Source organism: Brytella acorum (assembly GCF_029309905.1).
In the GTDB taxonomy this organism is placed as follows: domain Bacteria; phylum Pseudomonadota; class Alphaproteobacteria; order Acetobacterales; family Acetobacteraceae; genus Brytella; species Brytella acorum.
Genome location: NZ_JARBJP010000001.1, coordinates 115,344 through 173,014, shown reverse-complemented (window position 1 = coordinate 173,014; position 57,671 = coordinate 115,344). Strand labels below are relative to the sequence as shown.

The 57,671-nt window shown below is 62.9% G+C and carries 53 protein-coding genes (2 of these 53 cut by a window edge); 25 read left to right on the top strand and 28 right to left on the bottom strand.

What is annotated here, in order from left to right:
• On the top strand, positions 1-700 hold the 3' portion of the coding sequence (locus PWM43_RS00740; protein WP_289840659.1) for a LysR family transcriptional regulator. Its footprint begins 197 nt before the window's first position; 700 of the gene's 897 nt are visible here — the last part of the coding sequence; its start codon lies beyond the left edge, outside the window; its stop codon occupies positions 698-700.
• 16 nt (positions 701-716) lie between these two features.
• Here PWM43_RS00740 and PWM43_RS00735 read toward each other — a convergent pair whose 3' ends face one another.
• From PWM43_RS00735 to msrB, 3 genes are all read right to left on the bottom strand, one after another.
• Positions 717-935 (bottom strand): hypothetical protein, encoded by a 219-nt coding sequence (locus PWM43_RS00735; RefSeq protein ID WP_289840658.1) that lies wholly within the window; start codon positions 933-935, stop codon positions 717-719.
• Between the two features lie 3 nt (positions 936-938).
• On the bottom strand, positions 939-1,586 hold the full coding sequence (gene upp, locus PWM43_RS00730; RefSeq protein WP_289840657.1) for a uracil phosphoribosyltransferase: 648 nt from the start codon (positions 1,584-1,586) through the stop codon (positions 939-941).
• A gap of 74 nt (positions 1,587-1,660) precedes the next feature.
• Entirely contained in the window at positions 1,661-2,059 is a 399-nt protein-coding gene (msrB, locus tag PWM43_RS00725) for a peptide-methionine (R)-S-oxide reductase MsrB (protein WP_289840656.1), read from the bottom strand.
• Between the two features lie 108 nt (positions 2,060-2,167).
• Here msrB and PWM43_RS00720 point away from each other — a divergent pair, with 108 nt between their 5' ends.
• From PWM43_RS00720 to PWM43_RS00690, 7 genes are all read left to right on the top strand, one after another.
• Positions 2,168-2,347 (top strand): CsbD family protein, encoded by a 180-nt coding sequence (locus PWM43_RS00720; RefSeq protein WP_289840655.1) that lies wholly within the window; start codon positions 2,168-2,170, stop codon positions 2,345-2,347.
• Between the two features lie 99 nt (positions 2,348-2,446).
• Positions 2,447-3,979, top strand: a complete 1,533-nt coding sequence (gene gpmI, locus PWM43_RS00715) for a 2,3-bisphosphoglycerate-independent phosphoglycerate mutase (RefSeq protein WP_289840654.1) — start codon at positions 2,447-2,449, stop codon at positions 3,977-3,979.
• A gap of 55 nt (positions 3,980-4,034) precedes the next feature.
• Positions 4,035-5,276 carry a murein hydrolase activator EnvC family protein gene (locus tag PWM43_RS00710; protein ID WP_289840653.1) on the top strand — a complete coding sequence of 414 codons (1,242 nt, stop codon included), beginning with the start codon at positions 4,035-4,037 and terminating at the stop codon, positions 5,274-5,276.
• A 254-nt stretch (positions 5,277-5,530) separates the two neighbouring features.
• On the top strand, positions 5,531-6,880 hold the full coding sequence (locus tag PWM43_RS00705; RefSeq protein WP_289840652.1) for an inorganic phosphate transporter: 1,350 nt from the start codon (positions 5,531-5,533) through the stop codon (positions 6,878-6,880).
• A gap of 289 nt (positions 6,881-7,169) precedes the next feature.
• Positions 7,170-8,627 (top strand): S41 family peptidase, encoded by a 1,458-nt coding sequence (locus PWM43_RS00700; RefSeq protein WP_289840651.1) that lies wholly within the window; start codon positions 7,170-7,172, stop codon positions 8,625-8,627.
• 49 nt (positions 8,628-8,676) lie between these two features.
• The gene (locus tag PWM43_RS00695; RefSeq protein ID WP_289840650.1) at positions 8,677-9,603 is read left to right on the top strand and encodes a divergent polysaccharide deacetylase family protein; all 927 of its coding nucleotides are present in this window, start codon (positions 8,677-8,679) and stop codon (positions 9,601-9,603) included.
• The gene (locus PWM43_RS00690; protein WP_289840649.1) at positions 9,600-10,082 is read left to right on the top strand and encodes an RNA pyrophosphohydrolase; all 483 of its coding nucleotides are present in this window, start codon (positions 9,600-9,602) and stop codon (positions 10,080-10,082) included. Before PWM43_RS00695 ends, PWM43_RS00690 begins: the two co-directional genes overlap by 4 nt.
• On the opposite strand, the gene PWM43_RS00685 is transcribed toward PWM43_RS00690, so the two are convergent.
• From PWM43_RS00685 to PWM43_RS00675, 3 genes are all read right to left on the bottom strand, one after another.
• Positions 10,077-11,795, bottom strand: a complete 1,719-nt coding sequence (locus tag PWM43_RS00685; RefSeq protein ID WP_289841136.1) for an ABC transporter ATP-binding protein — start codon at positions 11,793-11,795, stop codon at positions 10,077-10,079. The genes PWM43_RS00690 and PWM43_RS00685 overlap by 6 nt on opposite strands.
• Positions 11,796-11,921: 126 nt before the next feature.
• Positions 11,922-13,127, bottom strand: a complete 1,206-nt coding sequence (locus PWM43_RS00680) for a CCA tRNA nucleotidyltransferase (RefSeq protein ID WP_394355999.1) — start codon at positions 13,125-13,127, stop codon at positions 11,922-11,924.
• 10 nt (positions 13,128-13,137) lie between these two features.
• The gene (locus PWM43_RS00675; protein ID WP_340313437.1) at positions 13,138-13,695 is read right to left on the bottom strand and encodes a DUF1285 domain-containing protein; all 558 of its coding nucleotides are present in this window, start codon (positions 13,693-13,695) and stop codon (positions 13,138-13,140) included.
• A gap of 132 nt (positions 13,696-13,827) precedes the next feature.
• Between PWM43_RS00675 and PWM43_RS00670 the strand changes: the two genes are divergently transcribed.
• From PWM43_RS00670 to PWM43_RS00650, 5 genes are all read left to right on the top strand, one after another.
• The gene (locus PWM43_RS00670) at positions 13,828-14,835 is read left to right on the top strand and encodes an AAA family ATPase (RefSeq protein ID WP_289840647.1); all 1,008 of its coding nucleotides are present in this window, start codon (positions 13,828-13,830) and stop codon (positions 14,833-14,835) included.
• 11 nt (positions 14,836-14,846) lie between these two features.
• On the top strand, positions 14,847-15,785 hold the full coding sequence (locus PWM43_RS00665; RefSeq protein ID WP_289841134.1) for a DUF58 domain-containing protein: 939 nt from the start codon (positions 14,847-14,849) through the stop codon (positions 15,783-15,785).
• Positions 15,782-18,589, top strand: a complete 2,808-nt coding sequence (locus PWM43_RS00660; protein ID WP_289840646.1) for a DUF4159 domain-containing protein — start codon at positions 15,782-15,784, stop codon at positions 18,587-18,589. The genes PWM43_RS00665 and PWM43_RS00660 overlap by 4 nt, the downstream gene beginning before the upstream one ends.
• Positions 18,586-20,688, top strand: coding sequence for a VWA domain-containing protein (locus tag PWM43_RS00655; protein ID WP_289840645.1), 2,103 nt, complete (start codon positions 18,586-18,588; stop codon positions 20,686-20,688). Before PWM43_RS00660 ends, PWM43_RS00655 begins: the two co-directional genes overlap by 4 nt.
• Before the next feature lie 95 nt (positions 20,689-20,783).
• Positions 20,784-21,407 (top strand): ankyrin repeat domain-containing protein, encoded by a 624-nt coding sequence (locus PWM43_RS00650; RefSeq protein WP_289840644.1) that lies wholly within the window; start codon positions 20,784-20,786, stop codon positions 21,405-21,407.
• Positions 21,408-21,531: 124 nt separating this feature from the next.
• On the opposite strand, the gene PWM43_RS00645 is transcribed toward PWM43_RS00650, so the two are convergent.
• From PWM43_RS00645 to PWM43_RS00635, 3 genes are all read right to left on the bottom strand, one after another.
• Positions 21,532-22,563, bottom strand: a complete 1,032-nt coding sequence (locus tag PWM43_RS00645; protein WP_289841133.1) for a site-specific DNA-methyltransferase — start codon at positions 22,561-22,563, stop codon at positions 21,532-21,534.
• Between the two features lie 50 nt (positions 22,564-22,613).
• Positions 22,614-23,252 (bottom strand): ribonuclease HII, encoded by a 639-nt coding sequence (locus PWM43_RS00640; protein ID WP_289840643.1) that lies wholly within the window; start codon positions 23,250-23,252, stop codon positions 22,614-22,616.
• A 323-nt stretch (positions 23,253-23,575) separates the two neighbouring features.
• A complete protein-coding gene (locus PWM43_RS00635) occupies positions 23,576-23,866 on the bottom strand; it encodes a CsbD family protein (protein WP_289840642.1) in 291 nt (96 codons plus the stop codon).
• 295 nt (positions 23,867-24,161) lie between these two features.
• Between PWM43_RS00635 and PWM43_RS00630 the strand changes: the two genes are divergently transcribed.
• From PWM43_RS00630 to PWM43_RS00610, 5 genes are all read left to right on the top strand, one after another.
• A complete protein-coding gene (locus tag PWM43_RS00630) occupies positions 24,162-25,475 on the top strand; it encodes an efflux RND transporter periplasmic adaptor subunit (protein WP_289840641.1) in 1,314 nt (437 codons plus the stop codon).
• 54 nt (positions 25,476-25,529) lie between these two features.
• Positions 25,530-28,709: an efflux RND transporter permease subunit gene (locus PWM43_RS00625; protein WP_289840640.1), complete on the top strand. Its 3,180-nt coding sequence runs from the start codon at positions 25,530-25,532 to the stop codon at positions 28,707-28,709.
• Positions 28,706-31,996, top strand: a complete 3,291-nt coding sequence (locus tag PWM43_RS00620) for an efflux RND transporter permease subunit (protein ID WP_289840639.1) — start codon at positions 28,706-28,708, stop codon at positions 31,994-31,996. Before PWM43_RS00625 ends, PWM43_RS00620 begins: the two co-directional genes overlap by 4 nt.
• Complete coding sequence (locus PWM43_RS00615; protein ID WP_289840638.1) at positions 31,993-33,534, top strand: efflux transporter outer membrane subunit; 1,542 nt, start codon at positions 31,993-31,995, stop codon at positions 33,532-33,534. Before PWM43_RS00620 ends, PWM43_RS00615 begins: the two co-directional genes overlap by 4 nt.
• Before the next feature lie 102 nt (positions 33,535-33,636).
• A complete protein-coding gene (locus PWM43_RS00610) occupies positions 33,637-34,629 on the top strand; it encodes a DMT family transporter (RefSeq protein WP_289840637.1) in 993 nt (330 codons plus the stop codon).
• 382 nt (positions 34,630-35,011) lie between these two features.
• Here the strand turns inward: PWM43_RS00610 and PWM43_RS00605 are convergent, their stop codons facing one another.
• From PWM43_RS00605 to PWM43_RS00590, 4 genes are all read right to left on the bottom strand, one after another.
• A complete protein-coding gene (locus PWM43_RS00605) occupies positions 35,012-35,395 on the bottom strand; it encodes a helix-turn-helix transcriptional regulator (protein WP_289840636.1) in 384 nt (127 codons plus the stop codon).
• Positions 35,379-35,765 (bottom strand): hypothetical protein, encoded by a 387-nt coding sequence (locus PWM43_RS00600; RefSeq protein ID WP_289840635.1) that lies wholly within the window; start codon positions 35,763-35,765, stop codon positions 35,379-35,381. Before PWM43_RS00600 ends, PWM43_RS00605 begins: the two co-directional genes overlap by 17 nt.
• A gap of 155 nt (positions 35,766-35,920) precedes the next feature.
• On the bottom strand, positions 35,921-37,132 hold the full coding sequence (locus tag PWM43_RS00595) for a YncE family protein (protein WP_289840634.1): 1,212 nt from the start codon (positions 37,130-37,132) through the stop codon (positions 35,921-35,923).
• Between the two features lie 25 nt (positions 37,133-37,157).
• Positions 37,158-37,946, bottom strand: a complete 789-nt coding sequence (locus tag PWM43_RS00590; protein ID WP_394356015.1) for a creatininase family protein — start codon at positions 37,944-37,946, stop codon at positions 37,158-37,160.
• A gap of 295 nt (positions 37,947-38,241) precedes the next feature.
• On the opposite strand from PWM43_RS00590, the gene PWM43_RS00585 reads away from it, so the two are divergent.
• From PWM43_RS00585 to PWM43_RS00575, 3 genes are all read left to right on the top strand, one after another.
• Complete coding sequence (locus PWM43_RS00585; RefSeq protein WP_289841132.1) at positions 38,242-38,721, top strand: DUF2721 domain-containing protein; 480 nt, start codon at positions 38,242-38,244, stop codon at positions 38,719-38,721.
• Positions 38,722-38,902: 181 nt separating this feature from the next.
• Positions 38,903-39,034 carry a hypothetical protein gene (locus tag PWM43_RS00580; protein ID WP_289840632.1) on the top strand — a complete coding sequence of 44 codons (132 nt, stop codon included), beginning with the start codon at positions 38,903-38,905 and terminating at the stop codon, positions 39,032-39,034.
• A 104-nt stretch (positions 39,035-39,138) separates the two neighbouring features.
• Positions 39,139-39,435: a hypothetical protein gene (locus tag PWM43_RS00575; protein ID WP_289840631.1), complete on the top strand. Its 297-nt coding sequence runs from the start codon at positions 39,139-39,141 to the stop codon at positions 39,433-39,435.
• Here PWM43_RS00575 and PWM43_RS00570 read toward each other — a convergent pair.
• The 8 genes from PWM43_RS00570 to PWM43_RS00535 all read right to left on the bottom strand — a co-directional run bounded on the left by PWM43_RS00570 (position 39,381) and on the right by PWM43_RS00535 (position 46,465).
• Entirely contained in the window at positions 39,381-41,045 is a 1,665-nt protein-coding gene (locus tag PWM43_RS00570; protein WP_289840630.1) for an ArnT family glycosyltransferase, read from the bottom strand. The genes PWM43_RS00575 and PWM43_RS00570 overlap by 55 nt on opposite strands.
• Before the next feature lie 3 nt (positions 41,046-41,048).
• On the bottom strand, positions 41,049-41,774 hold the full coding sequence (locus PWM43_RS00565; RefSeq protein WP_289840629.1) for a glycosyltransferase family 2 protein: 726 nt from the start codon (positions 41,772-41,774) through the stop codon (positions 41,049-41,051).
• Between the two features lie 27 nt (positions 41,775-41,801).
• Entirely contained in the window at positions 41,802-42,329 is a 528-nt protein-coding gene (locus tag PWM43_RS00560) for an ATP synthase F0 subunit B (protein WP_289840628.1), read from the bottom strand.
• A gap of 11 nt (positions 42,330-42,340) precedes the next feature.
• A complete protein-coding gene (locus tag PWM43_RS00555; RefSeq protein WP_289840627.1) occupies positions 42,341-42,946 on the bottom strand; it encodes a F0F1 ATP synthase subunit B family protein in 606 nt (201 codons plus the stop codon).
• 19 nt (positions 42,947-42,965) lie between these two features.
• On the bottom strand, positions 42,966-43,190 hold the full coding sequence (locus tag PWM43_RS00550; RefSeq protein ID WP_023977841.1) for an ATP synthase subunit C family protein: 225 nt from the start codon (positions 43,188-43,190) through the stop codon (positions 42,966-42,968).
• A gap of 54 nt (positions 43,191-43,244) precedes the next feature.
• Positions 43,245-43,994, bottom strand: coding sequence for a F0F1 ATP synthase subunit A (locus PWM43_RS00545; protein WP_289840626.1), 750 nt, complete (start codon positions 43,992-43,994; stop codon positions 43,245-43,247).
• An 84-nt stretch (positions 43,995-44,078) separates the two neighbouring features.
• Entirely contained in the window at positions 44,079-44,468 is a 390-nt protein-coding gene (locus tag PWM43_RS00540; RefSeq protein ID WP_289840625.1) for an AtpZ/AtpI family protein, read from the bottom strand.
• A 104-nt stretch (positions 44,469-44,572) separates the two neighbouring features.
• Positions 44,573-46,465, bottom strand: a complete 1,893-nt coding sequence (locus PWM43_RS00535; protein WP_289840624.1) for a chloride channel protein — start codon at positions 46,463-46,465, stop codon at positions 44,573-44,575.
• A gap of 87 nt (positions 46,466-46,552) precedes the next feature.
• Between PWM43_RS00535 and PWM43_RS00530 the strand changes: the two genes are divergently transcribed.
• Positions 46,553-47,335: an alpha/beta fold hydrolase gene (locus tag PWM43_RS00530; protein ID WP_289840623.1), complete on the top strand. Its 783-nt coding sequence runs from the start codon at positions 46,553-46,555 to the stop codon at positions 47,333-47,335.
• Between the two features lie 48 nt (positions 47,336-47,383).
• Here the strand turns inward: PWM43_RS00530 and PWM43_RS00525 are convergent, their stop codons facing one another.
• The gene (locus tag PWM43_RS00525; RefSeq protein WP_289840622.1) at positions 47,384-47,518 is read right to left on the bottom strand and encodes a hypothetical protein; all 135 of its coding nucleotides are present in this window, start codon (positions 47,516-47,518) and stop codon (positions 47,384-47,386) included.
• Here PWM43_RS00525 and PWM43_RS00520 point away from each other — a divergent pair.
• Positions 47,507-48,190, top strand: a complete 684-nt coding sequence (locus PWM43_RS00520; RefSeq protein ID WP_289840621.1) for a Fe2+-dependent dioxygenase — start codon at positions 47,507-47,509, stop codon at positions 48,188-48,190. The two genes, PWM43_RS00525 and PWM43_RS00520, sit on opposite strands and share 12 nt — an antisense overlap.
• Here PWM43_RS00520 and PWM43_RS00515 read toward each other — a convergent pair whose 3' ends face one another.
• Genes PWM43_RS00515 through PWM43_RS00505 form a run of 3 tightly spaced genes read right to left on the bottom strand, consistent with a single transcriptional unit; the run spans position 48,191 to position 50,806 of the window.
• Complete coding sequence (locus tag PWM43_RS00515; RefSeq protein ID WP_289840620.1) at positions 48,191-49,021, bottom strand: ABC transporter permease; 831 nt, start codon at positions 49,019-49,021, stop codon at positions 48,191-48,193.
• A complete protein-coding gene (locus tag PWM43_RS00510) occupies positions 49,014-49,838 on the bottom strand; it encodes an ABC transporter permease (protein WP_289840619.1) in 825 nt (274 codons plus the stop codon). Before PWM43_RS00510 ends, PWM43_RS00515 begins: the two co-directional genes overlap by 8 nt.
• A complete protein-coding gene (locus tag PWM43_RS00505) occupies positions 49,835-50,806 on the bottom strand; it encodes an ABC transporter ATP-binding protein (RefSeq protein WP_289840618.1) in 972 nt (323 codons plus the stop codon). Before PWM43_RS00505 ends, PWM43_RS00510 begins: the two co-directional genes overlap by 4 nt.
• 247 nt (positions 50,807-51,053) lie before the next feature.
• Between PWM43_RS00505 and PWM43_RS00500 the strand changes: the two genes are divergently transcribed.
• Positions 51,054-52,436 (top strand): hypothetical protein, encoded by a 1,383-nt coding sequence (locus PWM43_RS00500; RefSeq protein WP_289840617.1) that lies wholly within the window; start codon positions 51,054-51,056, stop codon positions 52,434-52,436.
• A gap of 153 nt (positions 52,437-52,589) precedes the next feature.
• A complete protein-coding gene (gene zapE, locus PWM43_RS00495) occupies positions 52,590-53,729 on the top strand; it encodes a cell division protein ZapE (protein ID WP_289840616.1) in 1,140 nt (379 codons plus the stop codon).
• A gap of 184 nt (positions 53,730-53,913) precedes the next feature.
• Here the strand turns inward: zapE and glpK are convergent, their stop codons facing one another.
• The 3 genes in view from glpK to glpD are tightly spaced (at most 36 nt apart) and all read right to left on the bottom strand, a layout consistent with a single transcriptional unit that may run on beyond the window.
• Entirely contained in the window at positions 53,914-55,419 is a 1,506-nt protein-coding gene (glpK, locus tag PWM43_RS00490) for a glycerol kinase GlpK (RefSeq protein ID WP_289840615.1), read from the bottom strand.
• Positions 55,420-55,455: 36 nt separating this feature from the next.
• Positions 55,456-56,337 carry an MIP/aquaporin family protein gene (locus tag PWM43_RS00485; protein ID WP_289840614.1) on the bottom strand — a complete coding sequence of 294 codons (882 nt, stop codon included), beginning with the start codon at positions 56,335-56,337 and terminating at the stop codon, positions 55,456-55,458.
• Between the two features lie 32 nt (positions 56,338-56,369).
• A protein-coding gene (gene glpD / locus PWM43_RS00480; RefSeq protein ID WP_289840613.1) for a glycerol-3-phosphate dehydrogenase crosses the window boundary here: on the bottom strand, positions 56,370-57,671 show its 3' portion. Its footprint extends 270 nt past the window's final position; the window shows 1,302 of its 1,572 coding nt (coding positions 271-1,572); its start codon lies off the right edge, out of view; its stop codon occupies positions 56,370-56,372.

Genomic DNA, 57,671 nt, shown 5'->3' with positions numbered 1-57,671 from the left:
TACGCATTGCCTGCGCCTCATTGCGGACATGGACGAGGCGGAGCGCCTTTTCCTCGATGAAGCGTCGCATGTCACGGGACTCGTGAGAGTGGACCTGCCCGGCAGGATCGGCCGGTTGATCGTCTGCCCGGCGCTGCCGGAGTTTCTTGAACGCCACCCTGATATCGAGGTCGAACTCGGCATGAGCGACCGGGTGGTCAACCTCGTCGAAAACGCGATCGACTGCGTGTTACGCGTCGGCCCTCTGGAGGATTCCAGTCTTGTGGTCCGCAAGCTGGGGGAGCTGACGCTGATCAATGTCGCCAGTCCCGCCTATCTCGCGCGCCACGGCATGCCTCGGAGCCCGAACGATCTGCCGGAACATGTCGCCGTGCGCTACGCGTCGCCTTCGACGGGCCGCATCGAAGACTGGGAATGGATGGACGGCGATACGCCACGCAGGGTACTGATGCGTGGCTGCGTCACGGTCAACAGCGCGGAAGCGCTGATCGCATGCGCGATCGCGGGTCTCGGCCTCATCCAGATACCGGCCTATGACGTCCGCGACCAGCTTCAGGCCGGTACGCTGGTCGAGGTCCTGGGCGCGTGGCGCAGCGAGGCCCTGCCGATCAGTCTGCTCTACCCGCATCGACAGCATCTCAGCCGTCGCGTCCGGCTCTTTTCAGACTGGCTTGAAAACGTTCTGCGGGCCTGGCTCTAAAAGCCGGAAAAGGCCGTCAGAACGGACCGTCCGGTGTCTGGATATCGGCCTGTTCCGCCGCCAGAAATGCTTCCAGATCGCCCTGAACCGCTTCAGTCAGCTGCGCATCGCTGATTCCGGCTTCCAGAGCCTGCGTCCGGCAGAGTGCCGCGGCGATCTGCGGATCGAGTGATCCGACCGCCAGATGATCCTCGACCCAACGATCGAGCCATTCGCCTACATCTTCGGGAGTCATGCTTCACCTCGTGCCAAACAAGCGATCCCCGGCATCGCCGAGTCCGGGCACAATATACCCTTTTTCATTCAGGCCGCGATCTATCGAGCAGGTTACGATCTTCACATCCGGGTGTCGCGCGGCCATGTAATCCATCCCTTCGGGCGCGCCCAGCAGACAGACGAAGATGATGTTCGTCACGCCCGCCGCCTTCACGCGATCAATCGCCGCAGCGGCGCTATGGCCCGTCGCGAGCATGGGATCGACGACGATACAATCGCGCTCCGCCACGTCGTCGGGCAGCTTCATGTAATATTCGATCGCCTCGAGGGTGTCGTGGTCACGATACAGGCCGATATGCCCGACGCGCGCCGCCGGAACGAGATCCAGCATTCCGTCAAGAATACCGTTTCCTGCCCTCAGGATGGAGATGAAGCACAGCTTCTTGCCTGAAAGCGTGCGACCGGTCGTGCGCTCGACCGGGGTCTCGATCTCCACGGCCTCCGTCGGCAGATCACGCGTGGCTTCGTAGCAGAGCAGCAGACTGAGTTCGCGCGTCAGGCGTCGAAAGCCCGCCGTGGAGGTCGAAGCCTGGCGCAGTCGCGTCAGCTTGTGCTGGACGAGGGGATGGTCGACCACGATGGGGGCCATACGGGTATTCGTTTCGCTCATACGTCCCTCCTTAGCGCAGGATGGCCTTTTCACGGAAGCGTGCACGCAGAGAGTTTCAGGCGCCGTTTCTCCTTTCAGGAAGGGCGGAAGTCGAGTGCAAGCCCGTTCATGCAGTAGCGCAGCCCGGTGGGCCGTGGGCCGTCCGGAAACACATGCCCGAGATGTCCTTCGCATCCCGCGCAATGAACCTCCGTCCGGACCATACCGTGGGATGCGTCTCGCGTAACGCCGACCGCCTCGGGCAAGGTCTCGAAAAACGATGGCCAGCCACTTCCGCTCTCATATTTCATCGCCGCGTCGAACAGGGACCGGCCACATCCCGCGCAATGATAGATGCCCGCGCGCTTTTCCGCGTTCAGGGCGCTGGAACCGGGCCGCTCCGTACCGTGCCCGTGGAGGATGCGCTCCTGCTCCGGTGTAAGGGGCACGCCACATCCGGAAGGGCCGCAGCCCGTCTTCTGGTCCTGAGCCATGATCTTCACTCCCGCATTCAGATGCCGTCGATATCGTGACAGAAAAACGAACTCTCGTCGGCTGTCGACGTTGATATGGGCAGAACACTGTTGAAAGGAAATGTCGTCATGACCGCTATGAAAGACAAAATCTCCGGCGCCATCGATAAAACCATCGGCACCGTGAAGCAGAAGGTCGGCGAAGTCACCGACAACAAGAAGCTGGAGGCCGAAGGCGAGGCCCAGAAGCTCAAGGGCCACGGCGAAACCCTCAAGGGTGATGTCAAGGACGCCATCAACAAGGTCTGATCCTGCTCCGTCACATGTGAGCCTGGACGCGCCCGCGTCCCGGTTCGCAAGCGACGCATTTGGTGGCATGCTCCGGCCAGTTTCTTGAGGGCCTTTACCATGACATCGAACCTGACCCCGCCACGCCCCGTCATGCTCGTCATTCTGGACGGGTTCGGAGATAGCTCCGTGACGGAAGACAACGCCGTCGCGCTGGCGAAAACCCCCAATTTCGACCGCCTCTGGAAAAATTCGCCCCATGCTCATCTGGTGACATGTGGCGAGGATGTCGGCCTTCCCGAAGGTCAGATGGGCAATTCCGAGGTCGGTCATCTCAATATCGGCGCGGGGCGCGTCGTCATGCAGGAACTTCCCCGCATTTCACGCGCGGCACGGGACGGCTCGCTCGCGCGAAACCCCGAGTTGACCAGGCTGATCGGCGCGCTCCGCGAAAGCGGAGGCACCTGCCATCTGCTCGGTCTGGTCTCGCCGGGCGGCGTCCACGCGCATCAGGACCATATTGTGGCCCTGGCGAAAATCGTCGCCGAAGCGGGAATGCCCGTTGCCGTGCATGTTTTCACCGATGGTCGCGACACGGCACCTCAGTCCGGACGCGAATATCTGACCGCTCTGACAGAAAAACTGCCCGCTGGCGCGAAAATCGCCACGGTTTCGGGCCGCTATTATGCGATGGATCGCGATAACCGCTGGGAACGGGTTCGCAAGGCTTACGATGCGATCACGGAAGGCCAGGGCCATCACTTCGATGATGCTCTCTCGGTCCTGCAGGATAGCTATGGCAGAAACATCACGGACGAATTCGTCGAACCCGCCGTGATCAGCGGCTATGCGGGCATGAAGGATGGCGACGGCATCCTCTCGGCCAATTTCCGATCCGACCGTATCCGCGAAATCCTCGACGCCCTCGTCCAGCCGGACTTCACGGGTTTCGAACGTCCCCGCGTCATCCGCTTCGCGGCGGCCTGCGGCATGACGCCCTACAGCAAGGATCTGGAAAAGCGGCTCGGTACTCTGTTCCCGAAGGCGTCGATGGACGATCTTCTCGGGGAACTGGTTTCCCGCGCCGGCAAGACCCAGCTGCGCATGGCGGAAACCGAGAAATACCCCCACGTGACCTATTTCTTCAATGGTGGCCGTGAAGCCGTGTTCGAAGGCGAAGAACGGATCATGGTCGCCTCACCCAAAGTCGCGACCTATGATCTCCAGCCTGAGATGTCGGCGCCGGAACTCACAGATCGTGCCGTCGAAGCGATCGAGAGCCGTCGCTTCGATATGATCATCCTCAATTTCGCCAATCCCGACATGGTCGGCCATACGGGGGTTCTTGCCGCCGCGATCAAGGCTTGTGAAACCGTCGATACCGCCCTGGGTCGCATCGCGGACGCCATTGAAAAAGTCGGGGGCGCCCTGCTCGTCACCGCCGATCATGGCAACTGCGAAACCATGCGCGACCCTGTGACCGGAGAGCCGCATACGGCGCATACGCTCAATCTCGTTCCGGTCATGCTCGTTGGCGGCCACGCAAAGTCCCTGCACGACGGGCGTCTCGCGGATCTCGCGCCGACGATCCTCGATCTGATGGAGCTTTCCCAGCCGGAAGCCATGACCGGCCAGTCCCTGATCGACGCCTGAGCACCCGATCCTGCCTCGTCGCGTCAAACACGTTATCCGCGCGGCTTTTATCGCCATGGTGCTTTTTCAGTTCCATGGCGGCCACGCGACGACGCGGCGCCATCATCGCGTCCATGGAGAGACAAGGCAGACACCTTCCCCGGATCTCGCGACCACCCGCGCCGCGCGTGAGGCGCTCCTGCGCCAGCAGGCCGCACAGGCCGCTCTCCTCAAAGATAAGCAGACCGCTCAGCGAGCTGCGCAGACCCAGGTGGTTCAGGACACCGCGCGGACCCGCGCCCTGACCACGATTTCCGCACAGGATGCCGCGGTCCTCCGACAGACTGAACACGATATGGCGGCCATCGAGAGCGATATCGCGGCCCTTGAACGACAACAGGCCGTTCTGAAAGACGGGATCGCGCGACGGACAGCGGCCATTCAGAGGATGCTTCCCCTCGCGCAGCGCCTGTCGAGCGCTCCGGCGACATCCGTCATTTCGACTTCGGCCAATCCTGAAGACGCGGTGGATGGTCTCGCCTTCCTGAGCGGATACGCGCGCCTGACCGCGCGCAGTATTGCCGCCCTGCACGCACAGCAGGCGGAACAGATCGCAAACCAGAACGCGCTGAACGAAAAACGGAAAGTTCTGGATACGTTACGGTCGCGGCAGGCATCCGAACGCGACCGCGCACAGGCGAACGCCCATGCGGCCGCCGTCACCGAACAACACGACCGGAACACAGCCGCGCAGGCGCGCAAAGCCGTCGCCGCCGCAGCGGCGGGAGCCTCCAGCCTTCAGGACGCCATCGCACGGATCGAACAGACGGAAAAAGAGGAGATGGCCCGCCTGGATGCGCAGGCCAGGGCGCTGAAGGCCCGCAACGACCATGCTGCCGCCTCCAGCGCGCGGCAGCAGGCGCGCGCGATGGAGGCGAGTGCGGGACCGGGTGTCGTCTCACGAAGTGGCGGACATGCCCCCGTTCCCGGAACCGTGGCCGTCGCCTGGGGACAGTCAACCCAGACCGGTCCGGCGACGAGCATGACCTACACGACCCCCGGTAACGCGGCCGTCCGCGCTCCTTGCAGCGGACGCATCGATTACGCGGGCGCGTTTCGTTCATACGGGCAGATGGTGATTCTCGATTGCGGACGACATTATCGTTTCGTGCTGTCCGGTTTCGGAACACTGGAGGCGTCGAGCGCCGACCCCGTCCGTAAAAACACGGTCCTGGGTACGATGCCCGACGCCGGCGGACAGCTCATGGTCCAGTTGCGACACGGCGATCAGACCGTCGATCCAAGACCCTTTTTCTGAAACACGACGGTTTCCCCACGGGTTTCCAGGCTTCTCCACCCGAGCGTGATATACGAGCCTGTCTGTTCCGGGCATGAAATGTGATCCGCGCCCAGACAGGAGAAAGGCCAAGCGGCTGAACGACCTCTCCTCTTCGTTCTGAAAACGGGTCCGACCATTTATGAAGAGTTTAAGAAACCATTCATAACCGTCTACCCGGCGAAACCGATATCACAGAAAAGAGGGGCAGCCACCGCACGGATGAGAAGAGCTCGATGCTTCAGTTCGCACCTTATTCCGCAGGGTCCATGATCGCACTTGGTCTCTGCTTCCTCCTCGTTTGCATTTTCGAATTCGCCAACGGATTTCACGACACGGCCAATGCCGTGGCGACCGTCATCTACACCAACTCCCTCAAGCCACGCGTCGCTGTCGTCTGGTCGGGGCTGATGAATCTCCTTGGCGTGATTCTCGGCGGCATTTCCGTGGCTTATGCCCTGGTCGAGCTTCTGCCTCCGGACGTCCTGACGCCGCCGAACGGGAACCCCGCCGTTCCCATGCTCGTCGCCCTGTTCGGAACGGCGCTGGCCTGGAACCTGCTGACATGGTGGTTCGGCATTCCCAACTCGTCTTCGCATTGCACGATCGGCGCCCTGATCGGCATCGCCATCGGCGATTCCTTTCTCCATGCCCGCGCGCTCGGTCACAGCGTGGACTGGAGCCAGATCTGGAAAGTGCTGCGCGCGCTGTTCATTTCGCCGCCGCTCGGCTTTTTCCTGGCTCTGCTCGCCTATCTGGCCATCCGCTATACCGTGCGCCTCCCGGCGCTTTATACGCCGCCGAAGCCGGGCGAGAAGCCGCATCCCGTCGTGCGCGGCCTTCTGATCCTGACATGCACGTCCGTCAGTTTCTCGCATGGCAGCAATGACGGTCAGAAGAGCATCGGCCTGATCATGCTGACGATCATCGGACTGATGCCCGCCACGTTCGCGACGAATCCGGACCACCCGATCAACCGCACCGAACTGGCATCCATCGCCAACACGGCTCGCCCGCTCATCGCGCAATATGACCGCTATTCCTTTCGCAAGGATGCGCTGACATCCATCGATCAGCTTGCCGATCCTTCAAACAAGGCTTCGGCCGCGGAAATCCGTGGCGACCTGTATGAAATCCTGTCCGGCGTGCGTGACGTCGCCGCAAACCCGGCAGCTTCCCAGGACGAGAAGAACACGGCAACCAAACTCGCCAAGCAGTTGCGTCCGTCTGTCGAATACGCGCCGCTCTGGGTTCGGATTCTCAGCGCGCTCTGCCTTGGTATCGGGACGATGGTCGGCTATCGCCGCATCGTGCAGACGCTGGGCGAGGGCATCGGCAAGCAGCACCTCACGCCAGCCCAGGGCGCGGCGTCGGAAATCGTGGGCGCCGGACTGATCGCGACCGCCGGATATACCGGGCTTCCGGTTTCCACCACGCACATCATCACTTCCGGCGTCGCGGGCACCATGGTTGCGGCGGGAACGGGCGTGAACATGCGCACCCTGCGCAAGATCGGCCTGGCATGGATCACGACCCTGCCCGTGACGATCACAATCTCGGCTATCGTGTTCTACATTCTGGCCTGATCCAGAGCGTCATTCGTCACCGGGAGCGTAGCGACGGCCGCAACATGGCCGCACATCCACGCTCCCCTGATGCGCCCCGACGGGGCGCATCCTCTTCAGGCTCTCTTCCCCATATCTTCGCCTTCGTGAGCGACATACTTCGTTGAACGGGAGTTTTGCTCTCCGCTTCGACACGCTATGCTCGTCGCGTTATAGCTTTGGTAACGACCCGCCACCTAGCTTGCGACGACCCAATGGCATTCCGCTGTGGCGTACGCTGGGGAGAGGGTGGTTTCGAGGAATGAGATTGATGAAGCTCCGCACGGGTCTCCTGCTCGGCACGGTCTTTCTGGCGGGTATCACCGTCGGCCCGTCGTTTGAACAGAAGGCCGCTCCCGCCTTCATGCATCTGCTCGGGACACCGGCCTGGGCCGAAGACGCGGGCAAGACCAACAGTGCGGAAACGCTCCGTCTCTTCACGCTGCTCGGTCGCGTGATGGACATCGTGCGCACCGAATATGTCGAGCCGGTCAGCGACAAGGACATGGTCACCAATGCCCTCGACGGGCTGGTAGGCAACCTCGATCCGCACAGTTCCTACATGACCGAGAAGCAGTACAAGGACATGCAGGTCGAGATCTCCGGCAAGTTCGGCGGTCTCGGCATTCAGGTGCAGGAACAGGACGGCCATGTGCGTGTCGTGTCTCCGATGGAAGGCACGCCGGGCGCGCGGGCCGGGATCAAGCCCGGAGACTTCATCACCGAAGTCGATGGCAAAAGCCTCGATGGCATGACGCTCGATCAGGCCGTCACGAAGATGCGCGGCAAGCCCGGGACCGCCATCACGTTGACCATCCTGCGAGCCAAGGCGCCCAAGCCGCTGAAATTCACCATCACGCGCGAGATGGTTCATATTCAGGTCGTCCGCTCGGCGCTCTACGGCAAGGTCGGCTATATCCGCCTCAACGAATTCGACGACGATGCCGAATCCGCCATGCACAAGGCCTATGACAAGCTGAAGGCGGAAGCCGGGGGCAAACTGTCCGGCCTTATCCTTGATCTGCGCCTCAATCCCGGCGGCAAGCTCGATCAGGCCGTCGCCGTTTCGGACGACTTCATTGCCGAGGGCGAAGTCGTCTCGACGAAGGGACGTCATCCGGAGAACAACCATCGTTGGGACGCCAAAGGCACCGACATCACCGACAACCTTCCGATGGTGGTCCTGATCAATGGCGGCTCGGCCTCCGCCAGTGAAATCGTCGCCGGCGCCTTGCAGGACCACCAGCGCGCCATCCTCGTCGGACAGCGTTCCTTCGGAAAAGGCTCCGTGCAGTCCCTGATCCCGATTCCGGGCAATGGCGCGGTGCGCCTGACGACAGCGCGCTACTATACGCCATCCGGCCGCTCGATTCAGGGCCTTGGAATTGCGCCCGACGTGCCCGTCAAGGAAAGCAAGGATGACGAGGGGATCGGCTATCGCGAATCCGACCTGAAGCACATCATCACCAATACCGGCGGCACCCACGGCAAAGCGCCGTCACGGACGGATCTTCCACCCATGATCTCCACAGTCAAGGAAACGCCGCCCGATAACTGGCCGACGTTCGACATCACGAAGCCCGACACCGATTACCAGCTCCAGCAGGGACTGCGCGTCGTACGGGCCATGGCCGGAATGCCGCCAGGCAACCTGCCAGGCGTCGCCACGACCGCAAGCAGCGCCAAGGGGGGCGCCCCCGTCCCAGCCGTCCCGCATGCCCCCAGATAATCCGCGCGACTCTCGCCGTCCTTCAGCCGGACTATGGAGCCGCCTTCCCATGGCGGGCCGCGCCCTGCTCTGCTTCTGGGGCATAGTGGCGGTCGGTGGCGTGGCCGGAATCGGCGGACTGGCATGGATGGGCGGCAAAACGACACCGTCTCCCATAGCCTCCGTGTCCAAGGCCGGTAAGGACGCGAAAATGCCGCCTCCGCTTCCTTTTACGGAACATGCGACCAGGACGGAGCCACCGCCCAAAGTGCTCCCGGCTGTCACGGGTCCGCATGTCGCGGTCGTTCTGGGCGGCTTTGGCTATGCCTCAGAACTTTCAGAGCGTGTCCTCAACGAACTGCCGCCGGAAATCGGGCTGCTCGTCTCGCCCTATCTGCATGATCTTCCCGCCCTGATCCAACGCGCCAAAGCGGCTGGTCATGAGGTTTATCTCGACCTCCCCGTTCAGGGCGCTTCGCCGGACGACACGGCCGTTGGCCCTCATGCTCTGGGCTATGGCAATAATCCTGCCCAGGATCTCGAAGCCCTTCGCTGGAATCTGGAGCGCGCGCCCGGCATCACGGGCATCTCGGTTGCCGATACCATTCAGCGGGATGCGCCCTCCGCGCCGGGTTACGCGGCCTCTCCTGATTTCCCTCCCATCGCGCATGTGGTCACGCACGATGGATTGCTGGTTTTGGTCAATGGCGATCAGAGGCCAGGCATCGCCCATGATCTGCGTTCCGATTCGACCATTCATCTCGATGCGGATGGCGCCACGATTACACGGGCACTTTCGCAACTGACCGACCGCGCCATACACGGCGAATATGTGCTGTCGGTTACCGATACCGTCACGCCATCGGGCATCACCGCGCTCAAGGCGTGGAGTACGGATCTGACGAAACAGGGAATCACGCTCGTCGCCCCGAGCCGCATGCTCGCGCCTGACGGCTTCGTGCAGGACGCCTCGCACGATGCAGGAAATCCCACATGACCGATCCTCGATCCCTGCCTTATCGACGCAATGTCGGCGCGATGCTGTTCAACGCCAGAGGTGATCTGTTTCTGGCGCGCCGCAGCGACATGGCGGAGGGCATCTGGCAATGTCCCCAGGGTGGCATCGATGATGGCGAAGACCCCGATCGGGCAATCATGCGCGAGCTGGGCGAAGAAATCGGCACGGCCAACGCTGTCGTGCTCGGCGTATATCCCGAGTGGATATCCTACGATCTGCCCGACCACCTGATCGGCAAGGCGCTCGGCGGCCGCTACAGGGGACAGACCCAGCGCTGGTACGCCCTGCGCTTTCTCGGCACGGACCGCGACATCCGACTGGACCAGCATCTGCCCGCGGAGTTCGACCGCTGGCAATGGGTCCTTCCCACCGATGTTCCGGACTTCAATCTCGGTTTCAAGAAACCCATCTATGAAACGCTCCTTCCCGCGCTTTCCGCTCTGGCGCCGCCTCTATAGGGCCAGCTCGAGCGACTGGTTGCGGACCATACGCGCATAAAGCCCGTCTCCGCGCAGGAGTTCAGCATGTGTGCCCGCCTGAATGGCGCGCCCATGATCCATCACGACAATCATATCCGCCGACTGCACGGTCGCCAGGCGATGGGCGACGATGAGCGTCGTGCGGTCCCGGCGCAGTTCCAGAAGGGTTCTCTGAACTTTGGCCTCGCTCTCGGCGTCCAGCGCACTCGTGGCTTCGTCGAGCAGCAGGAGCCTCGGATCGCGCAGCAGCGCACGCGCCAGCGCGACGCGTTGACGTTGACCTCCGGACAGACGCTGTCCGCCCGTGCCGACGCGGGTATCGAGCCCGTTGGGCAAAGTCGCTATGAAATCGACCGCAGCCATGGAAGCCGCGGCCTCCACTTCTTCGCGCGTCGCCGCGGGACGACCGATGCGGATGTTGTCGAACACGGAAATATCGAAAAGAGTCGTTTCCTGACTGACATAGGCAATGGCATCCCGCAGACCACCCAGGCTCAGATCGCGCAGATCGACGCCATCGAGTGTGATGGCTCCCTGGCTGACATCGTGCAGACGCGGCACGAGGGACAACGCCGTCGATTTGCCAGCTCCCGACGGCCCGACAAGGGCCACGGTCGTGCCCGGCCGGACGTCGAAAGACAGGCGGTCGAGGCCGATCCGTCCATCAGGGTAGACAAACTGGACGTCATCGAAAACAAGATGACCATGTCCCGCAGGAAGCGGACGAGGGTTCGACCGCTCGACGACCGCTGGAGGTTCGTCGATCACGCTGAAAATACGTTGTAGCCCCCCCAGACCTTCCTGCAGGGCCGCGTTGAGCGAACCAAGCGCCCGTAGCGGACGGGATGCGGCAAAAAGCGCGGTGATGAAGGCCGTGAATCCGCCAAGCGAGGCGCCGCCGGTTGCGGCCCGCCATCCGGCGAAGCCAAGAACGGCGGCGATGGCCGCGCCGCCGAGCACCTCGAGAACCGGATCGACGCGCGCGCGTCCGACGGCAATACGCAGGAAGGCGTTGTGCAGCAGGTTCAGCGACTGGTCGACACGCTGCGTTTCCGCTTCTTCCATGCGATAGATACGCACCTGGCGGGCCAGGGCGAAGCTCTCGTTGAGCAGCGCGGCCGTGCTGCCGATCTGCTCCTGCATGCCGCCGGAAGCGCGGCGAATACGCTTGCCAAGCCGTTGAACCGGCACGGCGGCGACCGGATAGAGCACCAGAGCGATCAGGCTGAGTTCCCAGTCGGCGATGATCATCGCCACGACGAGGCCGATGACGGTCACGACATCGCCGAGCGCATTGACCGCGCGTCCCATGGCTTCGCGGATCGAGATCGCATCCGTGGTGAAGCGCGTGGCCCACTGGGCCGGGGCTTCGCTCTCGATGCGCGCGATATCGGCTCGCAGGGCATGGCTGAACATGCGCTCCTGCAGGTCACGGATGACCGCGAGCACGAGGGACTGCACGGAAATCGTCTGGCCGTACTGGGCGGCTGCCTTCACGGCGACCACGGCCACGACGAGAGACGGCACCTGATAAAGGATGCGGGGATCGTGGGCCGCGAACATATCGACGGCGCGCTTGATGATCAGCGGATAGAGCGCCGTCATCCCCGCGGTGACCACGGTCAGGCCGACGACCAGCGCGATATGCCCTGGCAGTCTGGCGATTTCCTCACGCCAGACGCGCCGAAGCATCTGCCGACCGCGGGGCGCCACCGGATCGATCTTTTCGGGCGGCGACAGCCTGCCTGTCTTGAGGGGATGCGCGTTCATTCGCCCCTACTACCTCTCCCGCGTGACGCAGGGAAGGCTGTGCCGATGTCAGACGGTCCGCGCGGCCATCGCGTTTTCCAAATGTATCAGACAGGCCACGCGCCCCGGCCTGCATCCCTCGCTCATCCACCAGGCTTCCACGACGCGTAAAACAGCCCCCACACCCGGACCGGCCACGCCCCCGGCCTCCAGAACGTCTCGCCCCGACAGCGGAAAAACCGGATGTGGAATGGCCGCCAGCCGGGCGCGCAGAGCATCCCATGCCGGGTCCGCCCTTCCAAGACGATCGGCCTGGGCGATCCATACGCCATCCATGAGCCAGTCCAGCCGCGTGGTCGCAAGCGCCCGGCGCAGATCGTCATCGGAGGCGTCCGGCGTCAGGAAGCCGGGCTGGCGCATCGCATCGAGACGGGCGCGCACGCCATTGGAAAGTTTGAGCCGCTCGCCCGTATCGGGGGCATCGCAAAGAACGCCCAGACGCAGGATCGCATCCGGTGGCGCGCCGGTCGCCATGAGACGTTCAAGACGCCGGGGCGCGAGATGGGGAGCCGCAAGGATGCGCGACAGAGCCCCGCATTCCATCATACGCGCCACGACGTCCAAAACGCGCGGCCCCTCCAGAATACGCAGCAGTTCTCCGGCGACGCGCTCGGCGGACAGGGCGCCCAGACGCGACACATCCGACGTTATGGCCGCCAGCGCTTCCCCATCCGGCACGGTGCCGCCATAGCGAGCATCGAAACGAAAGAACCGCAGGATCCGCAAGGCGTCTTCCGCGATCCGCCGCGAGGCCTCGCCCACGAACCGGACGCGTCTCGCGGCCAGATCGTCCACGCCGCCGAAATAGTCATGAACCTGTCCGTTTCGGTCGAGAGACATCGCATTGATCGTGAAATCCCGCCGCGCCGCGTCTTCGGCCCAGTCCCGCGTCCAGCGAACGACCGCATGACGGCCATCCGTCTCCTCGTCACGGCGCAACGTCGTGATTTCGTAAGGCCTGCCCGCGATGACGGCCGTAACCGTGCCATGCGCGAGCCCCGTGGGCACGACCTTGATCCCGGTCGCATCGAGAAGCGCCATCACCTGTTCCGGCGCTTCCGGCGTCGCGAGGTCGTAATCATGCACAGGCGCGCCACACAGCAGATCACGCACGCAGCCACCCACCAGCCGGGCATCCGGCAAGCTGCGCCACAGGTGATCCAGCCCCCGTCGCTCCGGAAGGGCCGCAAGAAGATTTTCGGGGTTCACGGGCAACCGACCCGGGTCAGGGCTGACGGGCCAGCGGAAAGAAACAGTCCTGGCTCCAGACTCCGAGGCACGGACGTCCTTCGACATGGCCGGGAACCGCGAGGGCCGCGAGTTCGTAATAGACAGGCCGCGCCAGGCGGGCGAGCAACGGAAAGCGACCTTCGCCCCAGCGAATGACGATATAGGGAATCGACGCATGGTCCTCGCAGCAGGGGCGATCCCAGTCCACTTCCAGTGGATGATCAGGCCCCGCGCAGATCACCTCATCCACGTTCGTGCGGAAACACAGCGTCTGGTGTCGGCCGCAACTGCCCCGAAAATCCAGCTCGACCGCCAGAAACGGCGCGTCCTCGACCTGGATCGAGCCGCTTTCCGCAGGCGTTTCGAGCCAGAACGTGCCCTCGACATCGCGCTTCAGCATCGAAGAGAACAGGCAGACCATCGGCTTGCGCCGGATCGGGCTCCCTTGATAAAGCCAGGTTCCGTCGCGCTGGATGAGAAAGGGCAGAACCCGTTCCCTTTTCGGCTTCGGATGGCCGGCGGGACATTCCTGCTGGCCGGAGGATGCCTGAATCAGGCTTGCGGGGCTCGTCCGATCGGTATTCTCGCTCAATTTCCACTCCGCGACCGGTAAGAAAACGCTCTTGCCCCCAACTTGGGCGCGGTTGCGACTTGATGAAACCCCCCAAGCTGTCAGATTGAGGATATGAGCCAGATCGACCCCTTCGCCCCCACTCCCCAGGACGCCGCCGCACAGGCTGACCGGACCGCCGCGCAACTCGGCCAGATCCGCCATGCCATCGAGCAGGTCGTATTCGGACAAGCTTCCGTCATCGAGCAGGTGCTGATCACCATTCTCTCGGGCGGTCACGCTCTGCTGGTCGGCGCGCCCGGACTTGGAAAGACCCTCCTCGTCAACACCACCGCCACCGTGCTCGGACTGAACGCCAAACGCGTCCAGTTCACGCCGGACCTCATGCCGTCGGACATCACCGGCACGGATATCCTGGATCAGGACGAATCGGGACGTCGCGTCTTTCGCTTCGTGCCGGGCCCGATTTTCACCCAGATGCTGCTGGCCGACGAGATCAACCGGGCCAGCCCCCGCACGCAGTCCGCTCTTCTTCAGGCCATGCAGGAATATCGCGTGACCCAGAGCGGCACGGAATATCGCCTGCCGACCCCGTTCCACGTGCTCGCCACCCAGAATCCGATCGAGCAGGAAGGCACCTATCCACTGCCCGAGGCGCAGCTCGACCGTTTCATGCTTCAGATCCTTCTCGATTTCCCGGATCGGGACGCCGAACGCCAGATGCTGGTCGCCACGACCGGCGCGAGCCAGGCACCGCCCACCGCCCTGGCGACCCCGGCCGACCTGATCGCGGCGCAGGCTCTGGTCCGCCGTCTGCCCATCGGCGAAAAAGTGGTCGATGCCATCCTCACGCTCGTGCGCGGTCTGCGTCCCGAGACGGCTGCGACGAAGGAAATCGGAGAAGCGCTCGCCTTCGGTCCGGGGCCACGCGCGGCGCAGGCGCTCATGCTGGCCTGTCGCGCACGCGCCCTGCTGGGCGGTCGTCTGGCGCCCAGCCCGGATGATGTCGCGGCACTGGCCCAGCCTGTGCTCGCCCATCGCATGGCGCTGAACTTCTCGGCCCGTGCCAATGGCACGACCCTCGAAGGGCTGATCTCCGGACTGGCCGGATCCATCCTCTGACCGTGCTGGAGATGTTCGATCGCTGGATTCGCCGCAAAGCGGCGACGTCGGCGGAAGCCCGGCTTCGCGCCGCCACGGGCGCGGACGCGCAGGGCGGTCTGGACGCGCGCGGCCTGCTGCCTCCGCTCGTCGTGGAAGCGGAACGCATCGCCCGCCAGATGATGGCGGGCGTGCATGGCCAGCGCCGGGCCGGAACGGGTGAGGATTTCTGGCAGTATCGTCCCGCCGAGCCTCATGAGCCTGCGTCGCGCATCGACTGGCGGCAATCCGCGCGCGGCGATTCCTACTGGGTGCGCGAACGCGAAGCGGAAGGCGCGCAGCAGATCATGTTCTGGTGCGACCCGTCGGCATCGATGGACTGGCGTTCCACGTCCACGCTCCCCACCAAACGTGAGCGCGCCATGCTCTGCACACTCGCGCTCGCTTCCGCCATGCTGCGGGGCGGAGAGCGCGCCGGTCTCATGAGCGGTCCCGAAGCGGGGCGACATTTCAGCGGCCCGCAATCCTATCCGCGTCTTGCCCAGGGACTTCTCTTCACCAAAACGGATGACAGCGCGCCCCGCGCCGATTTCGTGCGTTCACACGGACGGCTCGTTCTGGTCAGCGATTTTCTCTGGCCCCTCGCACAGCTTCAGGACACGCTGACGGCGATCGGCGCCCGACCCGCGCGCACCGAACTGCTCTGCATTCTCGATCCGGCTGAAATCTCGCTGCCCTATCGCGGGCGCGTGCATTTCGAAGGGGTCGAATCCCGTGACGGTCTCACCCTCCCCGCCGTCGAGGAACTGGCTCCGGCCTACGAGGCCGCGATGCGCGATCATATCGCCGCCCTGCGCGATCTCGCGGGCGACAACCATGCGTCGGTAACCGTGCACCAGACCGATCACAGCCCGATGCCGGCCCTCCTTGGCCTTTACGCACGCCTGTCCGGCGGAAGGCTCGCGGCATGAGTTTTCTCGCCCCCTATGCGCTGATCGGGCTTCTGGCGCTGCCCGTCATCTGGTGGCTCATCAAGGCGACGCCGCCGCCGCCGACGGAGCAGCGCTTTCCGTCGCTCATGATCCTGAACCGGCTGCACCCTCGACGCGCGGATACGGAACGCGCGCCGCTCTGGCTCCTCCTCCTGCGGCTCGTCGCAGCGGCGCTGGTGATCGTCGGACTGGCCCAGCCCGTGCGCGTCGCGCATGAGAGAAGCCTTGCGGCAGGTTCGGGACGCCTCGTGATCGTGCTCGATGACGGGTGGAGCGCCGTTCCGCACTGGTCGGAACGCGTCCGCACGGCCCGCCTGCTGGGCGATCACGCGCTGGAGCAGCAGAACGAGGTCGTGCTCGTCCGCGCCGCTCGTGGGCCCGACGGCGCGCTCCCGGAGCCTTTCGCCACCCGTGATCGCGCCCGCTTCGACGCGTTGATGGGGCGTTTGCGCCCCGAATCCTGGGGCCTCGACCGCCATGGCCTGGTCCCCGCCATCCAGGCTCTGAGTGACGGTGGACGCGCCCGCGTCATGGTACTCGCGGACGGTCTGGCCACGCCCGACGACGCGGCCCTCAAGGGCGCGCTGGAAGCCCTGGGCGACGTCACCGATATTCGCTGGTCCGCCTGCGATATCGCAACGCTGGGAGCGACGACCGCCAGCGGGCTGAAGGCGCGCGTCAGCGTTCTGCCCTGCCCGGCCCGTCATTTCGAAATCCATGCCCGCTCGGAGCAGGGTGGCACGCTCGCGGTCTTTCCGCTCGATATCCCCGCCGGCCTGTCCCAAGCGCAGACGGATCTCGATCTTCCGGCCATTCTGCGCAACCAGACGGCGCGTCTGACTCTCTCGACAGGCGCGGCCGACGGCAACGGAACCGCGCTGGCGGAGATGAACATGGGCCCCGCCGGGATTCGCCTCCTCGACGAGGGCGATCGCCGCCGTCCGGTCGGTCTCGTGGCGACACCCAATGACGACACGCCGCTCGTCGGGTCCGCTTTCTTTCTGAGCCGCGCCCTGGGCAACATCGCCGAACTGCGTCACGGATCGGTCGACCAGCTTCTGGGGGGCAAGCTTTCCGTCCTCATCGCGCCGGACGGAACCCTGTCGCAGGAAGGCCTTCAGCATCGGGTGGATGCCTGGGTGAAGGATGGTGGCGAACTGATCCGTTTCGCAGGCCCGGCGATGGCGCCCGGCGGCGACACGCCCGACGCGAGGGTCGATCCTCTCCTGCCCGTGGCGCTCATGGGCGGCGTGCGCCAGCTTGGCGGCCCGATGTCCTGGGGCACCCCGCAGAAACTGGCTCCGTTCCCCGAAGGCTCGCCTTTTTCGGGGCTGAACCAGCCATCCGACGTCACGGTGACACGTCAGGTTCTCGCCCGGCCTTCCAGCGAACTCACTGATCATGTCTGGGCACGGCTCACCGATGGAACGCCTCTCGTCACCGCCACGCGGTCGGGACGCGGCGAAATCGTGCTGTTTCACGTCACTCCCAGCCCGGACTGGTCCAACCTGCCGATTTCGGGTCTGTTTCCGGAGATGCTCCAGCGCCTGATCCAGCGTTCCGAAGGCGTGCGTGGCGCCACGGCCACCGCCACGACCCTGCAACCCGCCGAAACGCTCGACGCGGACGGCATTCTCGGACCGCCGCCGCCCGGCGCGCGCGCGCTGCCCGCATCGGCCTTCGGGAACACGGTCCCCAGCGCCGAACATCCGCCGGGCCTGTATGGTCCCCATGCCCAGCGGCGCGCTCTCAATCTTGGGGACGCCATGGCCGCCCTGACGCCGGAAATGCGCCTCGGCACGCCGATGACGCCCCGGAGCGCACGCCCCGAGCAACCGCTCGGCCCGCTCCTGCTGGCTTGCGGGCTGCTGCTGCTGCTGCTGGACCTCGTCCTGAGCCTTGCGCGCCGCGGATTGCTGCGTCGCGCATCCCTCGCCCTGATGCTGCCGGTGGCGGGCTGGCAGGCCGCGCACGCTCAGGCTTTGCCAACACAGCCCTCTGCACCGTCCCCTGCGGCGACCACTCCGGCGACCACTCCGGCGGGGGTCACTCCGGCGGGGCCCCAGGCGAGCGACGCTCCCCCGGCAGCGCTTCAGACCCGCCTCGCCTATGTCGTGACCGGCCATGACGACATCGACCAGGCTTCGCGCGAGGGCCTGGACGGGTTGTCGAAATACACCGCCGACCGCTCCTCGGCGCAGCTGGGACCGCCAGACGGCGTGCATCCCGGCACGGACGACCTCGCTTTCTATCCGCTGCTCTACTGGCCGGTCACGGAGGACGTGCAGGCCGACCCGAAGCGAACGGCGGCGCTCAACGCCTTCATGGCGCATGGCGGCATCATCCTCATCGACACGCAGGGCGCCGGAACGGAGCTGGACCCCGATGGCGGCGGCGCGTCACGCGCGGCCCTGCGCCGCGCGACGGACGGCCTCGCCGTGCCGCCCCTGATGAAACTCGACGATCACCATACCATCGCCCATTCCTTCTACCTGCTGCACGACTTTCCAGGCCGCGTCTCGGGCGAGCCCGTCTGGGTGGCCCGTCATGGCGACGAAGCGCTCGACGACGTCAGCCCCGTCATCATCGGCGCGGCGGACTGGGCGCATGCCTGGGCCGTCGGGCCGGATGGCAGCACGCCCTACGCCGTCATTCCCGGTGGCGAGGATCAACGCACGCAGGCCTATCGTTTCGGGGTCAATGTCGTGCTTTACGCCCTGACAGGTAATTACAAGGCGGATCAGATGAAAGTCCCTGCCCTCCTGCAAAGGATGGGCCAATGAATTTCATGCGCAATCTCGCTTTCGAACCTCTCCTGCCGATCGGGCTTCTGGCCGCGATCGTCGTCGTGGCCCTGGCGTTGTGCTTCTATGGAGCGGCGAGACGCGCGCGAGGCATGATCTGGCGGCTCTGCGCCGTGATGGTGCTGCTGTGCTGGCTGACCGGCCCGCGTCTGCTTCATCCGGTCCTGCGCCCCGTGCCGCAGGATGCGCTCCTGATCGTGGATCATTCGCCATCCATGCAGATCCGCGACCGCCAGTCGGTGGCCGACGCGACGGCGGCGCGGCTACGTGACGCGGCGTCGCGCATTCCGGGGCTGACGCTGCACACGATCATCGCGCATGGCGGCGGCGGTCACGGCACCCGCCTGTTCGACGCGATCCAGCAGGCGGACCTGCCTCAGGGCCGTTTCGCGGGCGCCATCATGCTGACCGACGGCATGGACCACGATGCGCCGGACGCCATACCCGAGCGGTTCCGGGCATCCGATGGCTCCCCCCTTCCGCTGCACGTCCTGCTGACGGGCAAGGGCGAGGAAACCGATCGCCGCCTGCGCATTCTCCAGGCGCCTCCCTTCGCCATCGTCGGGCAGAGGGCGACGCTGCGCGTCGAGGCGGACGATCTGGGAATGCAGGATCACGCCCGCCCGGCGACACTGACCGTTACGGAGGGCGACGCGCCCGCGCGACACATTCCGATTGTGACAGGTCAGCCGCAGGATATCGATATTCCTGTACGGCGGCCGGGCGAGGTGCTGGTCGGCCTGTCGGTTTCGCCGCTCGACGGCGAAGTTTCGGACCTCAACAACCAGGATGTCGTGCGCATCAACGGCGTGCGGGACCGGCTGAAGGTGCTGCTCGTCTCCGGCACGCCCAACCAGGGCGAACGCGTGTGGCGGAGTCTGCTCAAGGCCGACCCCTCCGTCGATCTGGTGCACTTCACCATCCTGCGGCCGCCCGACAAGGATGATGGCACGCCGCTTTCGGACCTGGCGCTGATCCCCTTTCCGATCACCGATCTGTTCCAGCGCAAGATCAACGATTTCGATCTCATCATTCTCGACGGATTCCGCAATTCCGGCATCCTGCCGATGGAGTATCTGGGGAACATCGCGCGCTACGTGCGCCGTGGCGGCGGATTGCTGCTGACCGCCGGGCCGGAATTCACGGAAGACGGCACCCTGCAGGACACGCCGCTCGGAAGCGTGCTGCCCGCGCACGTGCCGTCGGACGGCGTCGTGATCGGGCGTTTCCAGCCGCAACTGACGCCGCTCGGCCGTCGTCATCCGATCACGGCCTCTTTGCCGGACGCTCCGGGCATGGACGGCAGGAGCGGCGGATGGGGGCCGTGGTATCGCGCGCTGCGTCCGTCCGACCACAAGGGTGAGGTCGTGATGTCCGGCCCCGGCGACCAGCCGCTCCTGCTGCTCGACCGGGTGGAAAAAGGTCGCGTCGCCCTGATGCTCTCGGACCAGTTGTGGCTCTGGTCCCGTGGCGAAGGCGGAGGTGGTCCCCAGGCCGAACTTCTGCGCCGTCTGTCCCACTGGCTGATGAAAGAGCCGGAGCTTGAGGAAAACCGCCTGAACGCCGCGCTCGACGACGAAAAGCTGACCATCACGCGCCACACGGCCTCCGCCGACACGCCCCCGCCAGCGGAGGTTCTCAGTCCGGACGGCCGGAGACAGGTGGTTCCGCTCATGCGCGTCGCCGGGCAGGAAGGCGTCTTCGCGGCGTCGATCCCGGCACAGGGTATCTACGGAATCTGGACGGTGAAAGAAGAGGGCCTTGTGGCCTTCGCCGCGCCGCCTGTCCGCAATCCTCTCGAACGTCGTGATCTGCGCGCGACCGCTGAGGTTCTTCGTCCCCTGACGGCGTCCAGCAAAGGAAGCATCCAGTGGGTGGGGGACGTTTCCAGGACGCCGGAACTGCGACAGGTCGAGCCCGGCGCCGCCAATGCTGGAGCAGGCTGGATCGGCTTTCCGCGACGCATGAGCCAGGCCGTCACCGAAGCGCGTCCTTCGGATCTTCTTCCCGCCTGGGCCGCGATGCTGCTGGCGATGGCTTTCCTCTTCGTGGGATGGCGTCGTGAAGGACAGCGCTGAACAACGATCAACGAAACCGAGCAGGGGAGTCGCGTCCCGCGACGCTTTGAGGTAAAATCAAAACCATGCGCCATGCGACACCCAACCGAGCCGCCATGACTCCACGTTCGAAGCTCCTCCTTTCCCTCGCGGTCCTGGCCGCGACCACGTGCGTGGTTGCTGTGCCCTGGCATACCGCGCATGCCCAGTCTCAATCCCAGGAGGAACAGGAAGCGGAGCAGGAAGCCGAGGACCGCGCGAAGCAGCGCGAAGCCCAGCGCGATGCCCGCAGGGCGGCGCCGCCCTCAGCACTTCCCGGCGCGGAAGCGCAGGAAGACGAGAGCGGCCACGCCAACCGGGATCTCAATCCGACGGCGGCTCTTTTCGACGCGATCAATCGCGGCAGCCTGAATGCGGCGAAGGAAGCTCTCAACCGCGGCGCCGACATGCAGGCTCATAACGTCCTGGATCAGACGCCGATCGACATGTCGATCGACCTCAATCGCAACGATATCACGTTCCTGCTGCTGTCCATGCGCACCTATGGGCCGCAGGGCGGTCGCATGGCGGCCACGACGTCCCACGGCGATATCGATACGGACGAGGACGGCAACGGTCATATCGCGATCAAAGGATCGGGACGAAAGAAAGCCGTCGCTGTCGCGGCGGGCCCACGCTTCGACAAATCCGGCGGACGCGCCCAGCCGGAAATCGGCTTTCTGGGTTTCGCGAACCGCTAGGAAGGGATGGCCGGTCTCCTGACGGGTGAGACGTCGCCGCGTCAGGCTCTCAGGCCGGCTGCCGAGCTTTGGGCGGGACCTTTCGGGAGATGTGCCGATACACGCCCGGCGTAAGAGAACCGCCCTACCCGGCCCTACGGGACGGTTCCGACTCATTCCGCAGGACATCCAGCGGCACCAGCACGCTTTCCCGCTCGAAATACCAGAACGTCCAGCCGTTGCAGGACGGCGCGCCCGTCAACTGGGCGCCGAGCTTGTGAATGGAACCCCGCTGTGAGCCGGAGACCAGTGAACCGTCCGGCGAAACCGTGGCCCGCAGACGACGGCTGCGATCGAAAACTTCCGTCCCGGCAGGCATGGCGCCGCTCTCGACGAAGCTTCCGAAAGGAATACGCGGCGTTTCCCGCCGCGCGGGCGTGATGGCGAGTTGATCCTCAGACAGGGGCACTTCACGGGCGACGCGCTCGCGCGCGGCTTCTATATAATCCGGATGACGTTCGATCGCGATGAAGCGCCGTCCCATGCGACGCGCCATCGCCGCCGTCGTGCCACTCCCGCAGAACGGATCGAGCACGACGTCGGACGTCTGGGTCGACGCAAGCAGCACGCGATAGAGCAGACTTTCGGGTTTCTGTGTCGGATGAAGCTTCAGACCATGGGCATTCTTGAGGCGCTCATGACCCGTGCAGAGCGGCAGATACCAGTCACTGCGCATCTGCACATCGTCGTTGAGGGTCTTCATCGCCTGATAGTTGAAGCGATATTTGCTTTCCGGCCCGCGCGCCGCCCAGATCAGGGTCTCATGGGCGTTCGTGAAGCGTCGCCCGCGGAAATTCGGCATCGGATTGGCCTTGCGCCAGATGATGTCATTGAGAATCCAGAAGCCGAGATCCTGAAGGATCGTGCCAAGGCGAAAGACGTTGTGATACGAACCGATCACCCAGATCGTCCCGTCTTTGGTCAGCAGCCGCTTGGCTTCAGTAAGCCAGGCACGCGTGAATTCGTCATAGGTCCGGTAATCGTCGAACTTGTCCCAAGCGTCATCCACGCCGTCGACCACGCTCTCGTCCGGGCGACGCAGTTCGCCACGAAGCTGTAGATTATAGGGCGGGTCCGCAAAAATGCAGTCCACGGTCCCCGAAGGCAGACCACGCATGGTCTCGACACAATCGCCCCGAAGGATCTGATCAAGTGGCAGGTCGGACGTCACGGCCTGGCAGCCTCCCCAAGTTGCGTGAGTTGCGCGCGCACGGGGGCAAATCCCCGACGGTGATGCCGGGTGACCCCGACCTCGCGAAGACCGGCGAGATGCACGGCCGTACCGTATCCGGCGTTCCGCTCCCACGCATAGGCATGATGACGTCGGGCCAGACGCAGCATGGCGCGATCGCGTACCACCTTCGCGATGATGGATGCCGCGGCTATGGAAAGGCTGAGCCGGTCCCCGCCGATGACGGTTTGGACGGGACACGGCATGACCGGGGCACGATTGCCGTCGATCAGCGCCATGTCCGGAACATCTGTCAGTCGCGCCAGCGCGCGACGCATGGCGAGGTGACAGGCCCGCCCGATATTGATGCGTTCGATTTCATCGACGGAGGCGGCTCCGAGCGCCGCTTCGACATCCGGGTCTTCAAGAAGGGCGGCGTAGGCACGCTCGCGGCGCCGCGCCGTCAGGGCCTTCGAATCATCGATCATGGCGGCAAGCCGGGGTGACGGGACCGCACGAAACACAACGGCGGCCGCGACGACAGGTCCTGCGAGCGGGCCACGCCCGACCTCATCGAGGCCCGCCACCCGCGTCTGTGGCGCTCCGCACGCGGCCTCAAGCGAAAAATCCGGCATACACTCCCGCCTAACAGCCGCGCCTCGTGCAGAACCGCACGCGACGCCAAGGTCCCGAGTCGCTTTTGAATCAAAGCGATTCGGAAAGCAAACCTTGAGTGGCTCCCGTTCAAGAAAAAAGCGGAGGCAACCATGCTCGCGGTCTCCTGCGGTCTCCGATGAGAGTCCGATGGGATGCGCCAGCAGGCTGAAGATTATGTCGTTACGGGAATCTTAGGCTGCGCGGACCGTCGCGAGGATCATGCATATGCAAAAGCCTCCGTCCGGGGACGGAGGCTCGGAGATCGAGGCTCGGAGATCGAGGCTCGGAGAACCCCAGATCCTTACTTCTTCTTACGGCCAAAGAACAGCGCGCCGATGATGGTGCCGATGACGATCGCCACACCCAGAGAAATCAGAGGACGATCCTGCACGAACGCGGTGGCGACCTCAAGCTTGCTCTCGGCGTCGTCGTAGAGATCCGCAAACTCCTGCTGAGCCATTCCGGAAAGCTGATCCACCTTGCCGCTGGCCTGCAAACCCGCGTCTCCGGTGAGTCCGCCCACGGCGTCCTTGACCCGGCCCTTCGCTTCGTCCAGCAGGCCTTCCGCCTTCGTCTTCGTGGTGTCGCTCATTACGCCCTCCTAGAATGTCAGATGTCGTCCTGTGCAAGGCCGACGTTCCAGATGCAAACGGTTCATCCGTCGCTGGGTTGCAATATTGAGTTTCCGACACGGTCTGGAAAGATGTCACACACGGTCATCTTGCGGAGATGTTTTAAATCATTGCGTAGCCTGAACTATTTTTTAACTGACGCCATGTCCTGTGGCCGTCAGATGCTCTAAGAATTGATGCGCATCAAGATACCGCCAGAGCCGCCTATGACGGCAATCTCATTTTTTGACCGACAGTGATGGAAGACGTGACAAAATGGATGAGCAGACGGCCCGCCCACCGCAGGACCGCCCCGTGACGGCTGACGGCGCCGACCGCCCCAAGAACGCTTCCGACAGCACCCCTCCGCCCCCCAAGAAAAAACGGGGTCGCGTCGCGCTGATCGTCGGCGTTTCCGCCGTCGCCATTCTTGCTGTCGCCTTCCTTCGCCCCCATTCAAGCGGCAATCATCAGGGAAGCCGTCATCGCGGTGCCCAAACCGGAACGGCCCCCGGGGCGGCCACGGCGAATCAGGCGGAGCCGGTCGGCGTGACAACGGTTCGCAGCGGAGACATGCCCGTCGAACTGACCCTGCTTGGGACCGTGGTGCCGATCACGAACGTCACATTGCAGGCGCGTGTCAATGGTCACCTCATGAAGGTCGATTTTACCGAGGGACAGCACGTCAACATGGGCGATGAGTTGGAGCTCATCGATCCGCGCCCCTATCAGGCAGCGCTCGACCAGTGGAAAGGAACCCTGGCGGCGGATCGGGCCAATCTCGAAAAAGCCCGCATCGACAACCGCCGCTACCAGACCTTGATCAAGCAGCAATCGACATCCGCGATGCAGGCCGTCGATCAGGAATACACGGTCAAGCAGCTCGAAGGCACCGTCGCCTATGACGAGGCGCAGGTGGAAAATGCCGAGCTGAACCTGCATTACTGCCATATCATGGCCCCCGTCGGCGGACGGATCGGTATTCGCGGGGTCGATATGGGCAACTATGTCGCGGCGGGCAGCACGACGCTCGGTACGCTGACGCAGATGCAGCCGATTTCCGTGATCTATACGGTTCCGCAGAACGAACTCGCCCGCGTCAATGATCGCCTCCGCGAAGTGGGACAGCTTCCTGTCTCCGCCTGGGATGGCGCGAACGAGCACAAGATCGCCGACGGCACGGTCAAGGCCCTCGACAGCCAGATCGATACCTCGACCGGCACCATCCGCATGCGTGGCATTTTCACGAACGAGGACGAGCATCTGTTCCCGAACCAGTTCGTCAATGCCCATCTGCTCGTCGAAACGCTCCATAATGTCATGCTGGTGCCCAACAATGCGCTCCAGACCGGCCCCGACGGCCAGTTCGTCTATGTGGTCCAGCCGGACAGCACCGTCGCCGTGCAGAACGTGAAAACCGGCATTTCGAGCAGCGATACGACCGTCCTTCTTTCAGGGGTGAAGATCGGCGACCGCGTCGTGACGGACGGCACCAGCCATCTGCGTCCCGGCACGAAGGTCACGATCCCGGCCGATACACCCGCCGCCAGCCCGGCGGACACCACCAAAACGCCCAATGGCAAGCCCTGACGCCATGGCGCGTCCCCCCCTTGACTGTTCAATGACCGAGAACCGGGAAGCCGCATGAACCCGTCGCGCATTTTTATCGAGCGTCCCGTCGCGACCAGTCTGCTGATGGTGGCGATCCTGATCTCGGGCCTGCTCGGTTACCACTTCCTGCCGATTTCGGCGCTTCCCCAGGTGGAATACCCGACCATCACGGTCACGACGCTTTATCCCGGCGCCGGACCGGACGTGATGGCCACCTCGGTCACGGCCCCCCTGGAGACCCAGCTCGGCCAGATGCCGGGCCTCGAACAGATGACATCCCAGTCGTCGGGGGGCGCGTCGGTCGTGACGCTCCGTTTCGGGCTCGACATGGCCATGGACATCGCCGAGCAGGAAGTTCAGGCGGCCATCAATCAATCCAATTCCCTTCTGCCCACGGATCTTCCCGCCCCGCCGATCTACGCGAAGGTCAATCCGGCGGACACTCCCGTCCTGACGCTGGGCATCACATCGACCACGCTTCCGCTGACGGAAGTCGAAGACTACGTCAACACGCGCCTGCAGCAGAAGATCAGCCAGATTTCCGGGGTCGGCCTCGTGACGCTTTCTGGTGGCAACCGCAAGGCCATCCGTGTCCGTATCAACATCCCGAAGCTGACCTCATACGGCATCGCGATCGATACGGTCCGCACGATCATCACGACCGTCAACATCAATTCGCCGACCGGCACATTCGACGGCCCCCATCGCTCGACGAGCCTGCGGATCGACGGGCAGATCAAGTCGATCGACCAGTTGATGAACCAGGTGATCGCCTATCAGAACAACGGCCCGATCCGCCTGCGAGACGTCGGCGAGGTCGTCCAGGGCCCCGAGGACGAGCATCTCGCGGCATGGGCCGATACCAAGCCCGCCCTGATCCTGAACGTACAGCGCCAGCCCGGCGCGAACGTGATGTCGGTCGTCGATAACGTCATGGCCATCCTGCCGCAGATCCGCACCACGCTTCCGCCCGGCATCGAAATCACGCCGCTGACGGATCGCACGGTCACCATCCGGGCCTCGGTCGAGGATGTCGAGTTCGAGCTGGCCATGGCGATGGTCCTCGTCGTGCTCGTGATCTTCGTCTTCCTGCGCAACGTGCCCGCGACGATCATCCCCAGCCTGAGCGTGCCGCTGTCCCTGATCGGCACGCTGGCCGTCATGTATCTCCTGGGCTTTTCGCTCGACAACCTGTCTCTGATGGCGCTGACGATCTCCACCGGTTTCGTGGTGGATGACGCCATCGTCGTGATCGAAAACATCGCGCGCTATGTCGAGATGGGCGAAGATCGCTACTCGGCGGCTCTCAAGGGTTCGCAGGAAATCGGCTTTACCATCATCTCGCTGACGGTTTCGCTGGTCGCCGTTCTCATCCCGCTTCTTTTCATGAGCGACGTTCTGGGACGTCTGTTCCACGAATTCGCCATGACGCTCGCCATCACCATCACGCTCTCGGCGGTCATTTCCCTGACGCTGGTGCCGATGATGTGCGCCCGCATGCTGGCCGAGCGCGCCCATGACGAGACGCAGGGGACATGGTTTCAGCGATGGTCCGCTCGCGTGGAACACCGGATCGACGCCATCATCGCCGGTTATGGCCGCTGGCTCGACGTGGTGCTGCGCTACCGCGTGACGACGCTTCTGGTGGCCATCGGGACATTCGTCCTCACCGTGGTCCTCGCGGTCATTATTCCGAAGGGCTTCTTCCCGGTTCAGGATACGGGCGTCGTTCAGGGCATCACCCAGATGTCGCAGGCCATCTCCTTCGAGGGCATGAAGCGGCATCAGGAGGAAGTCGCCCAGGTCGTCATGAAGGACCCGGACGTGGCCAGCCTGTCGTCCTTCGTGGGCATCGACGGGCAGAACATGACGCTCAACCAGGGGCGCATGCTGATCAATCTCAAGCCCCTGGCCCAGCGCACCTCCTCCCTGAGCGAGATCCAGACCCGCATCATGGAAGCCGCCGACAAGGTTCCGGGCGCGAAGCTCTATCTTCAGCCCGTGCAGGATCTGTCGCTCGATTCCTCGATCGCGGCGACGCAGTACCAGTTCATGCTGGAAAATCCCGAATACGACGCGTTCAAGATCTGGGTGCCGAAATTCATCGCGGCCCTGCAAAAGGAACCCGCTCTTTCGGACGTGACATCGGATCTCCAGGCCGAGGGCCTCGTGGCCCATGTCGATCTCGACCGGACGAACGGCGCGCGATACTCGATCACGCCCCAGACGATCGACAACCTGCTGTATGACAGTTACGGCCAGCGTCAGATCTCGACGATCTACACCCAGGCCAACCAGTATCGTGTCATTCTCGAAGCCGATCCTTCGCTTCAGAGCCATATGGACAGCCTCAGCCAGCTCTATCTGCCAGGCATTTCAAGCGAGATGGGCCAGAGTTCTTCGGGCCCTTCCCGCAGCCCGACTTCAGGGCTGGTACCGCTGTCGCAGGTGACGACCATAAGCCGCGGTCTCGCGCCGCTGCTCATCAGCCATTACGGGCAGTTTCCCGCCACGACGGTCTCCTTCAACGTGGCCGACGGCTACTCGCTCGGCGCCGCGACGTCGGCCATCGAACGCGTCGAGAAGGCCATCGCCCTTCCCGCCACATTCCAGACCGCGTTCCAGGGAACGGCCGCCGCGTTCCGCAACTCGCTCGGCAACGAGCTTTATCTCGTCCTGGCGGCCCTGGTGGCCGTCTACATCATTCTCGGCATCCTGTACGAGAGCTTCATCCATCCGATCACCATCATTTCCACGCTCCCCTCGGCGGCCATCGGCGCGTTGCTGTCGCTCTCGCTGTTCGGGATGGACCTCGATGTCATGGGGATCATCGGCATCGTGCTGCTCATCGGCATCGTCAAGAAAAACGCCATCATGATGATCGACTTCGCCCTCGAAGCCGAGCGCATCGAAGGCATGAGCCCGATCGAATCCATCCGTCACGCGGCGTTGCTGCGCTTCCGTCCGATTCTGATGACGACGCTGGCGGCATTCTTCGGCGCCCTGCCGCTGATGCTGGGTCACGGCGTCGGCTCGGAGCTGCGTCGCCCGCTGGGCGTGTCGATCGTGGGCGGCCTGCTCCTGTCGCAGATCCTGACGCTCTTCACCACACCGGTGGTCTATCTGTTCATGGATGACGTTGGCGCGCGCACGCGACGCCTGTTGGGCATGCGCCCGGCCGCTCCGAAAACAGTCGAACAGGCTGGCGAGTGAATCTCAGCCGCCCCTTCATTCTCCGGCCGGTCGCGACGACGCTGCTGACGGTCGGCCTGCTGATCGGCGGTGTCCTGGGCTACACGCAACTGCCGGTCGCGGACCTGCCGAACGTCGACATGCCCGTCATCATGGTGCAGGCGCAGCAGCCAGGCGGCTCGCCGACGGAAATCGCCAGCACGATCGCCGAACCGCTGGAGCGTTATCTGGGCTCCATCGCGGGCGTGACCGAAATGACCTCGCAGTCGATGGTCAATCAGGTCCGCATCACGCTGCAATTCGACCTCTCGCGCGATGTCAACGGCGCGGCGCGGGACGTCGAGGCCGCTCTCCAGGCGGCTCGTCAGGACCTGCCTGCCGGAAGCCTGCGCAGCAACCCGACCTATCAGAAAGCCAATCCCAACGGCGCGCCGATCATGGTGCTGGCCCTGACGTCCCAGACGCGCACGCCCGCCGCGATGTACGACTTCGCGACCAACGTCCTTCAGCAGCAGATGAGCCAGATCGACGGCGTGGGAGGCATGGAGGTCGGGGGCGGCGCGCTGCCTGCGGTGCGCGTCGAGATCAATCCCCTGATGCTGTATCAGTACGGCATCAGCTTCGAGGATGTCCGCGCCGCTCTGGCCTCGGCAAATGCGCACACGCCCAAGGGCTTCGTCGATGCCGGCGACATGCGCTTCATGCTCGACACCAACGATCAGGCTGAAACCGCGCAGGCCTATCGCGACCTCATCATTGCCTATCGCAATGGCCGGCCAGTTCGCCTGGCGGATCTTTCGACGGTGCGGGACAGCGTCGAAAACCTTCGCACGGCCGGATATTTCAACGGCGATCGCGCCGTGGTCGCCATGGTGTTCCCGCAGGCGGGCGCCAATGTCGTCAAGACGATCGATCAGATCAAAAACCGCTTCGCCCTTATCCGCTCGGCATTGCCGCCCGATGTGGATCTTCACGTCGCCGTCGATCGCGGCGTCACCATCCGCGCCGCTCTGGCGGATACGAAGCTGACCCTGGTCATATCGGTCGTGCTCGTGGTGCTGGTCGTCCTCGTTTTCCTGCGCTCGCTGTCGGCGATCATGATCCCGGCCATCGTGGTGCCGACATCCATCGTCGCGACATTCGGGGGCATGCGCATTCTCGGCTACCAGCTCGACAACATGTCCCTGATGGCGCTGACGATCTCCACCGGCTTCGTGGTGGACGATGCGATCGTGGTGCTGGAAAACGTCACGCGCTACCTTGAGAGAGGCATGGCGCCTCTTCCGGCCGCGCTGCGCGGCGCCGGGGAGGTTTCGTTCACCGTCATTTCGATCACCGTGTCGCTCATCGCGGTCTTCGCGCCCATTCTCATGCTGGGCGGAATGGCCGGACGTCTGTTCCATGAATTCGCGATCACCATCTCCCTGACGCTTGCGATTTCCATGCTGATGTCGCTCTCTCTGACACCGATGATGTGCGCGCTCCTTCTCAAGCCCTCGACAGGCGCGGAAGAGACGACCGGCATCGGGGCACGCATCGAACGCGGCATCCACAGGGTGACGACGGCCTATACCGGCACGCTGGACTGGGCATTATCGCACCAGTTTCTGATGATCCTCACCCTGCCCGCGACGCTGTTGATCGCCGCGGGACTGTTCGTGAAAATGCCCAAAGGCTTTTTCCCGACCGAGGATACGGGCATCATGATGGGACATCTGGAAGGCGACGAGACGTCGTCTTTCCAGCAGATGAGCCACAGGACGGCCGTGGTCGCCAGGGTCATGTCCAAGGATCGGGACGTCCAGAACGTGGTGGGATTCGTTGGCGGTCGTCAGGCCAATACGGCCAATCTTTTCACCGCCCTGACGCCCAAGGAAGAACGTGACGACACGGTCGCCGATACCATCGTGCGTATTACCCGTCATTTCGCGAAAATGGTCGGCGCCCGGTTCTATCTGATGGAGCCGGGCGCCATTCGCGGCGGCGCGCGTGGGGGCAATGCAGCCTATCAGTATTCATTGCAGGGGCAGGATGCCTCGGAACTCTATGACTGGACCCCGCGTCTCGTCAGTGCTTTTCAGAGCCTGCCCGAGCTTATGGACGTCTCATCCGATCTCAGCGAAGGTGGCGCGGCCCTCGATGTCCATATCAACCGCGACACGGCGGCCCGGGTCCAGATCACCCCACAGCTCGTTTCCAATATCCTTTACGACGCCTATGGCCAGCGTGCGGCATCGGTGATCTATAAATCCATCAACCAGTATCGCGTCATCATGGAAGCGGAGCCCAGGTTCTGGTCCGATCCATCCACACTCTGGCAGACATGGATCAGCACCTCGGGCGGCACGGCCTCCGGTGCGGCCGCCTCGAACAACATCCGCGTCCGCGCGACGCAGACGGCGACCGGCAGTACGGAAACAGCGCTCGCGGAGCAATCCTACCAGAACCAGATGGCCAACAGCCTGGCGGGCGGCAGATCGGCGTCGAGCGGATCGGCCGTCTCCACCAGCGCCGAAACCATGGTGCCCCTCACCTTCGTCGCGCATGTGAAACCCGGCACGACGGCTCTCAGCGTGAACCATCAGGGACAGTCGGTCACAACGACCATCGCCTTCAACCTAAGGCCCGGCGTTTCCCTCGGGACCGCCGTGACGGCGATCAACGCCGCCATGGTCAAGGCGCATCTACCCAGCGATATTCAGGGCGCCTTTGCCGGAAACGCCGCACTTTTCCAGAAATCCGTCAATGACGAACCGCTCATGATCCTCGCCGCCCTCGCGGCGGTCTATATCGTCCTCGGCATTCTCTACGAGAGTCTGGTTCATCCCCTGACCATTCTCTCGACGCTTCCCTCCGCTGGCGTCGGCGCGCTGCTGGCGCTGCAACTCTTTGGCGAGGAGTTTTCGCTGATTGCCATGATCGGCGTCATCCTCCTCATCGGCATCGTCAAGAAAAACGCCATCATGCTCGTCGATTTCGCCATTCAGGCCCAGCGCGAGGGTGCGACGGCGCTTGAAGCCATCCGTGAAGCCAGCCATCTGCGTTTCCGCCCCATCATCATGACGTCACTGGCTGCCGCGCTGGGAGCCGTACCGCTCATCATCAGCAATGGTTACGGCTCCGAACTGCGCCGCCCGCTGGGTATCGCCATTCTCGGAGGGCTGGTCGTCAGCCAGGCGCTGACACTCTACACCACGCCAGCCGTATTTCTTCTTCTTGACCGGATGGGCGTCACGCTTCGCCGCGCCGCCCATCGCTTCGCTTCCCTCTTCCACCGCTCTTCACATCGGGATGTCACAACAGGATGACCGCGCTTCCTTCCTTCCGCCCGAAACACCGCGCCATACTGCTTGCGACGCTCTGCACGCCCATGTTGAGCGGCTGCTTTATGGTGGGGCCTCATTATCATCAACCCAGACCCGTCATTTCGGCCCGCTTCAAGGAAGCGCCCCCGCCGCCAGCGGGCTGGACGGTGGCTCAGCCGCAGCTCGCCGAAATTCCGAAAGGCAAGTGGTGGGAAATCTATCACGATCCCCTGCTGAACCAAATGGAAGAACAGGTGGCGATCAACAACCAGAACGTCAAATACTACGAAGCCCAGTATCGTCATGCCCATGCTCTGGTGGACTCGATCCGCGCGCAGCTTTTCCCGACATTGAGCGGAACATTCAGCTTCTCACGCAACGCCGTCGGCGCGCAGACGAGCAGTGCGTCCAGCGGTTCGCTGGTCAGTTACAGTCGGCAGGTGACGCAGAACACCTGGAACACAGGGCCGAACGCCAGCTGGGATCTGGACCTCTGGGGCGCCATCCGTCGCCAGATCCAGCAGCAGGTCACGGCGACGCAGGCCACGGTTGCACAGCTCGCGAACATGACCCTGTCCTATCAGGCAACACTGGCGACCGATTATTTCGAGCTGCGTTATCAGGACAGCCTGCGCAAACTTTACGCCCGCAACGTCTCATATTATCAGCACGCGCTGGAGATTCTGGAAAATCAGGCCAAAGCCGGTGTCACCGACCCGGCGACGGTGCTTCAGCAACGCTATACCCTGCAAAATGCCCAGGCCCTGGAAACCAACGCCGGCGTGCTTCGGGCGCAATACGAACATGCCATCGCGATGCTGATGGGCCGTGCGCCCGCCGATCTTTCCATTCCCGAAGGCGATCTGACGCTCGACCTGCCCCCACTTCCGACGACCACGCCTTCAACGTTGTTGCAGCGTCGTCCGGATATCGCGCAGGAAGAGCGGAATATGGAAGGCTACAATGCGGAAATCGGGGCCAAAATCGCCGCATTCTTTCCGGATGTGAAGCTTTCCGCGTCTTATGGCTATAGCGGCAATCCGCTTCAGGAACTGATCCAGGCCAGCACACGCTTCTGGTCGCTTGGCGCGTCCTCGACGGAAACCCTCTTCAACGGTGGCGCGAGAACCGCCGCCGTCCGGGAAGCCCGCGCGGATTACGACAGCGCCGTCGCACAATATCGCCAGACGGTCCTTGCCGCGATCCAGAGCGTTGAAGACAACTTCTCCACCCTGCGCATCCTGCGTCAGCAGACCGCGCAGCAGGCCGAGGCCGTCAAATCGGCGGACGAAGCCGTTCGCGTCTTCATGAACCAGTATCTGGCGGGAACCGTCATTTACACCTCGGTCATCACCGCCGAGCAGAACGCCCTCAGCTATGAGCAGAGCCTGCTTCAGCTCCACGAGCAGGCGGCGGTTCAGCATGTTGCTCTCATCCAGAATCTGGGCGGCGGCTGGGACGTCAGCGAATTGCCGTCGAAAAATTCATTGCAAACCAACAATCCGTTTCTTCCGGAATTCATCCAGAAAACAAAGGAATAAGATCCAGAGCGCCTCTGCGGAGGTAACGGTGAAAAACGTCCCATCCGGCGCTTTCTCTCGACGATCCGCCCGAATCACGCGAGACCTCGCCCGACACGCGCCTTGATCGAGACCATTGACGAGAGGCGAGTCCTCGTGCGAGCGCTGGACTGTCGGGTTTACGAAACCGGCGAACCACTGACCAGGCGCGAGATCGCACCGTTGAATATACTGCTGTTTCTCGCCGTCGTCGTGATCTGGGGACTGACGTGGTTCGCCATTCACCTTCAGGTGGGCGGCACGCCTGTAGATGTCGCGGTTTTCTGGCGGTTCGCGCTCGCGGTCCTGCTGCTCGGCGCGGGCCTGATCGTCATGGGAAAGATACGCCGCCCGCCAGGCGCGGCGGTCCCGTGGCTCGCCATCATGGGAGCCTGTCTCTTCTCGTGCAATTTCCTGGCGATCTATCGTTCGGAAACATATCTCGCAAGCGGCATGGTTTCGGTCGTCTTCAGCATGGCGACCATTCTCAACACCTTCAATCAATGGGTTTTCTTCCGTCAACGTCCTGATGCGCGCGTCCTGTGCGGTGGCCTCCTGGGTGTGTCTGGCGTGGCGCTCATGCTGGGTGGCGATATCGATGGGGGCACCCGCACGATTTTGGGCATAGGCCTGGCTCTGCTCGGCACCACGCTGTTCTCACTGGGCAATATGGTCACGAGACATCTGAAGCGTTTCGATCTCGATCTGCTCAATACGGTGTTTTACGCCATGACCTGCGGATCGCTGTTCATGGCGCTGGGCGTCCTGATCGACGGTCACAGCTTCGTCCCTCCGCTTAACGCACACTGGATCGGCGGATTGCTGTATCTCTCGATTTTCGGCACGATCGGCGGCTTTCTCTTTTACCTCGCTCTCGCGCAGCGAATCGGTGCCGACAAGGCCGCCTACACGACGATTCTATCTCCCATCATCGCCCTGGCTGTCTCGATGGTGTTTGAAAAGGCGGAATGGTCGCTTCTGATGCTCGGTGGCCTCGTCCTGATCCTGCTCGGCAACGTGCTGGCATTTGTCCGAAAAAAACCTGTTACGCAGCCTCTGGAGGTTGAACAAGGGTAGTCATGGCCGCATCGACACCGCCAGTTTTTCCGCTCAGAGGTCGGAAAATGCGGATGGATACCCGCTTCCACCAGAGGATCCTGTTGTCACTCAGGAGGCATGAGCGATGAAATCCTCTCTGCTGGCGATCCTGAGCGCCGCTTTTTTTGGCACAATTTTTCCGGGCATAGACCCGGCATCTGCCAGAGGGATCAATACGTTTCTTCCACCCGTCTTTCCGCGCCCTCCGACAGACAGGTCCTTTACAGTCACCTCCGATAAACCTGCGTCACCGGATGGCACCTTTATTGACGCGCCGCAGGACAGAATCGTCAAGCATCCGCCGCTTCGCGTCACGAAAGCGGGGAAAATCTGGAACGTTGTCCGCAATCTTCTCGGAGGTTCAGCATCGGAGACAGAGAGGCTGGGAGCGGGCGGCATGCCCGTCATGCACGACGCCGTCACTGGCTCGCCGATCGGCCAGTTCGGGGAAGCCTACGCGGCTTCCAGTCCGTTGCGCACGCGATAGCCTGTTGCGTATGCGGTCGGCCGTGGAAGAGGATGGGTTCGACGAACCCGCCAGTTGAAACAGCGCTTCGACGGGTCGATCCAGGGCGGCGGCCAGTCTGAGCGCGAGCACCGTTGAAGGAATGAAAACCCCGTTTTCGACGGTGTTGATCGTTTTCCGGCTGACGCCGACAAGGTCGGCCAGTCCGGCCTGAGTCAGGCCGAGGCGCTCCCGTTCTTCCCTGAGCGTATTGAGCAGATCTTCACGCCCGACCGTCACACTTCACCGCCCGTAATTCCTGCGTTGCAAAAGCGATGAGCGCTGCAACCAGCGCCGCTGTGATGACGACCCGCACGCCGTCCACGCATGAGAGGGAGAATATGGCCCCCACCACGCTCATGACGCTCCCGGACAGCAATGCGGCCCAGAAGCCCGCGGCAAGGCTCGTCCGACGATGATCGCGGGTGGTCTCGTCATCGAGGAGCGCGTTCAAGCGGCGCGTCCGGGGGCGCAGTCGTCCACCAAAGCCCGTCAGATTGAGCGCACCCAGCGCGAGCGTGAGAAGCCACAGGCACATCCGGGCTGGCTCGGCCGAGTGTCCCTGGCCAACCGCCATCATGGTACTGAACACGAGCAGGGTCGCCATCATGAAAAAAGAGCGGCCCTCTTCCGGGCGATCTGCTCGGCCTGCTGAATATCGTCCATATGTCACCTCAAGGTGATATGTAACCTTGAGGTGACTTCCCGTCAAGAATGCAGTTTCCAGGGATTTTCCAGCCTCGCTCCGAAAAACGCCCCACTATGTCAGCGGGTAATACCCGTATGCCCGACACTGTAACGTCCCGTCAGCGGCCAGACCGTCAGCCCGTGCGGCTCCGCCCCCACCGGGATCTGTCGTACGGCCCCGGTCTCGGTGTCGAACGCATAGACCACGTCATCAAACCGCCCTGACAGCCAAAGCAGTTTTCCATCGGCGCTGACATTGCCCATATCGGGGCTGCCGCCGCCCGGAATGGGCCAGGTCCTCACCACCTTGTCGGTTGCAAAGTCGATCACCGATACGTTGCCGGGCCCATGGCGACGGCCATGCACGTGATGCGAACCCCGATTGGCGACGTAAAGGAACCTGGCGTCCCGGCTGGGATATTCGCCGTGGGTGCCGATCCCTGTCGGAATGAAGCCGGTTTCCTGGAACGTATCGCCGTCGAGCACGAACACGCCATCCGCCATCATGTCGGCGACATAGAATTTATGACCGTTCGGCGCCGTCAGAATGTCCTGGGGCATGCCGCCCCTGGAGAGTTTCAACATCCCGAGCACCTTGCGGTTCACAGTGTCGATCTTGGCCAGATACCCCCCGAACTCGCAGGTGAAAATCGCATAGCGACCGTCGATGGAGAATCCGGCATGATTGATGCCTTTGCAGCCCGGAACATCGAGCGAACTGGTCAACTGCATCGTATGCGGATCGCGGAAATCGAGACGCTCATGCGCCTCCGCGACCACGATGGCGCTCTTGCCGTCCGGCGTGAAATACATGTTGTAAGGATCGTCCACGGCCACGTCGGGCCCGCGCTGCCCCGTGGCGGGATCAATCGGCGTCAGACTTCCGTCGGAACGGCCTTCCGCATTGTTGGTGACCCAGAGGGTTCGCAGATCCCAGCTGGGCACGACATGCTGGGGGCTGCGCCCCACCTTGATCGTATCGATGACCTTGAAGGTCGCGGGATCGATCACCGACACGCTGTTGCCGCGCAGATTGGGCACGTAGATCCGCGCCGGATCATGTGCAATGGCCGCCGGAATGTTTCCCGCCCGCGCCTCACTGTAGATATTCGACGGATCGATTACCGGAGGCATATCCGGAATGGTCTGCACGACGGAAATGGGAACCGGTGATGGCGATGGCGCGCCGGGTTGGGCGACATCCTGCGCACGCGCATATCCCGAGACGCTGAACGTGGAAATGGCGGCCAGCCCGAGAGCGGCGCCCGTGAAACGACCTAAGAAACTCATACCTGCTCCAGACAAAAACCGGCGATCATCGGACACGCTTCAGCGCATCGACCGCCGCCTGAACCTGCATATCGACACCGATCTGCCCAAGCGCCGCCGTAGCGCCTCGAGGATCGCCGCCGTAAACCCCGTCCGATATGCCCGGCAACGGGGCATGCCTCAGCGCATCTAGCCGAACCATCTGAGGATCGACCGCAAGCATCAGAGACGTATCGCTGAGATCCGCGTGTTTTCCCAAAGCCGCCCCCAGACCACGCGCACGCAGTGCCTCGGCATAACGTGTGCCGATCACGTCATAATAGGGGGCGACATAAAGCGCCTGCCCATCGCTGCCCCATTCATGAGCCAGATGCGCGCTCACTTCCTTGAGATAGGACAAATAACCACCGTGATCGGCAATAAATACCACCCTCCGAAAGCCCTGGACATGGAAGCTTTCGGCGGCACCTTCCAGCAAGCCCGTGAAGGCAGCGGGAGAAATCGAGATCGTCCCGGGAAAACGCATATGTGACGTCCGCGGATGCGTGCCGCCTTCCGGCACATATGCCACGACCGGAGCCACCAGCGTGCGACCGAGCTGCCGTGCGATGCGCTCGGCGAGAACACGTGCCCGCACATTATGCTTGCCCACGGCGATATAGGGGCCACTCTGTTCCGTCCCGCCGACCGGAATAATGATCGTATCCGTCCCCGACCGGAGCGCTGAAGCAATTTCCGTCCAGGTCATATGCTCGAACATCACGTCGGGAGCCGTTTGCGCGACCGCGGCAGGACAGGACGCTACCCAGCCCAAGATGACCAGAAACGCAGACATCAGGCCATTGGCAAAATGAGAAGAACGAGACACCCAGTCACCTGCCTGGCCAGACACTATCGAAACCATGACGTGTGTAGTCTTTCCTTAACCAACTGGCCAGAGACAGCGCACCAAAGACGGGCGCACAAGAGACGGGCGCATCCGTCGCGGCTCTTGTATTCTGACCGTTGATCCCGCACGCGTTGATCCCGCACATGTCTGGGCGCGATATCCGCCGCGCTGTTCTTCAGTCCCACCACAGGAAAGGCTATTTCTGGTGACAGGTACCGAGACCTCCTTCGCACCCTTTTTCATGACACAGGATCCGATCGACAGCATCGCCCACCTCATCCAGGTGGCCCTCACGCCCGTCTTCATGCTGTCGGGCGTGGCGTCGCTGCTGACCCTGTGCAATACCCGGCTCGCGCGCGTTTCGGATCATATGGAAGACGTGACGCATCGCATCGACAGCGATGAAGGAACCGACGCGCAAACGCATGCGCGGCTGGTGAGACATCAAATTCGGCTGAGACGACGCATTTTCGTTCTGGACTGCTCAATTGTCCTGGGTGGAATCGGCGGTGCATCGACCTGCGGTGCGGCTCTGGCCCTGTTTCTCGGTAGCCTGCACGATAGTCAGACCATTTCATGGCTGATTTTTCTGTTCGGCGCAGCCCTGTCATGCACCGTCGGCGCGCTTGCCGTGTTTCTGGTGGACACCGGGCTTGCTTGGCATGGTCTTCGCCGCGATGGCGTACTGCCTCGTCCAAGCCCTGCTTCGAGCAATAAATAGAAAGCTTCGCGGCATGACGCGAACTTTTAATAATGAAGCCTCGAAAAGAGTTTTTTTCTTGAATGATGTTCCTAATATCCATGCATTGCATGCGTAGCTGACCAGCGTTGGCTCGCGTTGCTTTCCCGACAGAGCATAGGCATCTCCCTGCCGCGAACGACTTCGCTACAGGAGAATCAACATGCACACCATGAGCCTTATCGCTCTTCTCGCCCACCCGGTTCAGTCACTTTCGGAACTTGCCATGCTTGCTTTTATTCCCGCGACGGCAGCTCTTCTTGTGGCCACGCTGGCCGCTGACCGTACGGCGTGAGGCTTTTACCAAAAGCCTCATTTCTTTTATTTAGAGCATAACGTTTACCATTTATTCACATTCTCCTGCTTATGATGCTCACCTCCTGAGGGAGGAAGAGACGCATGAGAGTGACTGAAGCGGCACGGTTACTGACTACGGGATATGTTTCCGCCGATTTCCTCTGGCAGATGACTACGACGCCTGAACGCGTCGTCATCGCGCTGCTGGCCGGTCGCCCGGACTGGTTACCTGCCCGAACTTCCACACCGACTGAAGCTTGGGACGTGCTCAATGCACGCTACCGTCGTCTGCTGCTTCGTCGTGCACCGCATCATATCCAACGTTGCCTTCCCGAGCGCGCTGCTTACGGTGTGACCGGCGCCATCAATCCAAGATCGAGCTTGTGCCCGTTGGAATAGTTCAGACCACGCACGCGTCCGTATTCCACGAGGCTATGCCCGCGTTGCGCGAGAGCCGCACGAAGCCTCGCCTCGTCGCGACGATCTACGAGAACCAGCGCACATTCGCCATGTGTCGCCAATTCTTCGGCAGCGGCATCGAGACCGAGAAGACGAATCTGCGTGCCGACGAGAAACGCGAGACTGGGCTCCGAATAGGACACTGAAATCAGTCTCGCATCCGCGCAGGGCTTGAAATCGGCATAAAGAGCCGCAGCGCGGGGTGCCAGACGAATGGTATCCAGGTTGGGAATGACGGTGATGAAGAGACCGACATGAATGACCGCCGCCGCCGCTAGCGCGGCCATCGTCGCGCGCAGACGCTGACCCATCCATAAAAGACGAATGGCCAGCAGGACGGGCAGGAGCGCTCCCAGCGTCGCGACGATATTCGCCGTCTCGATACGATGCTCCAGAAGCCATAATGCGCCCATCCCCACGAAACAGAACGCCACGGAAAGCACGCCCCACAGGACAACGTAGCCGTTCATGAGCCAGCGCACGGCCCGGTGACGCGCCACGACCGGCCCCCACACCGTGAGCGTCGCCGCCGTCAGAATTGCGATCGCCGGATAGGTCGGCAGCACGTAATGCGGCAGTTTCGTCGCGATCAGTTCGAAAACAAGCCAATGCGGCGCGATCCAGCAGAGCAGAAACCGCACACGGGGTTCACGCCGCCATTTCCAGATCGCGGGCAAACCCAGAACCGTAAATGCCGCGCCGGGCCAGAACGCGATTCCAAAAACCGCCAGATAATAACCGGGCCACATGCCATGCGCTTCCTGCGCATGGCCGATCTTCCCCAGAAAATTACGACCGACCGCGCGATGAAAGAAATCGCCGTGGCTGATCACCCCGATCGCAATGCACCAGGGCAGGACGATGGCCACGCTGACCAGCCATCCCCATGTGGGGCGCAGTCGCTTCCACCAGACGCACTCGCGCTCAACCAGCAGAAGGGCCAGAGGTGTTCCAAACGCCGGTATGAGAACGACCGGCCCCTTCAACATCAGGCCAGAACCCAGTGCGATCCAGTAGAGCAGCGCCGTGACGATGCCCGTCGGACGTTGCGCAAGCCGATCGAGATAGGCGGCAAGCAAGGCTGTCTCGATCAGCAGGATATCAAGCAGCAGGACCGTATCTATGGTCGCCATGCGCCCTTCGGCGCCCATCAAGGTTGAGACGGCCAGCAATCCGGCAGCCACCAGCCCCGCTGCGCCGCCGAACAGCACCGCACCAAGATAGGCCGTGAGAGTTACGGCGCCGGTAACGGCGATAAGGCTGGGAATGCGGTAGGGCCACGCCTGATGTCGTGCACCAGGACCGCCCAAAAGCTTTTCCGCACCCGCTTCCAGCCAGTAGATCCCGGCGGGTTGAAGATAGCGCGGCTGATCGAGAAAACGGACGTCGATGAAATTGCCCGTCTCCAGCATCTGCGCCGAAGCTTCCATATAGCGCGGCTCGTCGCGATCGAGCGGCGGAAGCGTCATCCGCCCAGGCAGGAAAAGACAGAAGGTCACCAGTGCGACTGCGAGATAATGCCGCCATGTCAGCCTGAGAGCCGACCGCAACCGTCAGCGCTCCGTCACGTGACGCGGCAGATGTGTGCGCGAGAGCAGCCACATAACGCCCAGGAGATCGCGGATACCCACCAGCGCACGATTGAAATTGGTATATTTGGACTGCCCGTGAAGGCGCGCGCGGTGCTTCGTCTCAACACAGATCAGCGGCGCGTCATAGGCGCCGAGCAGAGCCGGAAGAAACCGGTGCAGACCTTCGAATTGTGGCAGACGCAGAAACGCCTGACGGGCGAAAATCTTCATCGGAGCCCCGGTATCGGGACATCCATCCCGCAGCAGACGACGTCGTAGACCATTCGCGAAGCGGGTCGCCAGGCGACGCGAAAGGCGATCATTACGTTTAAGACGCACGCCGACGACCAGTGGTTCGGGAAGGCCCGCATTCTGAGCCTGACGCAGCATATCGATCAAAGCCGCGGGATTATCCTGCCCGTCGCCATCAAGCGTCGCGATCCAATGTCCGTTTGCCGCTTCGATCCCGGTCCTGAGCGCCGCAGACTTGCCCAGCCGGCGATCATGACTCAAAATTCTGAGCTGGGGCAGAACCGTAGCACGCGCCTCTTCGAGCGACGAAACGGTCCGGTCCGTGCTGCCATCATCAACGAAAACAACTTCAGTCCGCGGGAGCGATCGCAAGACAGAGGCAAGCTCGCCACAGACCGGAAGAATATTTTCCGCCTCGTTCAGGACGGCGACAACAATGGAAAGCTGAATATCCACGACCGCTGATTGCGGTGGAACGCGGCCTCAGGCCGCGTTCTGGCCCGAAGAAGAGGGCTGGTTTGCCGCGCGCAGGGCATTCGGAAGAGATCCGAGCGCCTTGTCCACCAGTGCGGCCCCGACATCGGGATGATTCGAGAGATGCAGCATCAGAACTTCTCGCGCGACTTCCGTGGCGAGGGCACTCGCCTTTTCACGTACATTCTGGATGGCCGCGCGTTCCGATGCCGCGATGCGATCACGCGCCATCTGCTCGCGCCGCGACGCGACGTTTTCCGCCTCGCGACGTGCATTCTCCGCCATCTGCGCCGCTTCAGCCTGCGAACGCTCGATCATGAGCGCGGCATCCGCCAGAGCCTGCTCACGCTCGCGCGTGGCAGCTTCAAGCATTTTTTCCGCTTCACGACGCAGCTTGCCAGCCTCATCAAGCTCGTGACGGACCTGCTCGGCACGCGCGTCAAGCTGGGCCGTGATCGTCTGCCAGAGTCTGCGTCCGAAAATGACGAAGAACAGAACGAAAGACAGCGCCACATAAAAACGTTGGTCGTGAAACATTGCCCGTCCCTTTACCGGCTGACCCGCGCGACGTGTTTTCCCACGAAAGCGGCAATCGCGCCTTCTGCCACCGGTTCCACGCTATCACCGGCGGGTTGAAGCATTTTGGCGGTCAGAACGCGGGCGGTATCGTTCACGATACCAGGCAGACTGTCGGAGGCCGCGCGATAGGACGCGGCAATGCGCTCCTCAGCCGCGGCGACATCTGCCTGCAGACGGCGCCCCATCTCTTTGGTCTGCGCCTCGGCGGCGATGCGCGCGTCCTGCACAACCTTATCGAGATTGGCCTGGGCCTGCGCCGCCGCGTCGTGCTTCGCCTTGCGCAGTTCGTCGATCGCATGATCGGCGTCCTTGCGGGCACGCCGTGCGATATCGAGATCGCCCTCGACACGCTTCCGACGGTGAGCCAGAACCGTTTCGATTTTCGGAAGCGCCGAGCGGCTCAACAGAATATAGAAAACCGCAAAGATCAGCGCGCCCCACACGATCTGCCACAGCAGATAGGGGCTTGCGAAATCAAGCTGCGGCATGCCGGCCGCCCAGGCGTTCCCCGGCAGGGAGCCGAGCGCAATTGCCGCGGCGAGCGAAGCGTTCAGCTTGCGTGAGGGAATCAGCATGAGAGCGGCCAGCTCCGGATCAGACGAACAGGATCAGGAAGGCGATCAGCAGAGCGAACAGCGCGACGGCTTCCGTCAGCGCAAAACCGAGCATGCCGAGACCGAAAACATGCGGGCGGGCCGCCGGATTGCGCGCGATCGAGCTGACCAGCGTCGAGAAGATGTTGCCGAGGCCGATGCCGACACCGGCAAGAGCGATGACTGCAATGCCGGCGCCGATTTCACGAGCAGCAGAGACGTCCATGATCGAAGTTCCTTCGTTGAAAAAACAGTAAAAGTGAAGCGTTCGGGGCGAGGCTTAGTGAGCCACAGCCTCGCGCAGATAGATGCAGGTCAGGATCGCAAACACATAGGCCTGCAGAACGCCCACCAGCAATTCGAGCGCCGTCAGCGCGACATCAATGGCCACCGGCGCCACGGCAATTGTCTTGCCCAGAACACCAAGCCCGGCCAGCATGATCGCAAAGCCAGCGAAAACCTCAAGCAGAACGTGCCCCGCCATCATATTGGCGAAAAGTCGGATCGACAGGCTGACCGGCCGCGAGAGGAAAGAGAGAATTTCGATCGGAATCAGAAGCGGCGCGAGCCAGACCGGCGCGCCCTGCGGCATGAAATGCGCGAAGAACTTCATGCCCTGATAGCGAAACGACGCCAGGAGAGCCACGATGAACACCATCATGGCCATCGCGAACGTCACGACGATATGGCTGGTAAAGGTGAACGAATAGGGCAGAAGGCCCAGATAGTTACCCGCCAGAATGAAGAAGAAGATCGCGAAAACAAACGGAAAGAACTTCGTTCCGTTCTCGCCGATCGTCTCGACCGCCATGTTGTGGATGAATTCGTAACCCATTTCGGCCGCGGCCTGAAAACGTCCCGGCACGACGGCCGCCGGGCGCATGCCGACATACAGAAAGGCCAGAACAAGAACGACGGCCACGATCATATACGCAGGCGACTGGCTGAAGTGCAGCACATTGCCGAGTTCACCGAGGAACGGGTGCAACTCGAACTGGCCGAGCGCGTCAATCGTTGGTTCGGACGCCAATGCTGGCTCTCCTGCTACTCTGCACACACAAAATGCCCTCCCCCTGCAAAGGAAGGACCGCATCAACCCGCCAGCGAGACTGCTTCAGGACGCCTTGTCGCTGTTCTGCAGAGCGACACGCAACACATTCAGCATTCCTGCCGCACTCCCCAGCAACGAGAACAGGATGAGAAAAAGCGCCCGAAATCCAAGCCAGCGATCGAGCGCGTAGCCCACCGCCACTCCGACTGCAAGCCCCGCGACCAGTTCCGTTCCAAGACGCAACGCCATTCCCAGTGCGGACATATCCCGCGCTGAAACCGACTGTTCCGAAGAACCATTCCGACCACGTGCGCCGGACAATTTCGCCTCCGCAGCCGCCAGCCGCCTGTCAAAGCCGCTGACATCGCTTTCCGGCGCCGGTTTTGCTTCCCGGTCATCGCCCTGCGCGTTCACAATCCCGCATCCCGTCGTGCCACCCCGAAAGGCGAACACGAGTGTCGGCGCTTGCTACCGACCCTGTTTCCCCCTGTCAACGTTCTGACCCCTCCAAAAAGGATGACCGTTCCGTTTCATGTCCGTTCACAGTGTATTTCCTGTCATTCATGGACGCGGTCGCGCGTCTCGCCCGCAAGATCACGACGGGTGCGGTCGAGTTCCTCGGCATATCGCCTCAACGCATGCTGCTCGGTAAGGATGCCGACGATCTGCCGCGATTCGCGATCTTCCACGACGACGAGGGCATCGGCCTCGGCCCGTTCCAGAGCTTCCACGGCTTCACGCACATTCATCGTCGGCGTCAACATGTCCCGGGCGTGCTGGGCCAGCGCGCCAATCGTGGCGTTGGCGTCGCGATGCCCCATATGGAGATCCGCGACGGATACGAGGCCGACATATCGCCCTGCCCCGTCGATCACGGCCAGCCGCTGGGCCGAGCCAAGCGGGTAGAGGGTGCGCGCGCGTTGCAGCGTGGTGTCGACCGGAAGCGTGCGAAGATCCTCACGCATCATACGCCGGACGTTGAGCGATCGCATCCAGCCGATATCCACAGCCGAGCGGATGGATTCCCCTCGCAGGTGGAAACGCCAGGTCGCAAAGGAATAGCCGAACAGGCGACGGACCGTCAGAAGGGAGAGCACGCTCGCCAGCAGCACGCCGCCACTGGCCGAAATGTCACCCGTCGTTTCCAAAGCCAGACAGACCATCGTCATGGGGCTGCCGACGACCGCAACGGACATCGCGCTCATGCCCATCAGCGCACAGGCGGCCGGTGAAAGCCCGTGATAGCCGAGCACGTCCAGAGTTTGACCCGCCAGACTTCCCGCGAGCACGCCGAGATAAAGAGACGCGAAAAAGAGGCCGCCCCGAAAACCGGAGCCGATCGAAATGCTGGACGCCAGCGCTTTGAGCAGCAGGAGCGCGCCCGCGGTGGCGAGAGTCAACTGACCATCAAATGCGACACGCATGGCGGCATGCCCGGCTGAAAGGACCGACGGCGAAAGAACGGCCATCGCCCCGACCATGAGGCCGCCCAATGCGGGATGCAGCCAACGCGGGACAGGCAGGCGCGAAAACATGGCTTCCGTCGCGGCCACCGATTTCATGATCGCGATCGCCATCAGAGCCGCGAAAACGGCGATCACGATGATCTGGATGTCACTGGAGACCGTCAGGCGGTCATGTTCGGGAATGACCACGGCGGGCGCGACGTTTCCGCATAGTCGCGTGACGGTCACGGCACAGAGCGAGGCCACCGCGACCGGAGCGAGATTGACCAGCGCGTAGGCGCCGATCACGAGTTCGAACGCATAGAACGCGCCCGCGACCGGCGCATCGAACGCGGCGCCGATCGCCGCCCCGGCCCCGCAGCCCACCAGAATGCGCATGTCCTGCCGCCGGACGCGGAACAGACGACCCGCCCAGGAACCGAAGGCCGCCGCGATCTGGCTGAAGCCCGCCTCGAGGCCGATGGACGCCCCTCCGCCGTTCGACAGCGCCGTCTCGGCCGCGACGATCAGACTGTCGCGCACCGACATCCGACCGCCGTGCAGGGCATTGGCCTCGATGGGATCGACAGGCCGACGCTTCATCCACGGCGCGATGCACAGCATCAGCATGCCCAGGGCGAGGCCGCCCGCCACAGGCCCCATGACGGCCCGCCATGGCGGCAGGGAAACAAGGCCCGAGAGTCGACCCTCCGTGTGAAGGGCGAAAAGCAGCCTGTGCATCCAGAGTGTCGAACGCGTCATGGCGACGACGCACAATCCGGCGAGCGCCCCCACGCCCGCGGCGAGAACCGTGAGCCAGATTTCATCGGCCCGCACCAGCGCGCGCCAGCGTCGGGGCGCATGCCAGAGCCAACGGGAGCGGTCGTGAGAAGACGGCGCCACATGTTCGACAGGGGGGGCGGTATCTGGGCCGGGGATGGGCGCGGGCGGAGGCAAAATGTCTCCCACGGTATGGGTCTCGTCTGGCAATCCAGGAACGCGCATGGCGACGGGTTTATTTGACGCTAGGGGTTATGTCGATAAACCACAAAGGAAACATTCGCGACATCGGCAACGGGAGTAAATGGCGATATGCGTCTCAACGTGATCGAGCGCGATCCGGATCATGATAGCCGCGCGACGCCTGTCGTCTTCATTCACGGCCTGTTCGGTCGCGCCCGCAATCTGAGCTTCCTGCAAAGGCAGGCCGCAAAGACGCGCCGGACGCTGGCCCTCGATCTGCGCAGCCATGGCGCAAGCCCGCACGGCAAGCTCGATTACATGGCCATGGTCGGCGATGTGATGGAGACGCTGGGGGCGTATGACGCCCTTCCCGCGATTCTCGTCGGGCATTCGATGGGCGGCAAGGTCGCCATGGCGCTGGCGCTGCAACATCCCGAACGCGTCGCGGGGTTGCTGGTGGGGGACATCGCTCCCGCCCGTACGGGACATGGCCAGAGCACGCTGGGCGAGGCCATGCTGCGCCTCAACTTCCCGCCGCATCTCGACCGCAAGGAGGCGCTCGTCCTGCTCGGTTCGGTCGTCCCTCGCGAGGACATGCGCAATCTGATGCTCCAGAATCTGCGCCTTGACGATCCGCCGGGATGGGAAATCGGCTTGCAGGAAATCGTCGATTCGATGCCCAACATCGAGAACTGGCCCTATGTGCCCGAAGGGCATGTTTATAACGGCCCGACGCTCTTCATCCGGGGCGAGCGCTCACCCTATATCCGCCCCGAACATTATCCCGTGATGGCGCGGCTGTTCCCGCATTACCGCCTCGAGACCATTCCCGGCGTCGGACACTGGCTCCATGCCGAAAATCCCCAGCGCTTCTCCGAACTGATGCTCGCCTTCCTCAAGGACATTCCCTGAGAGAACATTCCCTGACGTGATCTCCCGCGCTCATGCGGCAAGTGATAATCAGTTGCACAATGTGCCGTGATGCGCTTTGAGACAGGCTTCGGTCACGACCATGTGAGGACCGACGCACTGCCACGGAGCCACGCGGGCACGAACCCCGCGCGCCAGAAGAGAGATGAGGCCATGCTCGTCCATATCCCGAATGTCCTGACACCTGACGAACTGGCGCACTGCCGGGCGCGACTGGCGGCAACGGAGTGGGTGGACGGCAAGGTGACGGCCGGGCAGCAATCGGCCATGGCGAAAAAGAACCTTCAGATCCCCGCGGAGTCCGCCACCGCGCGCGAACTGGGCGATATCATCCTGCGCGCACTGGGCCGCAATCCGACATTCAACAGCGCGGCCCTGCCGATGCGGGTCTTTCCGCCCCTGTTCAACCGCTATGACGAAGGCATGCACTTCCGCGCGCATGTGGACAATGCGATCCGGCCCATTCCCGGAACCGGCTTTCGCATTCGCACGGATGTCTCCTCGACGCTCTTCCTGACCGATCTCGACGAGTATGATGGCGGCGAACTCATCATCGAAGACACCTACGGCACGCAGCGCGTCCGCTTCCCGGCGGGCGGGCTGGTGCTTTATCCGTCCACGAGCCTGCACAGCGTCTCGCCCGTGACGCGCGGCAGTCGCTGGGCGTCCTTCTTCTGGACGCAGTCCATGGTGCGCGACGATACGAAACGTCGGCTGCTCTACGATTTCGACTGTTCGATCATCGAGATGCGCAAGTCGCTGCCCGACGACCACTCCGCCGTGCTGGGCATCACCTCGACCTATCACAATCTGCTGCGGCAATGGGCGGAACTCTGATCAGCTCCCGCTGGAGACGTAGGACGCGACACCTTTGCGCCAGACCCAGATCATGAGGCCCAGGAAGACGAAACCCATCGCGGGCGAGACCATTCCGAAGGCGAGCGGCATGCCGAGCGGATCAGGATGCGCCAGCATGGCGAGCGCGGGATAATAGCACACGCCCGCCAGCGGCAGCCCCCATGTGAGAAAACGCCGCAGCCAGCGCGAGAACATCGTCAGCGGATACTGCCCCGCTTCGACGCCGCCATAGGTCAGCACGTTGACGACCTCCAGCCCCTCGACCGTCTTGAAGCACAGCGCCGCCTGACCGATCAGCACGCCGAGGAACATGGCGGCCCCGCCCGTGATCGCCCATGGCACCAGCCACACGGCGCTCCAGGACACATGCGGCGCGAGCCATAATCCGGCCCCGAGAACGAAGGCTCCCTGAAGGAACCGTCCGATGGGACGCAGACGCAGTTCGTGCCCGAGCAGCAGCAGAAGGGTCGGACGCGGACGCAGAAGAAGCCGGTCAAACTGACCGGTGCGGACATATTCTCCGCCGAACACCTCAAAACCGCGCCCCAGCGTCTCCGACACGGAAAAAGCCACATTCACCAGCCCGTACAGCACGGCCACGGCGCCAAGATCCCATCCGCCAATACTGCCGAAACGCTGGAAAAGGCTCCATATGCCGAAGAACCCGAGCAGGGTGGTGACGAAGTTACCCGTCATCTGGAGGAAAAACGTGCCGGGATAGCGCAGCTGGGCGACGATCGAAGCCCAGGCCATGCGCCGATAGAGCGCCAGGCCGCTGACGCTCGCGTTACGGCTTTTGGCGTTATGCACCTTGCACCTCCAGCCGATCGATGATCCGGCGCATCCATAGCCTGCCGCCAAGCGTCATCGCGACGAGCCAGAAAATCTGAACGCCGAGCGCTCCGAGGGGACCGCCGGGAAGCGACGCGCCAAGATAAAGACGGATGGGAATATCCGTGATCCCGGCGAAAGGCTGAAGGACCAGAACGATCCGCGCCCATTCCGGATAGAGCGGCAGCGGCAGGAGCATCCCCGACAGCAGGACGGCCAGCGGCGTGCCGATGGCGTAGCTTCCCAGCGGCGAGAGCGTCCGCGCCGTCATGACGTTCCACAGCATGACGATCGTTGCCGACAAAAGGGCGCCCAGCGCAAAGGACGCAGCCGCCAGCAACGCGGCTCCCGGAGAAGCCGGAGGCGCGAGACTCCATGCGCCGAGTCCGGCCAGCGCCGCGAGAGGCCCGGCCACACAGGCCAGCAGCACGGCGCGCGGCACGGCGTTGCCCAGAAGCCGGGCCAGGCTCGCCGAAAGCCACCAGTTCCACAGATCGACGGGACGGAGCAGGTCGTAGATGATCGCGCCGGTCCGCGCGGCATCGCCCACGGCAGGCAGGCAGCCGAGCGGCAGGAGCGTGAAGAGCGACTGCTGGAGCCATGTGTAGGTCATGGCCTGACGCAGCGTCAGCGGCGCACCCACGTCGGGCGCGTGGTGATAGACGGCGGCGTAGGCCATCAGCGAAATCGCTCCGAACCACATCTGGGCGACCAGTCCCGCGACCACCGCGATCCGGTAGCGCAGACCGATCTTCCATTGCAGCCCGAAGGCGGTGAGATAGGCGCGCGGCTTCACGATGCGTGATCGGCGTAAAATCGGGTGATGATTTCTTCGATCGCGGGACGTCCGATCCGCAGATCATCCAGCCCCGCCAGCGCGCCCAGATGCGCGACCAGGGCGGGTGCGGGTATCTGCCGTGGGTCGAAGGTGATCGTCACGCTTCTGCCGTCGCGTTCGGTTTCCTTGGCGCCCGGCGGCAGGTCGAACACCGGTGGCGTGCCGATGAAATCGACCTCGAGCCGTCGTTCGGACAACGTGGTCGCACGGAGCGCTTCGAACGGGCTGTCCGCGAGGATGCGCCCATGCCCGATCACGATGACGCGCTCGGCCAGCGCCTCGATATCGTGCATGTCGTGCGTCGTGAGCAGGACCGTCGTGCCCTGCTCGCGGCGCAGGTCGCGCACGAAGGCCCGCACGGCGAGCTTGGAGGGCGCATCGAGGCCGATCGTCGGCTCGTCGAGAATCAGGACTTCCGGATCGTGGATCAGCGCCGCGGCGATTTCCGCGCGCATCCGCTGCCCGAGCGAAAGCTGGCGGACCGACTGATCCATGATCGCGTGCAGGTCCAGTGCATCGGCCAGTCGGGCACGGTTACGCGCGAAACGATCCGGCTCCACGCCGTAGATATCGCGCAGAAGCGCCAGCCCCTCGCCGACCGAAAGATCCCACCAGAGCTGCGTCCGCTGGCCGAACACCACGCCGATCCGCGCCACATGCGCGATGCGGTTTTCCCAGGGGATAAGATCGCCGACGCGCACGAGGCCCGAACTGGGCCGCAGAATGCCGGACAGGATCTTGATGGCCGTCGATTTTCCCGCGCCGTTCGGCCCGATGAACCCCGCAATCTGGCCTCTCGGAACCGCAAAGGAGATGCCGTCGAGCGCGACGATCTCACGCGTGCGTCCACGCCAGCTTCCGCCCTCACGAACGCGATAGATCTTGCGGAGGTTTTCGACTTCAATGGCGGGAGACGCAATACGCACAGGACCTCGGCGAACAGAATTTCGAAACAGTCATAGACAGACGCGGCCGCTCTATGACCGTGTATAAAACCGGTCTTCTGGAAAGATCGTCCGATTTTCACATTCCGCCACAAGGCTGGCAAGTTCACGTCGTGACATGCGGCCTGCGTGACGGCTTACTGGCGGCTGATCAGGTTCGCCCGCAAAGCCCGATATCGCAGCCTGGCCTTGTCCTCTAGCCGTTTTCAACAAACCTGGAGATGCTTCGATGAAATTCGTTCCGCGCTACATCCTTGTGGTCCTGCTCGGCGGGATGTCCGCGCCGGCCATTGCGGAGACGCCCGCGGCGCCTCACGTCTTTTTCGGTACGGTTCCTGACCCGGGAAATCTCGCTGACCCGGCCAGGGTCAAGGATCTACTCGCAAGCGGACAGATCGGCCTTTACGGGCATACCAATGGTATTTTCACCCTGGCACGCATCGGGAAAAGCAACGCGGTCGCGCAGTTATGGGAACAGAAATTTCAGGAGGTCGCTGAATTCGGCATGGGAGCGGGAGCGGCCCGAAGCAGTATGACGGTGGTCAATCCGGGCAACACCGACCAGCGGCTGGCCTACGGCACTGAACTCAGAGACGATCGGGGGCGAGCCTGGACGGTCACGCCCTCCCCGCTGTGGACGACCTTTGGCGGTATGAAAGATAATTGCGAGCAGTGGACGCAAAAGGACCAGTCCTATCTGATTCCTGCGCGCTCCCTGATGTCGTGCAATATCAGCATCGAGGCTGCTCACGATGGACCTGTCGTTCTGGCGCCCCATGCGCGACTGACCTTCGACCATTCTGTCAGTGGTCTGGAAATTCGTGACGTGCTTGGCGTTGTGAGCGGCCCTGGCGCGAAGCCTCCGCATACGGGCAGCAACGGAACGGACACCCCGGAGATCGTGAATTTCTGGACGCGCCCGGAAGCTTTCAGAAATCTTTTCCCGAACAGGGGTCACGCGGTCGGACAGGCCGATGTCAACACCCATGGATTCTATGCTGCACCGGACGTCGAAAGCTGGAAAAGCTTTGTAGACACCGGCCGAAAAAGCGGCGTGATGAATTTCGCCCCGATCACGCAAACGAGTTACGCCGCGTTTCTGGGCACGACATCCCCGTTCAACACGATCGATATCGGTCATGACAAATATCTCAGGGAAGCGGCGCTCTATGGCGGCGACATTTCGTACGACATGCCCGCCTCGTGGATCCGCATGCAAAGCGTCCCCGAGAGTTATCTCCAATGGTATGTCAACACGACGCACTGGGCTCATGCACACGGTCTGCGGGTGAGCTGGATCAACTCGCCCGTCAATCCCGCGGACGGTCGTCAGTTGCAATATTCGACGGACACACGGTGGCTTATCCAGCATCTGCGCGATGCGGATGCGCTTCCGGACCAATGGGTCGTCGAAAATTACCGGAGTGACTGCGGGGCAACGGGCGTCGGCAACGACACCACCAGAGAACCGGTCGTCACGCAATGCGGCAATCACACGGTGACCATTCCTTATTCTGAATCTCTCAATGCCATCGCGCTGATGCTGGCTCAGGAAAAGGCCTACGCGCCTTTTACCAGCTCGTTGCAGTACGAAGGTCTGCTCAGGCCGTAATCCTGCGGAAGTATCGTCTGGAAGGGTCGGTATCCAGACTGTGAATGGACACCCACATGTTTTTTTCGCAGGGTTCTCCCGCCCGTTCCCGGTGTCTCCGCCGGGTCACGCGATCAGCAGGGCAGCGGTTACGGAAGAAATAAGGACTCCCCCATGTCGTCCAACCCGGCACTCGCCTGGATGCCGGCCAACGCCACGTTGTCGCAGGCCTATGCCCTCGGTGTATCGAAAGGCCTCATCCAGCGCGACGAAGCTCAGGAAAAGGCGACGCGCGTGCTTGATCGCCTTGCTGAACGGCTGGCCGCGCGCGAAAAAGAAAACGCCAGTCTGGCCAAGGGCTTCTGGTCACGCCTGACGAAAACGAAGCCGGACCCGATCGAAGGCGTCTATCTCGTCGGCGACGTCGGGCGGGGCAAATCCATGCTTATGGACATGTTCTGCCAGCTGGTGCCCGTCGAGAAAAAACAGCGCATTCATTTCCACGCTTTCATGCAGGAAGCGCATAAGGCGCTGTTCGCGCTTCAGAAACTGCCGAAACTCGAAGACGATCCGGTCACGGCGCTCGCCAAGGATCTCTCGAAGAAATACACCCTGATCTGCTTCGACGAATTCCAGATGCATGACATGTCGGACGCGGTGGTCATCCTGCGCCTGCTCAATGCTCTCATCTCGATGGGGACGGTTTTTGTGGCCACCTCCAACACCGCGCCGGAGGATCTGCTGGCGGGTAACGTGGGCCGGACGGTCATGCTGCCGTTCATCCGCACCTTCGCAAGCCATATGCGCGTAGTCCATCTCCAGGCCGCCCGCGATTACCGCCGCGGGCGGGACGAGGACGATACGGCATGGATCGTCCCGGCGGATGACGCCGCGCGCAAACGTCTTGACGCGGTTTTTGCGGAATATGCAACCGGACCGGCTGAACCGACGGAACTGGCGGTGGGTTCGCGTCACGTGCCGATCCCGCTGGCAGCGGGCCGGATCGCACGGTTCGATTTCGACGATCTGTGCGACCGGGCTCTGGGGCCTGCGGATTATCTGGCGCTGGGAGCGAAATTTCCCGTCGTCATCATCGATGATATCCCGCTGATGGACCCGGACAGCTTCGACAAGGCGCGGCGTTTCATCACCTTGATTGACGTGTTTTACGAACAGCACACGGTTTTGTTCGCGTCGGCCGCATGTATGCCCGAACAGCTTTACAGATCCGGCGAGAACGCCCAGATTTTTGAGCGAACGGCCTCCCGTCTGGAAGAAATGCGCTCACGCACCTGGCTCGCCGCCGCGGCCTGAGCGGCGGTCGGACTGCGGGGCAAACAGGGCGGCCGCGCGTTTTTCGGATAAAGTTGGTGAAAAAACCGCCGTCCTGACAGCTTCTTCCGGATCGGGTTTTCAAAAACCGAAGTTCCTGAAAACCCGATCCGGATCATTCAGCCCGGACCATAACCCGAGGCGCGTTCCCTCAACGTCTCAGACGTCAGGCCGCGTCCTGCCCGTAGGTGCTCAGGGTGCGACGGACGGCGTCGTGCCAACCCGCCAGCAATTTCTTGCGAAGATCGCTGTCGATGCGAGGCTCGAAGACACTATCTTCCTGCCAGGTCGCCGCAACCTCATCCGTCGAACTCCACACGCCCGTCGCCAGTCCGGCCAGAAAAGCCGCACCCAGCGCCGTCGTTTCGAGATCCTTGGGACGCTGCACGGGAACCTGCAACATGTTGGCGAGAAACTGGCTGAACCAGTCATTGGCGGCCATACCACCATCAATGCGCAGGGCGCTGGCCTCGGCCGCGCCATCGTCGATCATGGCCCGGAGCAGATCGTAGGTCTGGAACGCCACGGCCTCGAGCGCAGCGCGCGCGATGTGAGCCTGGGTGGAACCCAGTGTCAGCCCGCAGATCAGGCCGCGCGCATCAGGATCCCAGTGCGGCGCGCCGAGTCCAACAAAGCCCGGGACCATGTAGACGCCATGACTGTCATCGACGCGCGTCGCCATGTCGTCCGTCTGCGACGCATGGGTGATGAGATGCAGCCCGTCGCGCAGCCATTTGATGGCCGCGCCCGCGACGAAAATGGAGCCTTCAAGCGCATAGGTCGTCTTGCCGTCGATACGAAAAGCGATGGTCGTCAGCAGACGATTGGTCGAAGCAACCGCTTTTTCGCCCGTGTTGGTCAGCATGAAGCAGCCCGTGCCGTAAGTGGACTTCACCATGCCCTTCTTGAAGCACGCCTGCCCGACGAGAGCGGCGTGCTGGTCGCCCGCCATACCGCCGATGACGATCGAACGCCCGAATACGGCCGGGTCGGTCTCGCCGAGATGGCCGCTATTGTCACAGACTTCAGGCAGCAACGCACGCGGCACGTTGAACAGCGAAAGCAGTTCGTCGTCCCACTGCTGGGTGTGGATATTGAACAGGGCCGTACGGCACGCATTGGTGATGTCCGTGCGGTGCACTTTCCCGTCAGTCAGGCGCGACAGCAGGAAACAGTCGATCGTTCCGCAGGCGAGTTCGCCTTTTTCCGCGCGTTCGCGAGCCCCTTCGACGTGATCGAGAATCCAGGCGATCTTGCTGGCCGAGAAATAGGGGTCGAGCAGCAGGCCGGTCCGCGCCCGCATGTCTTCTTCCTTGCCTTCCTTGCGCAGCTTGACGCAGAGCGCGCTGGTGCGGCGATCCTGCCAGACGATGGCGCGGTGGATCGGCTTGCCGGTCTTGCGTTCCCAGATCACGACCGTTTCGCGCTGGTTGGTGATTCCGATCCCCGCGATCCGCTCGACACCGCCCGCTTTGGCAATGGCCTCGCGGGACGTGAGGACGACGTCGCTCCAGATGTCCTCGACATCGTGCTCGACCCAGCCCGGCTGCGGGTAATGCTGGGGAAATTCACGGCGCGCCAGCGAGAGCGCCGTCGCGCTACGATCGAACACGATCGCGCGGGTGGAAGTTGTTCCCTGGTCAATTGCCAGGATGCAGTCTTTGCTAGCCATTTGAACCGATCTCCATATCGGAAGGAGAGAAAAAATTCAGCGCGCCGTGCGAACGGAAGGCGCCTGATCGTCAACAACGAGGATCGGGTCCGATCCGGCTTCAAGCGCTTCGCCATCTATCGTGAGACGGCTGTAATTCGGCATGAAGGGGCGCAGAAGGAACTGATACAGACCGCCACCGATAATGCCGCCGATGGTCGGACCGACGACCGGCACCCACCAGTAATTGCCCGGCGCCGGAAATGCCGCCGTGCCCCAGCCCGCGAAATAGGCGAACGTCCGGGGACCGAAATCACGCGCGGGGTTGATGGCCCAGCCATCGAGCAGGCCCGAGGACGCACCGATGGTTGCGACGAGAAGACCAACCATCAGCGCGCTGGAATTCGCCTGCGGCGCCATGGTGTTGTACTGGCAGGTGATCGCGAAAATCCCGAATACGAGCAATCCGGTCAGAACGATTTCGACCACGAAGGAGTGCATCGGCGTCACGGCCAGGCCCGGATGGGTGAAAAATACACCCGCGGCCCCGCCATCGACGGCGCGCGACAGATGATGCAGCCCGTTATAATGGTCGATGACGGGCGAAAAATTGAGATAGACGAGGGCCGCACCCGCGATACCGCCGATGACCTGCGCCACCATGTAGGGTGCGACTTTCTTCCACGGAAAACCTCGATAGAGAGCCAGAGCGAGTGTCACCGCCGGATTGGCATGCGTTCCGCTGACGGCGCCGGTCGCATAGATCGCGATCGTCACCCCAAGTCCCCAGACGATGGCGACGCCCCAATAGGCGTTCACATACGGATTGGGATCGTACAGGGAGATCATCGCGGCGACGCTGTCGCCGAAAGCAATGATGATGAGAACGGCGAAGAATTCGGCGATCAGTTCGCCTATGAAACGCTTGTTGTCCGACATGACCGTGTTATCCGGCTTTGAAGAAACGTGGATCAGGAAGCGCTTTCGCGCTCCTTCTCCACTGGCGCGGGATGCGCTGAAGTTTTGCGTTGATCTATGTAGCTCTGAAGACTGGCCGCCACGTCCGTGCCGACGCGCAGACCAATTTTCGAACGCCGCCAGAGAATGTCCTCGGCACTCCGAGCCCATTCATGATCGATCAGATAATCGACTTCTGCCTGCGTCAGCGTCTCGCCGAAACGCTGCCCCATCCGGGCCTCGTCCGCCTTGACGATTTCAAAAGCCCGCGTGCCGTAATTGCGCACGAGACGCCAGGCCGTATAGGTGTCGAGCCAAGGTCCCTGCACCTTGAGCTTCTCGACGAGCGAGCGGAACTGGCTGCGCTCGAAATCTCCGCCCGGCAACGGGCGGCTCGCCGTCCATTCCGGGCCCTTGAGCACGGGGAGGAACGGTGCCAGCCTTTCGATCGCGTGCTCGGCAAGCTTGCGAAACGTCGTGATCTTGCCGCCGAACACCGACAGGATCGGCGCGGCGGCGGAATCGACGTCGAGCACGTAGTCACGCGTGACCGCCGAAGCGCTGCCCGAATTGTCGTCATAGAGCGGGCGCACGCCGGCGTAGCTCCAGACGACGTCATCGGGCGAAATCGTCTTCTTGAAATAGCGGTTCACGCTCTCGCAGAGATATTTCACCTCGTCGGGCGCAATCTCCACGTGAGAGGGATCCTGCTCCCAGGGCACGTCCGTCGTGCCGATCAGCGTGAAATCGGTTTCGTAAGGAATTGCGAAAACGATGCGCTTGTCAGGGTTCTGGAAGATGTAGGACTGCGCACCGTCAAACACGCGCGGCACGACGATATGGCTGCCCTTGACGAGACGCACGCTGTTGCGGCTCTCTACATGCACCTTGTCCTTGAGCAGTTCCGCGACCCAGGGTCCCGCCGCGTTGACGATCGCCCGCGCCCGGACCTGCCGCGTCTCTCCGGTGACGGTATCGGTGAGGGTGGCGTCCCATCCTTCGGCCCCGCGTTTGGCGGCGGTCAGGCGCGTCCGGGTGAGGATCTCCGCCCCGTGGGCGCTGGCATCCATGGCGTTGAGCACCACCAGCCGACTGTCCTGCACCCAGCCATCCGAGTAAACGAAGCCAAGACGGTATTCGTCACGCAGAGGCTCGCCTACACGGTTGCTGCGCAGATTGACCTTGTTCGTCTTCGGCAGCGACATGCGGGGGCAGAGGTGGTCGTAAAGGAACAGCCCGGCACGCAGCAACCATGCGGGCCGCAGCATTTTCGAATGCGGCAGCACGAAACGCATCGGCCAGATGATGTGCGGCGC

Coding starts and splice junctions, on each gene's coding strand:
- glpK (WP_289840615.1), bottom strand. CDS start 55,419: ATGGCTAGCAAAGACTGCATCCTGGCAATTGACCAGGGAACAACTTCC.
- PWM43_RS00735 (WP_289840658.1), bottom strand. CDS start 935: ATGACTCCCGAAGATGTAGGCGAATGGCTCGATCGTTGGGTCGAGGAT.
- msrB (WP_289840656.1), bottom strand. CDS start 2,059: ATGGCTCAGGACCAGAAGACGGGCTGCGGCCCTTCCGGATGTGGCGTG.
- PWM43_RS00720 (WP_289840655.1), top strand. CDS start 2,168: ATGACCGCTATGAAAGACAAAATCTCCGGCGCCATCGATAAAACCATC.
- PWM43_RS00640 (WP_289840643.1), bottom strand. CDS start 23,252: ATGCCGGATTTTTCGCTTGAGGCCGCGTGCGGAGCGCCACAGACGCGG.
- PWM43_RS00485 (WP_289840614.1), bottom strand. CDS start 56,337: ATGTCGGACAACAAGCGTTTCATAGGCGAACTGATCGCCGAATTCTTC.
- PWM43_RS00550 (WP_023977841.1), bottom strand. CDS start 43,190: ATGGACGTCTCTGCTGCTCGTGAAATCGGCGCCGGCATTGCAGTCATC.
- PWM43_RS00590 (WP_394356015.1), bottom strand. CDS start 37,946: ATGTCTGCGTTTCTGGTCATCTTGGGCTGGGTAGCGTCCTGTCCTGCC.
- PWM43_RS00500 (WP_289840617.1), top strand. CDS start 51,054: ATGAAATTCGTTCCGCGCTACATCCTTGTGGTCCTGCTCGGCGGGATG.
- PWM43_RS00520 (WP_289840621.1), top strand. CDS start 47,507: ATGCTCGTCCATATCCCGAATGTCCTGACACCTGACGAACTGGCGCAC.
- PWM43_RS00555 (WP_289840627.1), bottom strand. CDS start 42,946: ATGCTGATTCCCTCACGCAAGCTGAACGCTTCGCTCGCCGCGGCAATT.
- gpmI (WP_289840654.1), top strand. CDS start 2,447: ATGACATCGAACCTGACCCCGCCACGCCCCGTCATGCTCGTCATTCTG.
- PWM43_RS00575 (WP_289840631.1), top strand. CDS start 39,139: ATGAGAGTGACTGAAGCGGCACGGTTACTGACTACGGGATATGTTTCC.
- PWM43_RS00710 (WP_289840653.1), top strand. CDS start 4,035: ATGGTGCTTTTTCAGTTCCATGGCGGCCACGCGACGACGCGGCGCCAT.
- PWM43_RS00530 (WP_289840623.1), top strand. CDS start 46,553: ATGCGTCTCAACGTGATCGAGCGCGATCCGGATCATGATAGCCGCGCG.
- PWM43_RS00580 (WP_289840632.1), top strand. CDS start 38,903: ATGCACACCATGAGCCTTATCGCTCTTCTCGCCCACCCGGTTCAGTCA.
- upp (WP_289840657.1), bottom strand. CDS start 1,586: ATGAGCGAAACGAATACCCGTATGGCCCCCATCGTGGTCGACCATCCC.
- PWM43_RS00645 (WP_289841133.1), bottom strand. CDS start 22,563: ATGCGTGGTCTGCCTTCGGGGACCGTGGACTGCATTTTTGCGGACCCG.
- PWM43_RS00700 (WP_289840651.1), top strand. CDS start 7,170: ATGAAGCTCCGCACGGGTCTCCTGCTCGGCACGGTCTTTCTGGCGGGT.
- PWM43_RS00630 (WP_289840641.1), top strand. CDS start 24,162: ATGGATGAGCAGACGGCCCGCCCACCGCAGGACCGCCCCGTGACGGCT.
- PWM43_RS00535 (WP_289840624.1), bottom strand. CDS start 46,465: ATGCGCGTTCCTGGATTGCCAGACGAGACCCATACCGTGGGAGACATT.
- PWM43_RS00705 (WP_289840652.1), top strand. CDS start 5,531: ATGCTTCAGTTCGCACCTTATTCCGCAGGGTCCATGATCGCACTTGGT.
- PWM43_RS00560 (WP_289840628.1), bottom strand. CDS start 42,329: ATGTTTCACGACCAACGTTTTTATGTGGCGCTGTCTTTCGTTCTGTTC.
- PWM43_RS00665 (WP_289841134.1), top strand. CDS start 14,847: ATGTTCGATCGCTGGATTCGCCGCAAAGCGGCGACGTCGGCGGAAGCC.
- PWM43_RS00635 (WP_289840642.1), bottom strand. CDS start 23,866: ATGAGCGACACCACGAAGACGAAGGCGGAAGGCCTGCTGGACGAAGCG.
- PWM43_RS00600 (WP_289840635.1), bottom strand. CDS start 35,765: ATGATGGCGACCCTGCTCGTGTTCAGTACCATGATGGCGGTTGGCCAG.
- PWM43_RS00650 (WP_289840644.1), top strand. CDS start 20,784: ATGACTCCACGTTCGAAGCTCCTCCTTTCCCTCGCGGTCCTGGCCGCG.
- PWM43_RS00690 (WP_289840649.1), top strand. CDS start 9,600: ATGACCGATCCTCGATCCCTGCCTTATCGACGCAATGTCGGCGCGATG.
- PWM43_RS00525 (WP_289840622.1), bottom strand. CDS start 47,518: ATGGACGAGCATGGCCTCATCTCTCTTCTGGCGCGCGGGGTTCGTGCC.
- PWM43_RS00615 (WP_289840638.1), top strand. CDS start 31,993: ATGACCGCGCTTCCTTCCTTCCGCCCGAAACACCGCGCCATACTGCTT.
- PWM43_RS00660 (WP_289840646.1), top strand. CDS start 15,782: ATGAGTTTTCTCGCCCCCTATGCGCTGATCGGGCTTCTGGCGCTGCCC.
- PWM43_RS00685 (WP_289841136.1), bottom strand. CDS start 11,795: ATGCTTCGGCGCGTCTGGCGTGAGGAAATCGCCAGACTGCCAGGGCAT.
- PWM43_RS00655 (WP_289840645.1), top strand. CDS start 18,586: ATGAATTTCATGCGCAATCTCGCTTTCGAACCTCTCCTGCCGATCGGG.
- zapE (WP_289840616.1), top strand. CDS start 52,590: ATGTCGTCCAACCCGGCACTCGCCTGGATGCCGGCCAACGCCACGTTG.
- PWM43_RS00695 (WP_289840650.1), top strand. CDS start 8,677: ATGGCGGGCCGCGCCCTGCTCTGCTTCTGGGGCATAGTGGCGGTCGGT.
- PWM43_RS00585 (WP_289841132.1), top strand. CDS start 38,242: ATGACACAGGATCCGATCGACAGCATCGCCCACCTCATCCAGGTGGCC.
- PWM43_RS00625 (WP_289840640.1), top strand. CDS start 25,530: ATGAACCCGTCGCGCATTTTTATCGAGCGTCCCGTCGCGACCAGTCTG.
- PWM43_RS00670 (WP_289840647.1), top strand. CDS start 13,828: ATGAGCCAGATCGACCCCTTCGCCCCCACTCCCCAGGACGCCGCCGCA.
- PWM43_RS00595 (WP_289840634.1), bottom strand. CDS start 37,132: ATGAGTTTCTTAGGTCGTTTCACGGGCGCCGCTCTCGGGCTGGCCGCC.